The sequence below is a fragment of the Pseudomonas sp. AP3_22 TE3818 genome (assembly GCF_053628995.1).
Genome location: NZ_JBRJHL010000001.1, coordinates 4,394,560 through 4,448,207, shown reverse-complemented (window position 1 = coordinate 4,448,207; position 53,648 = coordinate 4,394,560). Strand labels below are relative to the sequence as shown.

Here is a 53,648-nt window from a genome sequence, read left to right as displayed (position 1 = left end):
GAGCAACTCTTGCCGATGGCCAAAACGCCTCAGTGAGTAGTGCTCAGTTCAGATCCATTAAGTAGGGGTTGCGTCGCATGTGTGGCATCGTCGGTATCGTCGGTAAGTCGAACGTCAATCAGGCGCTGTATGACGCGCTAACCGTGCTCCAGCACCGCGGCCAGGACGCTGCCGGTATCGTGACCAGCCATGATGGCCGGTTGTTTCTGCGCAAGGATAACGGCCTGGTGCGTGACGTGTTCCAGCAGCGTCACATGCAGCGCCTGGTCGGCCACATGGGCATTGGCCATGTGCGTTATCCGACCGCGGGCAGCTCGACGTCGGCTGAAGCTCAACCGTTTTACGTCAACTCGCCTTACGGCATCACCCTGGCGCACAACGGTAACCTGACCAACGTTGAACAACTGGCCAAGGAGATTTACGAATCTGACCTGCGCCACGTCAACACCAGCTCCGATTCGGAAGTGCTGCTCAACGTGTTCGCGCACGAACTGGCCCAGCGCGGCAAGTTGCAGCCGACCGAAGAAGACGTGTTTGCCGCCGTCACCGACGTGCACAACCGTTGCGTCGGTGGTTATGCCGTCGTAGCCATGATCACCGGCTACGGCATCGTGGGCTTCCGCGACCCGCACGGCATCCGCCCGATCGTTTTCGGCCAGCGTCACACCGACGAAGGCGTCGAGTACATGATCGCCTCGGAAAGCGTTTCCCTGGACGTGCTGGGCTTCACCCTGATTCGCGACCTGGCGCCAGGCGAAGCGGTCTACATCACTGAAGAGGGCAAGCTGTACACCCGTCAGTGCGCGACCAACCCGTCCCTGACCCCGTGCATCTTCGAACACGTCTACCTGGCGCGTCCGGATTCGATCATCGACGGCGTGTCGGTCTACAAGGCCCGTCTGCGCATGGGTGAGAAGCTGGCCGAGAAGATCCTGCGCGAGCGTCCGGATCACGACATCGACGTGGTCATCCCGATTCCGGACACCAGCCGCACCGCCGCGCTGGAGCTGGCGAACCACCTGGGCGTGAAGTTCCGCGAAGGCTTCGTGAAGAACCGCTACATCGGCCGGACCTTCATCATGCCGGGCCAGGCCGCGCGGAAAAAATCCGTACGCCAGAAGCTCAACGCCATCGAACTGGAATTCCGCGGCAAGAACGTGATGCTGGTGGATGACTCCATCGTTCGCGGTACCACTTGCAAGCAGATCATCCAGATGGCCCGCGAAGCCGGCGCCAAGAACGTCTACTTCTGCTCCGCGGCGCCAGCGGTTCGCTACCCGAACGTCTACGGCATCGACATGCCGAGCGCTCACGAGTTGATCGCGCACAACCGTTCGACCCAGGACGTGGCTGACCTGATCGGCGCCGACTGGCTGATCTATCAGGATCTGCCTGACTTGATCGAAGCGGTCGGTGGCGGCAAGATCAAGATCGACAAGTTCGATTGCGCGGTGTTCGATGGCCAGTACGTCACTGGCGACGTCGACGAGGCTTACCTGAACAAGATCGAACAGGCACGCAACGATGCCTCCAAGGTCAAGACGCAGGCAGTCAGTGCGATCATCGATCTGTACAACAACTGAGTTTCTACCGGCCCTGAGGGGCCGGTTTTGTATCCGGCTTTTAAATTACGAGAATAGGGAAAGGAGTGACAGCATGAGTCAGGATTGGGATGCCGGTCGGCTGGACAGCGACCTCGAAGGCGTAGCGTTCGATACCCTGGCCGTACGTGCCGGTCAGCACCGTACGCCGGAAGGCGAACACGGTGATCCGATGTTCTTCACTTCCAGCTATGTATTCCGCACCGCTGCCGACGCAGCTGCGCGTTTTGCCGGGGAAGTACCGGGCAACGTTTACTCGCGCTACACCAACCCGACCGTACGCGCCTTCGAAGAGCGCATTGCCGCTCTGGAAAGCGCCGAGCAAGCCGTGGCCACCGCCACCGGCATGGCTGCGATCATGGCCGTGGTGATGAGTCTGTGCAGCGCTGGCGATCACGTATTGGTGTCGCGCAGCGTGTTCGGCTCGACCATCAGCCTGTTCGAAAAGTACTTCAAACGTTTCGGCATCGAAGTCGACTACGTTGCCCTGGCGGATCTGTCCGGCTGGGATGCAGCGATCAAGCCCAACACCAGGCTGCTGTTCGTCGAGTCGCCGTCCAACCCGCTGGCCGAGTTGGTCGACATTGCCGAACTGGCGAAAATCGCCCATGCCAAGGGCGCGATGCTGGTGGTCGACAACTGCTTCTGCACCCCGGCCTTGCAGCAGCCGCTGAAAATGGGCGCGGACATCGTCGTGCACTCGGCCACCAAGTTCATCGATGGCCAGGGCCGTTGCATGGGTGGTGTGGTCGCCGGTCGCAGCGAGCAGATGAAAGAAGTGGTTGGCTTCCTGCGTACCGCCGGGCCGACCCTGAGCCCGTTCAACGCCTGGATCTTCCTCAAGGGCCTGGAGACCCTGAACCTGCGGATGAAGGCCCATTGCGCCAACGCGCAGCAACTGGCCGAGTGGCTGGAGCAGCAGGAAGGCATCGAGAAAGTCCATTACGCCGGCCTCAAGAGCCATCCGCAGCACGAGTTGGCGCTGCGCCAGCAGAAGGGTTTCGGTGCGGTCGTCAGTTTTGAGGTAAAGGGTGGCAAAGAGGGCGCCTGGCGCTTTATCGACGCCACGCGCCTGATTTCGATCACCGCCAACCTGGGCGACAGCAAGACCACCATCACGCATCCGAGCACCACGTCCCATGGTCGCCTGGCGGCGCAAGAGCGTGAAGCGGCGGGCATTCGTGACAGCCTGATCCGCATTGCGGTCGGCCTGGAGGACGTGGCGGACCTGCAAGCCGATCTGGCGCGCGGCCTGGCTGCGTTGTGATCGAGTTGTCTGTGCCAAACACCGGCTCCAATGGTCGCGTAGCACTGGTGACCGGTGCTGCGCGGGGCATAGGCCTGGGGATTTCGGCCTGGCTGATCAGCGAAGGCTGGCAAGTCGTGCTGACGGATCTGGACCGGGAGCGCGGTTCGAAAGTGGCGAAAGTGCTGGGTGACAACGCCTGGTTCATCGCCATGGATGTCGCCAACGAGGGGCAAGTCGCGCTGGGTGTGGCCGAGGTGCTTGGCCAGTTCGGGCGCCTGGATGCGCTGGTCTGCAATGCAGCGGTTGCCGATCCGCACAACATCACCCTGGAAAGCCTCGACCTGGCTCACTGGAATCGGGTGTTGGCGGTGAACCTCAGTGGGCCGATGCTGCTGGCCAAGCACTGTGCGCCGTACTTGCGCGCTCACAACGGCGCCATCGTCAATCTGGCCTCGACCCGCGCCGCGCAGTCGGAACCCGACACCGAGGCCTATGCGGCGAGCAAGGGTGGCTTGTTGGCCCTGACTCACGCATTGGCCATCAGCCTTGGCCCGGAGATCCGGGTCAATGCCGTCAGCCCTGGCTGGATCGATGCGCGCGACCCCTCGGTGCGACGCGCCGAACCCTTGACCGAGGCCGATCATGCCCAGCATCCGGCGGGCAGGGTGGGGACGGTCGAGGATGTGGCGGCGATGGTGGCCTGGCTGCTGTCGAGGAATGCCGGTTTTGTCACCGGGCAGGAATTCGTGGTCGATGGCGGCATGACCAAGAAGATGATTTACAGCGAGTAAGCTCCGGGATTGATGTCGGATGTGCTGCCGCTTTCGCGAGCAAGCCCGCTCCCACAGGGGCATGCATTCCAAATGTGGGAGCGGGCTTGCTGCATATACATAATTTTGTCTTTTTCAGAAAAACTTCAATCCTGCTATTGACTTAGGTTCGCTACCTGCGTAAATTTCGCGGCCTCGGAGATGCAAACGGGTGATTAGCTCAGCTGGGAGAGCGTCTGCCTTACAAGCAGAATGTCGGCGGTTCGATCCCGTCATCACCCACCACTCCCGAGATACTTGCGAAAGCAAGAGGTAGGCTGAAATGCCTCCACCGACGCGCAGCGGTAGTTCAGTCGGTTAGAATACCGGCCTGTCACGCCGGGGGTCGCGGGTTCGAGTCCCGTCCGCTGCGCCATATTTTCCGAGTCAGATTCACCTGGTTCGAGATTGAAAAGCTACTGAGTTTTCAATCAGACGAGTTACTTGAGCATCTGCTCAAAGCGATACGCAGCGGTAGTTCAGTCGGTTAGAATACCGGCCTGTCACGCCGGGGGTCGCGGGTTCGAGTCCCGTCCGCTGCGCCATATCTGCCCCGAGGCCCACTGAACGCCTTGGAGCTACGAAGAAACCACTGGTTACTTCGAGTCGATAGCAAAAACCCTGGTCGAAAGACCGGGGTTTTTTGTGTCTGCGATTTGGATTTTTCTCCTGCCTCGCGACGCTCAGGGTTTCGCCTCTGCCGGCCTGGCGCGTATGCCCGGTTAATTCCGATGACTCTCGAAAATCCCCCTCAATAGCCCGCAGCCCTGTTAAACCGGCGCCTGCGCGGCCGAAATGCCTGCCTGTCATTAAATAATTCAAGCATTTACCGGGTGCAATTCGCACAAAGAGCTTGGTTTGCCCTTACAACACTAATTAGAATGAGTCGCATTTAAAATATTTCTTCGCCCAGGGTTCCTTCAGATGAGTGATGCCGCGATGCCGCCGGAGCAAGCCTTCCACGACCTGTACCGCGACCATCGGGGCTGGCTCGAAGGCTGGTTGAGACGACGCATGAGCAATGGCAGCGATGCGGCGGACCTGAGCCAGGATACCTTCGTTCGTGTGCTTGCCAGCTCTCAGCGCATCGCCGACTTGCAAGAACCTCGCGCCTACCTGGCGACAGTCGGCAAACGACTGCTGAGCAACTTCTACAAGCGCCGCAGCCTGGAGCAAGCCTATCTCGATGCATTGGCGTTGCTGCCGGAGGACTGTGTGCCGTCCCCGGAGCAACGCTGGATCCTGCTGGAAACCCTGCAGGCCCTGGACGAATTGCTCGATGGATTGCCCAGGTCGGTACGGCGGGCGTTTCTCTGGAGTCAGCTGGAAGGCTTGGGCTATCAGGAGATTGCCGAGCGTCTGCAAGTCTCGGAACGCACGATCAAGCGCTACATGGCTCAAGCCTACGAACATTGCCTGCTGGTGGAGATGTGAACGGTTCGGCATCTTCGGCCCAGGCCCGACAAGTCGTGCGGGCCGCCGCGCAGTGGCTGGCCCTCATGGAATCCGGCTGTGCCAATGAGCGGGACCGGGAGCAGTTGCAGAGCTGGCGCGATAGTCATTCCAGCCATGAACAGGCCTGGCAGAAAGCGCAATGCTTGCGTCAACGCTTTGCCGACCTGCCATCGGCCCTGGCCATGGCCAGTCTGGACCGGCCGCAAGCCAGTCGACGCACGGTGCTCAAGCGCGCCGTCGGTGCGGTGGCGTTGCTGCCGACCGCCTGGTTGATCAGTCGGCAGTTGCCTCTGGATGCCTGGGGGGCCGACCTGCGCACCGTCACCGGGGAAAGCAAAAAAGTCCGGTTGGCCGATGGCAGCGCTGTGCAACTGAACACGGCCAGTGCCGTCGATATTGATCTGAAGAGCCGGCGCCTGACACTGGTGGAAGGCGAAATGGCGCTGAACGTGCCCGGGACTTCGCCGCTGACGATACTCACGCGCTTCGGGCAAGTGACCGTCAGTCAGGGCGAAGTGTGTGTGCGTCAGGGGCAGACGGGCTGCAAGGTGTCAGTGCTTCGAGGCTCAGTGCAGCTGCAGCCTCTGCACGGGCCGGTCTTTTCGTTGCGCGGCGGCCAGCAAGTCAGCCTTCAAGCGGCGGGTGCCGGCGCTGTGGAGCCATTCGATGTGCTGGCGCCTGGCTGGCGTGAGGGAGTGCTGATGGCGCAGAACCAACCCTTGGGGGATTTCCTGCGCGAACTCAGCACCTATCGTCCGGGCGTGTTGCGCTGGGAGCCGGAGCTGGAATCGCTGCGCATCACCGGCAGTTTTCGCCTGGAAGACACCGATCGCATCCTCGCGCTTCTGGCGGTCAGCCTGCCGCTGGAGGTGCATTCGCGTACGCGTTATTGGGTAACGCTGGTACCGCGCAAAAATAGTGTTTAACGCGTGTCCCCTTTTTTCGCGGCGCTTGTCATTCAAGGCAAGTGAAACGAAATCAGAGAGATTCTCAATGCCCGCAGTGATGCCTTGCAGTACGCGTCTGGCTCCATCCCGGTTGCGCCCGTTGATGCACTTGAGTCTGTTGTTGAGCCTGAGTGCCTGTCCGTTGTTCATCACTGCCGGTTGGGCCGAAGACGCGCCCCGGCGCAGCTATCAGGTGCCAGCCGGCAGCCTCGGCGCGGCGCTGACCCGTTTCGCCGGGTTGGCCGGGGTCAATCTGTCCGTGGACCCGGCACTGGTGAGTGGGCGCACCAGCCCTGGCCTTTCCGGCGACTTCGCGGTGGAAGAGGGCTTTGCCCAACTGCTGCAGGGTTCGGGTCTGCAACTGCAACCGGTGGGCGATCAGGCGTACATGCTGACCCCGGCGCCAACAGGCAGCACCCTGCAATTGGGCGCGACCTCTATTTACGCGACGGCGGACACGGCACGCGGTGATCCGTATGCCGGTGGGCAGGTTGCACGCCGTGGGTCGCAAGGCTTGCTGGGCTCGAAAGACTTCATGGAAACGCCGTTCAGCGAGACCACCTACACCAGTGAGTTGGTGAAAAACCTGCAGGCTCGTACCTTGGGCGACCTCGTTGCCAGCGATCCCTCGGTTCGCGCCACCAACCCGGCGGGTGGGCGGTATGAGCAGTTCACCATTCGCGGGCTGAGCCTGTTCAACAGTGATGTCTCTTACAACGGTCTCTACGGCATTCTGCCGACGTACACCATCGACATGGAAATGGCCGATCGCGTCGACATCCTCAAAGGCCCGAGTCAGCTGATCAATGGCATCTCGCCGCGGGGCAGCGTGGGCGGCGGGATCAACGTGGTGCCCAAGCGCGCCACCGACGTGCCCGTTACTTCGTTTACCGGCAACTACGCTTCCGACAGCCAGGTCGGCGGTGCGGTAGATATCGGTCGGCGCTTTGGTGAGGGGGACATGTTCGGTGTTCGTTTCAACGGCGTGAAGCAGTCCGGCGACACCGAATGGGATCACCAGAGTGTTGACCGCGAGATGGCTGTGCTGGGCCTGGATTTTCGCGGTGAGCGCCTGCGGCTCTCGACGGACATCGGACATAACGAGCGTGACACCGACGCCCCGCAGGAGCGTGTGCAGGTCGGCGCCAAAGCTCAGGTTCCGCATGCCAGCGATGTTCGCCACAACTATGCACAGCCGTGGAGCAAGGCGCGGACCAAGGACACCTTCGGTACGGTGACCGGCGAGTACGATGTCAGCGATTCCGTCATGGTGTACGCCGGTGCGGGTGCGCGTAAAAGTAATCACGACTTCCTTCGGCACGCCGTAGCGGTCACCAACAACGCGGGCGATTTCAGCGTTCAGCCACGTGACTTCACCCGTGACGAAAATGTCCGGACAGCCAACGCCGGGGTACGCAACTGGTTTCATACCGGTCCGGTGAGCCATGAAATCAACCTGGCTGCCAGCTATTTCTACATGGACTTCGAAAATGGCGGCGCCCGTTATGCCGCCGCCCCGAGCAATATTTACAACCCCGTGGAAACACCTACACCCAGCACGCCCACGCGACTCGATTCGAAGGTGTACACCGAGAACCGTTCCAGCAGCGTGGCGTTGTCCGACACATTGGGTTTCCTCGATGACCGGGTGCTGTTGACCGTAGGCGCCCGTTGGCAGCGAGTGCAAGTTGACGACTGGACGGACAATGTCAAAGGCGACACGGCCTACGATGAGGAAAAGGTTTCGCCTTCGGGCGGCATCCTGTTCAAGGCCACCGACAAGCTCTCGTTGTATGCCAACTACATGGAAGGCCTGAGCCAGGGCAAGATCGCCCCGTCGACCTCGGTGAACGAGGACGAGATTTTCCCGCCGTTCATCAGTCGGCAGGTCGAGGTCGGTGCCAAATATGATGCGGGTGCGTTCGCCATTACCACTGCGGTGTTCCGGATCAAGCAGCCGGCCTATGAAACCAACGCCACGACGCGGGTTTTCGGCCCGAACGGTAAACGCGAAAACAACGGCGTGGAAGTCAGTGTGTTCGGTGAGCCGCTCAACGGTTTCCGCCTGCTCGGCGGCGTCATGTACATCGACAGCAAGCTGACCGACACCACCGACGGCACCTTTGACGGCAACCGCGCGCCCGCGACGCCGGAATACAACGTCAGCCTGGGGGGCGAGTGGGACGTGCCGAATGTACAAGGCCTGACCCTCACCAGCCGCGGCATCTATTCCAGCTCGCAGTATCTGGACCAGTCCAATAACAAGGAAATCGATGCCTGGACGCGTATCGACGTGGGCGCGCGCTACGCCTTCAAGGTTGAAGAAAAGAACATCACCCTGCGCGCCAATATCGAGAACGTGGCCGACAAGCGCTACTGGAGTTCGGCCGGGGCCTCGGATGACAGCGAGCCTGGATTGACGCTCGCGACTCCACGAACCTACCTGCTGTCGGCGACCGTCGACTTCTGAATCGATTCAACCGTGGAATGCGCCACAGGGAAGGGCGCTACCGAGTTGTGTCATGAATCGATTGCAGAGGACCAGAGCATGCCCGGCCTGACTGACCCACCCAAGAAAGAACAGCCCAATACGCCCTCCAGGCGCACGCTGCTGCGCCTGTCCCTGGGCCTGCTTGCGCTCAGGTTTGCCCCGTCGGCGTGGGCCCGGGCCGACGCTGCGCCGCTGCGGGTGATCACCCTGTTTCAGGGGGCCACGGACAGTGCCGTGGCGCTGGGCATCACACCCTGCGGCATCGTCGATTCCTGGAGTGAAAAGCCCACCTATCGCTATCTGCGCTCGGCGCTGGAGCCGGTGCCCCATGTCGGGCTGGAAACCCAGCCCAGCCTTGAGGACATCGCGCTGCTCAAGCCGGACGTGATCATCGCCTCGCGCTTTCGCCATGAACGCATCGCGCCGTTGCTCAAGCAGATCGCCCCGGTGGTGATGCTGGAGGAAGTGTTCGAGTTCAAAAAGACCCTGGTGTTGATGGGCCTGGCCTTGCACCGCCAGCAGCGCGCCGACGAGGTGTTGGCCCGCTGGCAGCTGCGCACGGCACAACTGCGCGAGCAACTGCAGGAGAAATTTGCCGGGCGCTGGCCGCCGACGGTGTCGATTCTGGATGTTCGTGAGGACCATATCCGCAGTTATCTGCCGGCCAGTTTTCCAGGTTCGGTGATCACCGAGCTGGGGTTTGGCTGGAGTGAGGCCAGTCGGGCGGCGAGCGGGGTATCGATCAAACTCACCAGCAAGGAGAGTCTGGCGGTGGTCAATGCCGACATTTTCTTTGTTTTCTTGCGCGCGGAGAAAACGGCAGTGCAGCGAAACTATGAAAGCCTGGTGCAGCATCCGCTGTGGCAGCAAATGCGGGCGCCGCAACAGGGGCAGGTGTGGCGGGTCGACGGAGTGGCCTGGAGCCTGTCGGGCGGGATGCTCGGGGCGAACCTGATGCTCGATGACGTCGCACGGCTGATCACGGTGGACGTGTGCTGATGAGCAATGGTTTGAAGTTGTGCTGTGCCGCCGTCGTGTTGCTGCTCAGCGGCGTGCTGAGCCTGGCGGTCGGCGCCACCTGGATTCCGTTGTCGCACATTGCCGCCGCGTTCGTGCATCCCGATCCGCTGAGCGTCAGCCATGTGCTGGTGACCACCACGCGCCTGTCGCGCACCTTGATGGCGATGGCCGTGGGCGCGAGCCTGGCCGTGGCGGGGGCCTTGATGCAGGCGCTGACGCGCAATCCGCTGGCGTCCCCCGGGTTGTTCGGGATCAACGCCGGCGCGACTTTTTTTATCATCCTGTGCTCCTCGCTGTTTTCCCTGTCATCCCCGGATGCCTGGCTGTGGTGCGCGTTCATCGGCGCGGCCGTGGCCGGCAGCCTGGTGTGGCTGATCGGCAACATGGGGCAGGGCAGTCTCAGCCCGCTGCGCATTGTGCTGGCGGGTGCGGCGATGGCCGCCTTGTTCTCCGCGTTCAGCCAGGCGTTGCTGGTGGTCAATCAGGATGGGCTGGACACGGTGCTGTTCTGGCTGGCGGGCTCGTTGACCGAGCGCAGCCTGTCGGTCGCCGCGCCACTGCTGATCTGTGGCGTACTCGGGTTGTTCGGCGCGATGTTGCTGGCGGGGCAGGTCAACGTGCTTGACGCAGGCGAGGAGATCGCCACCGGCCTGGGTCAGCGCACCGGTTTGATCCGGCTGCTGATGAGCGTGCTGGTGGTCTGTCTGGCGGGCAGTGCGGTGGCATTGGCCGGCAGCATCGGGTTTATCGGCTTGCTGGTGCCGCACATGGTGCGCAAGGGCCTGTCCATCGATCATCGCTGGTTGCTGCCGGGGTGTGCGCTACTCGGCGCGATTGTCCTGCTGCTGGCCGATACCTTGTCGCGGGTGTTGATCCTGCCGCAGGAAGTCCCGGTGGGCGTGATGACGGCGCTGTTCGGCGCACCCTTCTTCATTCTGCTGGCCCGGCGTGGAGGTCGTTATGGATAAGGTCCTGACCTGGCGCCGCAGTGGCTTTTCCCGGCGGATCAATGTCGCCACGTTGTGGCGGTTGCTGGCGGCGTTGGTGGTGACGGCGCTGATCATGCTCGGCTCACTGTCGCTGGGCAAAGTCATGCTGTCGCCGTTGGAGGTGCTGCGGATTGTGCTGTCGAGCCAGGACGCCAGCCTGACGTTCATCGTCGAGCAACTGCGCTTGCCGCGCATGCTCCTGGCGGCGTTGGTCGGGGCGGCGTTGTCGGTGTCGGGGTTGATTCTGCAAAGCATCATCCGCAACCCGCTGGCTTCACCTGATCTGCTGGGTATCACCAGCGGCGCCAGTGCGGCGGCCGTGCTGTATCTGGCGTTTTTCTCCGTGGCGCTGGGCCAACAGTATCTGCCGCTGGCGGCGATGTCCGGTGCGGGGCTGGCGGCATTGGCGATCTATCTGCTGGCCTGGAAGCAGGGGGCCTCACCGCTGCGCCTGGTGTTGATCGGGGTCGGCATCAGCGCGATGTTGACCGCCGCGACCACCTTCATCCTGGTCTTCAGTCCGCTGACCACGACCCTGTCGGCTTATGTCTGGCTGACCGGCAGCGTGTACGGCGCCAGTTGGCCGGAACCGCTGGCGCTGGGGCGCTGGTTGTTGGGTATCAGCCCACTGCTGGTGCTGCTGGCCCGGCAGGTAAGGGTGCAACAACTGGATGACGCTCTGGCCCAGGGCATTGGCGTTCGGGTGCAGTGGCTGCGCGCCGGTTTATTGCTGGTGAGCGTGGCATTAGCCGGTGCAGCGATTGCCTGGGGCGGGGCGATCGCGTTTGTCGGGCTGATTGCGCCGCACATTGCCAAGCGTCTGGTCGCCCCGGGTTTTGGTGGCCAGGCGGCGATGGCCGCGTTGGTCGGGGCGAACCTCGTGGTGCTGGCCGACCTCGCCGGGCGTGTCCTGTTTTTGCCGCTGGATCTGCCGGCCGGGATTTTTGTCGCGGTGCTGGGCACACCCTTTTTTCTCTATTTGTTGATTAAACAGCGTCATTAAGGAATTCAACGCATGACGTCGATTGCAAGTCGCGGCCTGACCCTGAGTTACCAGCGCCAGGTCATTATTGATGCGCTGGACATGCAGCTGCCCCAGGGCAAGATTTCGGTACTGATCGGCAGCAACGGCTGCGGCAAAAGCACCTTGCTCAAATCCTTCGCCCGCCTGCTGAAACCGCAGCAGGGCTCGGTGATCCTTAACGGTGTGGATATCCAGCAAAAGTCCACGGCCGCCGTGGCCAGGGAGTTGGCCATTTTGCCTCAGACCCCCAGTGCGCCGGAGGGCATCACCGTGCGGCAGTTGGTGGCGCTGGGGCGTTATCCGTATCAGAGCTGGATGCAGCAGTGGTCGGCTGAAGACGAGGCCATGGTCAACCGCGCGCTGACGCAAACCAGTCTGCAGGCCCTGGCGGACCGACCGGTGGACGCGTTGTCCGGCGGGCAGCGCCAGCGCGCGTGGATCGCCATGACCCTGGCCCAGGACACCGGCATCGTGTTGCTCGACGAACCCACCACGTTTCTCGACCTGGCGCACCAGATCGAAGTGCTGGACCTGCTGCGCGACCTCAACCGGCTCGAAAACAAGACCATCGTCATGGTGCTGCACGACCTCAACCTGGCCTGTCGTTACGCCGACCACATGGTTGCGGTGCACAACCGGACGGCCATTGCCCAGGGGCGGCCCGACGAAGTGTTGACCGAATCCTTGGTCAAAACCGTATTCGACCTCAATTGCCGGATCATTGCCGATCCGTTCTTCGGCACGCCGCTGTGCATTCCGTTTGGCCGGGAATTGCCGCAATGAGTCTGGCACGTCATTTCACCGCCTCGCAGTGGACGGTGTTGTCCGGCGGCTTGCGGCTCAAGGACGGCGACGAGCGCGACCCGTTGCGTTCGCTGATGGCCCGGGACTTGTTGCAGGAGGACGTGTGCGAGCAACTGCTGGACACCCTGGGCCCGGTGATCGGCTCGCCGACCCGGGCGATCACCGCCTCGCTGCTGGGCAAGCGCTTGTCGTTTCTGGCGACCGGCGCCTGTTTGTATGCGATGTCGGTGTATGACAAGGGGCTGTTGTTGACGCTCGACAACACGCTGATCGAATACGGCCACGACGATGGGCAGTGGACGTCGTCGATGCCCCTGCATCACGGTCTGCCGCTGACCTTTGGAGCCAATGAGCGCGAGGCCTGGCGGGAGGCTCTGGTGCGGGGACTGTTCGCGGGTCTGCTGCAACCGTTATGGCACACCTTCAACCGTGTCACTGGTGTCTCCCGGCGCATCCTCTGGGAAAACACGGCCGTGCGCGTGTACTCGCTGTATGAAAAACGCATGGCGAAAATCGAAGACCCGTCAGTGCGCGAGCGCTGTGAAGCGGATTTCAATTGGCTGCTGACACAAGCTGAGCCTGCGTTGTTCGGTCTCGATTACAACCCGCTGAGCCATTTCCGCCGACCGCCGACGCTGGTGGACGACGGGCAGCGCAGCATTCGCTTTCGCCGAACCTGTTGCTTTTACTACCTGGCCACCGACCCCGCTGAATACTGTTCGACCTGCCCGTTGCTCCGCCCGGGGAAATGCCGATGAAATGTGCATTTAGGGAGGGCGGGGCAGGCGCCGGAGCGATGGCACAGGCGCCTGCCCTTCACAGAAAGTGCATGGCTCAGCCCTGCAGATACACCGCGTGGGTATGGGTGTATTCGTACAGCCCATGCTTGCCATCCGCGCCGCCGATGCCGGACTTGCGCACACCGGCATGGAAGCCTTGCATGGCTTCGAAGTTCTCGCGGTTGACGTAGGTTTCGCCAAAATCCAGCTCGCGCATCGCCTGCAGGGTTTTGCTCAGGTCACGGGTGTAGATCGATGAAGTCAGGCCATAGGCGCAGTCGTTGGCCAGGGCGATGGCTTCGTCCAGGTCGTCGATTATCTGGATCGGCAGCACTGGCCCGAAAATCTCTTCGCGCATGATCTCCATGTCCGCGCGACAACCGGCTAAAACAGTGGGCTGGAAATGGAAGCCGTTCGGCAGGTCGGCGATCTGCCCGCCGCTGATCAGGCTTGCGCCCTGGCTCAACGCGGTGCGGACTTTACGGTTGACGCTGTCCAGCCCCTGGCGGTTGATCAGCGGGCCCATCTCCACGTCGGGCTGGGCAATCGGATCGCCATAGCGCGTTGCACTCATGGCCGCCGCGATGCGTTCGATGAACTGATCCGCCACCTTGCGCTCGACATAGACCCGCTCGGCGCAATTGCACACCTGGCCGCTGTTGATGATCCGCGAATCGCGGATCGCCCTGACCGCCAGGTCGAGGTCTGCATCCGCCAGCACAATGGCCGGCGCCTTGCCGCCCAGTTCCAGGTTGAGCTTGGTGATGTTCGGCGCGGCGGCGGCCATGATCCGCGAGCCGGTGTCGACGCTGCCGGTGAAGCTGATCATGTCCACGCCCTTGTGCGCGCTCAGTGCCGCGCCGACTCGGCCGTCACCGCAGACTACGTTGAACACGCCGGGCGGCAGGTCGGTTTCGGCGACCAGCCGGGCAAATTCGAAGCAGTTGTTCGGGGTTTCTTCGCTGGGCTTGATGACGATGGTGTTGCCGGTCAGCAGGGCCGGGGCCATCTTGCGGGCGATCAGGAAGAAGGGGAAATTCCATGGCAGGATCCCGGCCACCACGCCCAGTGGTTTGCGCAACAGGAAGATGTTTTCGTTCTGGCGATCACTGGTGATGATTTCACCTTCGATGCGCCGGGCCCACTCGGCCATGTAATCGAGGTAGTCGGCGGTGAAATTGACTTCGACTTCCGCCAGCCCGCTGATCTTGCCTTGCTCCAGGGTGATGGTGCGCGCCAGGTGCGAGACGTTTTCCCGCAGTTTCGCGGCGATCCGGCGCAAGTAGCCGGCGCGGTCATTCGCCGGTTTGCGCGCCCAGTCTTTCTGCGCGGCACGGGCGGCGGCGAGGGCGCGGTCGACGTCCTCGGCGGTCGAGGCCGGGACTTTCGACAGCACGGCGCCAGTGGCCGGGTTGATCACATCGAGGTGGGCAGCGCTGGCCACGAACTGGCCGTCGATGAAGTTCTCGTAAACAGGCACGGATGACATGGTGCGACTCCTTGGCAGATCAGTAAGTGCGTGACGGCGCTTGAGTGGTGGCAGGTTCGCGATAGCGGGCGAGGGTGGCCATGGCGCCTTGGCGTAGCAGGCTGATGTCGATGGCCACCGCAATGAACTGGCAGCCCCAGCGCTGGTAGCGGCGGGCGTCTTCTTCGTTGGGGGCGAGAATCCCGCAGGCCTTGCCGGCCGCCAGTGTGGCGTTCACGGCGTGTTGAATCCGTTCCTGGACTTCCGGGTGACCGGGGTTGCCGGCGTGACCCAGGCCGATCGACAAATCCGCCGGCCCGATAAACACCGCATCCACGCCCTCGACGGCGGCAATCGCGGCGACGTTTTCAACGCCGGTGCGCGATTCCACCTGCACGATCAGGCACAGTTGTTCGTGGGCGGTATTCAGGTAATCCGGCACACCGTCCCAGCGCGTGGCCCGGGTCAGGCCGCCGCCGACCCCGCGGATGCCGTGGGGCGGGTAGCGCATGGCGCGCACCAGTGCCTGTGCCTGCTCAGCGGTTTCGACCATCGGGATCATCAGCGTCTGCGCGCCGATATCCAGCAGTTGCTTGATCAGGTTGGCATCGCCGTTCACCGCGCGCACCACTGGCGCGGTCGAGTAGGGCGCCACGGCCTGCAACTGGGCGAGTACGCCGGGCAGCGTGTTGGGCGCGTGCTCGCCATCGATCAGCATCCAGTCGTAACCGGTGGTGGCGACGATCTCGGCGGCGTAGCCGGTGGCGAACCCGGCCCAGATGCCGTACCGGGTTTCGCCGTTGTTCAGTACGGCCTTGAACGCGTTGTGCGGCATGTTCATCACGAACTCCTTTCTCAGCGGTTATACGGCCGATGCAGTTGGCATTCCGGGTTGAGGGTCACACCGAAACCTGGCTGGTCGAGTGCAGACAGGCGCATGCGGCCATTGACTGGCACCGGTTCGCCGAGCAATTGCGGGTGGAACATAGGCACCACTTCGTCAGCCTTCGGCGCCATCATCAGGAACTCGGCGAACGGGCTGTTATGCCGGGTGGCGACGAAGTGGTAGCTGTACACCGAAGAGCCGTGGGGGATGACTAGCGCGTTGTGGGCGTCGGCCAGGGCCGAGATCTTCACCAGTTCGGTGATCCCGCCGCACCAGCCGACATCCGGCTGAATGATGTCGCAGCAACCCATCTCCAGCAGCATGCGGAAGCCCCAGCGCGTGGCTTCGTGTTCACCGGTGGTGACCAGCATGCCCTTGGGTACGTTGTTGCGCAGGGCGGCGTAGCCCCAGTAATCGTCCGGCGGCAGGGCTTCTTCGATCCATTTCAGGCCGTATTCGTGGGCGCCAACCGCCAGTCTGGTGGCGTAGTTGAGGTCCAGGCTCATCCAGCAATCGAGCATCAGCCAGAAGTCCGGACCGACACGCTCGCGCATGGTCGCCAGTTCTTCGAGGTTCTTGCGCAGGCCTTCTTCGCCTTCGGCCGGGCCGTGGTGCAGCGGCATCTTGCCGCCGATGAAACCCATTTTCTGCGCCAGGTCCGGGCGGGCGCCGGTGGCGTAGAACTGCAATTCGTCGCGCACCGCACCGCCGAGCAACTGGTGCACGGGCTCCTGGCGGATCTTGCCGAGCAAGTCCCACAGCGCCAGGTCGACGCCGGAGATCGTGTTGATGACGATGCCCTTGCGCCCGTAATACAGGGTCGACTGGTACATCTGGTCCCAGATTTTTTCGATGTCGGTGACCCGGGCGCCTTCGAGGAAGCGCGCCAGGTGCTTCTCGACAATGTAGGCGGCAGGTTCGCCACCAGTGGTCACGGCAAAACCGACGGTGCCGTCGCTGGCTTCGATCTCCACCACCAGGGTGCCGAGTACGTTGATGCCGAAGGTACGGCGGCTCTGGCGGTACTCGGGGTATTTGCTCATCGGCGTGGCAATGTGATCGTCGATCCAGTGGCCGTCGGCCTGGTCGTGATAATCCGCGCCGCCACCTCGCAGCGTGAAAGCGCGGACGTGTTTGATGGTTGGAATGCCCATGGTGTGATTCCTTTTGTTAAACGGCGGTCAGGTTTAAACGGTGGCCGGTTTGTTCGAGGCTTCATGGCCGGGAGCGCGTACGCCCAGTACCAGCAACGCGGCGATGACGGTGGTAACGGCCAGCACGTACAAGCCTGCTGCCGGTGAATGGAAAGCGCCTTCGGCCCAGTTCTTCAGGATTGGGGCGATGAAGCCGCCGAGGGCGCCGAACGAGTTGATCAGGGCGATCCCGGCCGCGGCGGCGCTGCCGGCGAGGTAGCTGGAGGGGAAGGTCCAGAACACCGGTTGCACGGCGATGAAGCCGGAGGCGGCAAAACACAGGGCGATGATCCCCAGCAGCGGGTTGCTGAAGGTCACCGAGCAGGCGATCCCGGCGGCGGCCATCAGCAAGGTCAGGCATGCGGTGCGGCGACGTTCACCGGTGCGGTCGCTGTAGCCGGGGATCAGGTAGGCGGCGATCAATGCGCAAATCCATGGGATCGCCGTGACCAGGCCGACCATCAGCCCGACTTTGGTCCCCAGCAGTCCGCCGACCTGGCTTGGCAGGTAAAACACCACGCCGTAGACGCTGGCCTGGATCAACAGGTAGATCAGGCACAGGTACAGCACCGAGGGTTGGCAAATGACGTTGAGCAGGCTGCGGCCGTGGTTCTGTTTATGGCTGTCTTCCTGATCGAGCAGGTTTTGTACTTGCTGGCGTTCCTCGACGGTCAGCCACTTGGCGTCGGCCGGCCGGTTGTCCAGGTACCAGTAGGCCCAGATGCCCACCGCCGTCGCCATCAGGCCTTCAACGGCAAACAGCCACTGCCAGCCGTGGAAGCCGGCGAAGCCGTCCAGTTCCAGCAGCAGGCCGGACAACGGGCTGCCGAAGATGAACGCCAGCGGCGCACCGAAATAGAAGAAACCCATGGCCTTGCCGCGCACGGCGCTGGGAAACCAGTAGGTGAGGTAGAGGATCACGCCGGGGAAGAAGCCGGCTTCGGCCACGCCCAGCAGGAAGCGCAGGATGTAGAAGCTGGTTTCTGTGTGGGCGAAGACCATGGCGGCGGAGACCAGGCCCCAGGTGACCATGATCCGGCACATCCACAGGCGGGCGCCGACGCGGTGCAGGATCAGGTTGCTCGGCACTTCAAGCAACGCGTAGCCCACGAAGAACACGCCGGCGCCGAAGGCGAAGGCGGCATCGCTGATATGGGTGTCGGCTTGAAAGGCTTGCTTGGCGAACCCGACGTTGGCGCGGTCGAGGAAGGCCATGATGTACATCAGCAGGAGAAACGGGAGTAGCCGCCAGGAAATTTTGGCGAGCAGAGGCGCGGGTAGAGTCTTCATCGCAGTTTTCCTTTGGTAGGGCATTTGTTCTTATGGGGAAGACTGTACGGCCGCTGATCGATGCGTTACAAATCGAATCTAGCTCACAACTGATACCTTGAGGGTATCGATAAAAAAGGCCCGCCATGACCACGCCGATCATCTCCCGCAGCCTGCTCAATCGCCTGCGCTATAAGCATCTGCACATGCTGGTGACGCTCAGCAGCAGCCAGAACCTGCACCGCGCTTCGCAAAGCCTGAACATGTCGCAACCGGCGGCAACCCGCATGCTCCATGAGATTGAAGACATGTTCGGCTGCGATCTGTTCGAGCGCCTGCCGCGGGGGATGCGCCCGACAGCGCTGGGCCAGGAACTGATCCGCTTTGCCGAGTCGGCCATCAGTGGTCTGGACCGTTGTGCCGAGGACCTGATGGCGCGGCAGCAGGGCGGCTACGGCTATCTGTCGATCGGTACCATCATGGGCGCTGCGCCGGGTCTGGTCATGGATTCGATTGCCGAGATCAAGGCGCTCAATCCGCAGCTGCGGATTCGCATCATGGGCGACACCAGCGACCAGGTGATCCAGTTGCTGGAACAGGGCCGCATTGACCTTGCCATCGCCCGGCGCAATGCCGCCACCGACAGTGAGCATTACGTCTTCGAGCAATTGGGTAACGAACGCTTGCTGGTGGTGGTGCACGCCGGCCACCCGCTGGCCCGGCGCAAAAAACTGGACATGGCGGAGCTTGTCAGCGGTTGGCCGTGGATCCTGCAACCGGAAACCAGTCCGGCGCGCATCGGTCTGGATCAGGCGTTGCAGCGCCTGGCGCTGCCGTTGCCGGCGGACATCATCGAATGCAGTTCGGTGTACTCCATGCAGCAACTGATTCAGCTGACCGACGCGATCATGGTTCTGTCGGAAACCGCATTGCGCGACTATCTTAAAATGGGCCTGGTGGTGGCGTTGCCGGTGGAGCTGGATGTGCAGATGGCGCCATTCGGGTTGTTGTTGCGCAAGGGTGAGCACATCAGCCGGGAGTTGGGGTTGTTCATCGAACTGCTGCGTCGAAAAGTCGCGGTTTTTTGATTTCTTGGTCAGTTTTTAGTTTTCCGCGAAGGCATAAGCCTATAAACTTAACCTTTCGGTCAGCTTTGCACTGTCAACAACAGCCCTTTGCATCGTCGAAAAGGGCTTCTGCAAGACTCGAGATTTCCAGTACATAACCAGAAGGGCGGACCCCATAACCGCCCAGAGGATGATCCATGTCCAACCGTGATATATCCCGGCGCTCGTTCCTCCAGGGCGGGCTGGTAGCGGGTGTGAGCGTGACGCTCACACCGTTGAGCAGCCAGGCGCTGGCCGCCTTGATGGAAAACAGCGTGACCGTGCCGTCCGAGCAGTGGCTCGGCAACAATGGCAAGGCGCGCGCCCGTAACGATGCCTTGTCCAAGGTCTGCGGCAGCAAGGTCTTTGCCCGCGACATCCGCGCCAAGGACATGCCGGGCTGGCCGCAGCAGCAAGGCCACGCCATGCTGCTGAAAACCATCAAGGCCGACCACATCTTCGCCGGCATCGACCTGTCGTGGCTGGGCGCCGAGTTACAGCCGGACCGCATCGTCACCGCCGAGGACCTGGTCAAGGACGGCATCGTGTTCCCAGAGGAACACGCGCCGGATCCATTGTTGCCGGCCGGCAAGGTGCCGATGTTCATCGGGCACCCGGTGGCGATCCTGATCTGGAACGACTTCGAGCGCTTCCGTCAGGCCAAGAACCAACTCAAATTCAATGACAAGGCCATCCGCTACGGCGATAAAGTGCCGTTCTACGAAGGCGATCCATACGGCAGCTTCCGCTACGTGCGCGTCGGCGGTGCGACCTCGGCCGACGAAGACGAGTTCGCCAGCCTCAAGGATTCGATCCTGTTCCCGATGCTGAAAAACCGTCGTCCGGTGTGGAACTCCCAGCCGAACCTGCACGGCAACCTGACCGAGCGCGGGTTGTTCTACGCCGACCGCATGAAGCAGCAGATCGACACACCGCCGGACAACTGGCTGGTGTTCGACGAACGCTACAAGACCCCGTCGATCGAGCCGGCCGCCCTGGAGCCGGACAACGGCAACGGCTGGTACGACCCGGCCACCAAGACCCTGCATTTCGTCGTCGCCACCCAGTGCCCGCTGGAAGCCGCGACCGAGACCGCGAAGATGATCGCGCCGTCGCGTTTCGGCCTGGCCAACCTGAACATGCACCCGGGTTACACCGTCGGTTACGGCTCCAAAGACCACAACATTTTCGTCTACTACGCAGCGCTGGCTGCGTTGTACGGCGCCGGTGTGCCGGTGCGCCTGGCCAACGACCGCTACGAGCAGTTCCAGAGCGGCATCAAGCGTCACCCGTTCGACATTCGCTACCAGTTGGCGGTGGACAAGAACGACCACAGCTTCAAGATTTTCCGCGCTGAAATGAGCGTCGACGGTGGCGGGCGAATCAACTACAGCCCGTCGGTGGCGGCAGTGGGCGCCACGGCCGCGCAATCGATCTATTACATGCCGCAGAACGACCTGCAGGTCACGGCTTACCATTCCCGCGCGGTAGAAGCCGGGTCGATGCGTGGCTACGGCACCCTGCAGAGCATGGCGTCGACCGAAATGATGGTCGACGAAATCGCCGATCGCCTGGGTGTCGATGCCATTGAACTGCGTCGCAAAAATGCGTTGCGCTCGGGCATGAAAAACACCCAGGGCGCGATCCCGGCCGGTGCCTTGCGCCTGCACGAGATTCTCGACAAGGCGGCGGTCCACGAGGTCTGGAAAAACCGCGACGCGATCAAGAAACAACGCGAAGCCGCCGATCCGGACAACTGGTACGGCGTGGGTTTCGCCATCTGCCAGAAAGACTTTGGCACCGGTTCCGAAGCGCCGATGGCCAGCATTGAATTCACCGCCGAAGGTCGCATCAGCCTGCGCCACATCGGTATCGAGATTGGCACCGGCATGTCGACCTCGCAGGCCATGGTCGTGGCCGATTTCCTCGGTATCCCGGCGCACGAAGTGAAGACCGGTGAAACCGAATGGAAAGAGTTGCAGCTGATCAGCAGCGGCAACCCGTACATCATGAGCCAGGCCGAACAGGATAATGTCCTGCGCAACCCGCGTTGGGTCGGCAAGGTGGCTTCGGCATCGTCGGCCACCAACTCGGCGTACTACTTCAGCCACGCCACCCGTGAAGCGGCGCGCGTGTTGTTCAACCACGGCCTGTGGCCGGCGGCGCTGGAGATCTGGCGCCAAGGCCCTTACGGCGGTCAGGCCAACCCCTACGTGGTGCGCCGCGAAGACGCCCATTGGGTCGACGGCAAGCTCACCGCCAACGGCATGGAACCCCTGCCGTTCGCCATGTTGGCCAAGCGTGTTCACGAGCGCGGCCTGGTGAGCGGCGCCACCGTGCACGGTTTCAACCGCTGGAGTTGGGCCGAGGCCGAGTTCAGCATCGACGGCGTGCGTGAGCGCTTGCCGCTCGATGGCCTGGCCGTGAAGTACGGCGACGGTGCACCGAAAGCCAAGCAGGCGCAGATGAACAGCGCCGGTTTCCATTTGCTGGACCGGCAGAACATCGCCTACCCGGCAACCCAGTTGAACAACGCGGCGGTGACGTACTACAGCCCGGTGGCGACGCTGGTGGAAGTGAAGGTCAACAAGGGTTCGAACGAAGTGTCGGTACTCAACCATCACTCGTGGGTCGAGTGCGGTCGTGTGTTGGTGCCGGAACTGGTCAAGGGCCAGCTCGAAGGCGGCATCGCCATGGGCATCGGCCATGCGCTGATGGAAGAAATGCCGCTGTACGAAGGCGGGCCGGGGGAGGGTGACTGGAACTTCAACCGTTACCGCCTGCCAATGGCGCGCCATGTTGCGGTCTGGAAGCAGACGGCGGAGATCCTGCCGCCACTCTCGCCAAGCGACCCGTCCAAGGGCATCGCCGAAGTGGTGATGATTCCGGTGGTCGGTGCCATCGGCAATGCCGTGGCCCATGCCATCGGTAAACGTGTCCGCGACCTGCCTATCACTTCTGCACGCATCAAGGAGGCCCTCAATGGCTAACCGTCCGCTTCAACTGACCCTCAACGGTCAATCCGTCGGCCCGGTGGACATCCCTGATGACCTGCCGATGATCGACTACCTGCACGAATACAAGAACCTCACCGGTTCGCGCCTGGGCTGCGGCCAGGGCATCTGCCACGCCTGCGTGGTGATCGTCGACAACCCCGACGGCACCAGCGAAGAAGTGCGCACCTGCATCACCGGCGCGCACTATTTCGAAGGCAAGAAAGTACGGACCATCGAAGGCCATGCGACCCGCGACGAGCAGGGCAAGGTCACCGAGCTGAACCCGATCCAGCAGCGCTTCGTCGACGAATTCGCTTTCCAGTGCAGCTACTGCGCGCCGGGCTTCGTGAATGCCGCGACGGTGCTGGTGGAAAAGCTGCAGCGTCAGCCGATCGTCAAAAGCCAGCTGGAAAAAGTCATCGAGGACAGCCTCGGTCATCACATCTGCCGTTGCACCGGGTACGTGCGCTACTACAGCGCCACCCGCAACGTGCTGACCGATCTCGGCCTGGTCAAGGAGGGTTAAGCATGAAGTCACTATTGTCCCGCCTGACGCTGGCGGTCGGCCTGGCTGCGCCCGTGTTGCTGGCCCACGCCGATGAGGTGCAGGTCAAGCAAGGCCAATACCTTGCCCGCGCCGCTGATTGCATGGCCTGCCACACCGCGCCGGGTGGCGCGCCCTATGCGGGCGGCCTGCCGATCGTGTCGCCGTTCGGCACGATCTACGGCACCAACATCACCCCGAGCAAAGAGCACGGCATCGGCCTGTACAGCGATGACGAGTTCTTCGCCGCGCTGACCGAAGGCAAGCGCCGCGATGGCGCGAACCTGTATCCGGCGATGCCGTACACCTCGTATCACCTGATGCCGCGCGCCGATTCCGACGCGATTCATGCCTACCTGAAAACCGTCGAGCCGATCGAGCGCGCCGCGCCGGTCACCAGCCTGAGCTTTCCGTTCAACGTGCGTCTGGGCCTGATGGGCTGGAACATGATGTACGGCAAGGATGTGAAGCTGGAGCCGGCTGAAGGCAAGAGCGAAGCCTGGAAGCGCGGCCAGTACATGGTCGACGTGCTCGGTCACTGCGGCGAGTGCCACACCCCGCGCGGCTTGCCTGGCGCGATGCAGCAGGACAAGCGCATGACCGGCGGCATTCTCAATGGTTATCTGGCGCCAAGCCTGCTGGCCACTGACCTGGCGGCCCGAGGCTGGAATCATCAGGACCTGAGCTCGTTCCTCAAGCACGGCATGAGCGCCCAGGGCACGATGTTCAACGAGATGTTCCCGGTGTTCCACAACAGCACCCAGGGCCTCAGCGATCCGGATCTGGCGGCCATGGCGACCTTCCTGCTCGGCGATCAGCCACCGGCGGCGAAAGTGCTCACCGAAGTGCCGTTGGACAAACTGAGCCCGAGTGCCCAGCGTGGCCGTCAGGAATATTTGAACGTCTGCGCCGGTTGCCATGCGCCGGGCGGCGAGGGCAAGCCGCACATCGCCGTCGCCATGCGCGGTAACACCACGTTGCGCCTGGAAGACCCGCGCAACCTGCTGCGGGTGATCGACGACGGTATCGGTGAGCAGAAGTTCTCCGGGTTCGAGCACATGCAGCCGATGCCGGGCTTCGCCGAGAAGTTGAGCGACAGGCAACTCACGGATCTGCTGAACTACCTGCGTCAGGGCTGGGGTGGTCAGCCCAATGACCTGGCGGTGAACGACGTGCAGACGTTGCGGGCTGATGCGCCGCCGCTCGAGCACAAGGCCCACTGATATGCAGCATCTCGATCTGCAAGTGGTGCGCCGGGCGCTGGAGTGGTCGACGGCCGGTCAGCGTATCTGGCTGTGTACGGTGCTGGCCACGTACGGCTCGGCGCCGCGTGCACCGGGTTCGCTGCTGGCGGTGAACACTGACGGGCACTGGATCGGTTCACTCTCCGGTGGCTGTGTCGAGGAAGACTTTCTCGAGCGCGTCGCCGAGGGCGCGTTTATGGAGCCGGTCAACGTCGTTCGTTACGGCGAAGGCGACGACCCACGCTCGCGCGTCAGCCTGCCCTGTGGCGGGGTGCTGGATGTACTGGTCGAGAAGCTTGAGGCCGATTGCGAGGTGCAGGCGCATTTGCGCGAGCTGGAGTCAGCGTTGTTGGGTCGACGTCGATTGATCCGCGAAGTCGATCTGCAAAGCGGTGCGCGCAGCCTGTTCGATGATCGGGAGCAGGGTGTGCGTATCGAGCGTGAAATCGACCGCGTGCGTGTGCGTGTCGGCGCGGCCCAGCGCTTGTTGCTGGCCGGCTATTCCAGTGTGGCTCAGGCCTGTGCGGAATTTGCCGTGGGCCTGGGGTTCGAGGTGATTCTGTGCGATCCGCGGGACGAAGTGCTGGAAGGCGTCGTGCTGGAAAACGTGGAGATTCGCCGCCAACTGCCGTCGGTGTTCATCGCCGACGGCGGCTGCCACAGCGACACGGCGGTGGTGGCGTTGACCCACGACCCGCGCATCGATGACCTGGCGATGATGGAGGCGGTTCGCACCGAGGCGTTCTATATCGGTGTGATGGGCTCCATGCAGACCTCACAGAAGCGCTTCGAGCGCTTGCGGCGCATCGGCGGTCTTGGGGATGTCGAGTTGGGGCGGATTCATGCGCCAATCGGGCTGAACCTGGGCAGCAAGACGCCAGCGGAGATTGCCCTGGCGGTGCTGGCGGATATCCTGCGGATTCGCAGCGGTATTGCGCGGGACCGACTGTAACCCACCGCCCCTGTAGGAGCTGGCTTGCCAGCGAAAAGGAGGTCATATCCAACAACGATGTTGGCCGATGGAACGCCTTCGCTGGCAAGCCAGCTCCTACAGGTCCCTCAAACGCCGAACTTGTCCCGCAATCCGTAATACCAGGCGCCCAGCGCCGCGAACGGCGTACGCAGCATTTGTCCGCCCGGGAACGGGTAGTGGGGCAGGTCGGCAAACGCGTCAAAACGCTCGGCCTGGCCGCGCAACGCTTCGGCCAGCACCTTGCCCGCCAGGTGTGTGTAGGTCACGCCATGACCGCTGCAGCCCTGGGAGTAGTAGATGTTGTCGCCCAGGCGTCCGACCTGAGGCAGGCGCGACAGGGTCAGCAGGAAGTTACCGGTCCACGCGTAATCGATCTTCACGTCCTTGAGCTGCGGGAAGGCCTTGAGCATCTTCGGTCGAATGATCGCTTCGATGTTCGCCGGATCCCGCGCGCCGTACACCACGCCGCCGCCGAAAATCAGGCGCTTGTCACCGCTGAGGCGGTAGTAGTCGAGCAGGTAATTGCAGTCTTCGACACAGTAGTCCTGAGGCAGCAGGGTCCTGGCCAGTTCTTCGCCCAGGGGCTCGGTGGTAATCACCTGCGTGCCGCAAGGCATCGACTTGGCGGCCAGTTCCGGCACCAGATTACCCAGATAGGCGTTGCCGGCGACGATGATGAATTTGGCCCGGACCTTACCCTGCGGCGTGTGCACCAGCGGATTCGCGCCGCGCTCGATACGCACGGCCGGCGACTGCTCGTAGATCGTCCCGCCCAGGGATTCGACCGCCGCCGCTTCACCCAGCGCCAGGTTGAGCGGATGAATGTGGCCGCCACTCATGTCCAGCATGCCGCCTACATACTGATCACACGCCACCACCTCACGGATGCGGCGTTGATCCATCAGCTCGAGCTGGGTGTGGCCGAATCGCTCCCACAGACGCTTCTGCGACTCCAGATGACCCATCTGCTTGGCGGTCATCGCGGCGAACACACCACCGTCCTTCAGATCGCACTGGATGTTGTACCTGGCGACCCGCTCACGAATGATCCGGCCACCTTCAAACGCCATCTGCCCCAGCAACTGAGCCTGCTTGGGACCGACCGTGCGCTCGATGACATCGATGTCGCGGCTATAACTGTTAACGATCTGCCCGCCATTACGCCCGGACGCCCCGAAACCCACCTTGGCGGCCTCAAGCACCGTGACCTTGAAACCGTTCTCCAGCAGAAACAGGGCAGAGGACAGCCCCGTGTAACCGGCGCCAATCACACAGACATCGGTCTCGACGTCATCCTGCAACGCCGGGCGCGGCGGAACCGCATTGGCCGATGCGGCGTAGTAGGACTCTGGGTAGGGAGTGTTAGCCATTCGGCGGCCTCTGTTTAATATATTTTACGAGTGCGTTGATCCTACCCGAGTTGAAAATCGGCCGCCAGCCACCCGGAAAATCTTCTTTGTACCGGCAAAATTAAATATTTTGCATATTCATAGGGTTAGCGCGAAAAAAGGTGTTGACACCCCTCCGGAATTCCGTAGAATGCCGCCTCACAGCAGGCACGTAGCTCAGTTGGTTAGAGCACCACCTTGACATGGTGGGGGTCGTTGGTTCGAGTCCAATCGCGCCTACCAAACAAAATCCGCTCTGCTGGGCGGTCTAGAGGGGTTACCGGAAACGGTAACCCCTTTTTGCTTTCTGCGATTTGCAAAACTTTTGCAAAACTTTTGCAAAACTCCCACCTCAGAACGCCAATTCGGCGCCCACCTCCAGGTACTCGATCTTCTTTTCGTCGTGCCCCTCCTGATAGTGCTTCGTCATTTTCTCATCAGCATGGCCCATCAGCGCCTGGATGTATTCCTGTGGGAAATTTTGCTGCTCGTACAGCCATGCCCCTAAAGCGCGAATCTCGTGAAAAGTGGGGCGCTCGCCGGCCGGCAAATGGTCGTAAGCATGTGCTGCATCCCTGGCCTTGCTGAATTCCTTGGTCAGGTAGTCCGGGGTCACCGACGTCCAGTGGTCTTTCGCGTCGATCTGTTCCCGGCGCCGGGCCTTCGGTTTGTAGTGGATGAGATATGGCGACACCAGAGGCGACCGCAGGCACTCACCGACAACCTCACGCAGTGCTGCTCCCATGGTGATTTTCAGGTGGACCGGGTTTTCGTAGCCCTGTGTCTTCCCGGGAGATACCGTCAGCGTGTTCTTGTCCATGTCCACAGCCGACTTCAGCCAGGTGACGATGTCCTCGCGGCGCTGAAGGCTGGCCAGTGCCAGGCGTATCGCCCGCTTAAGCCATGGCGGCGTGGTGGCTGCATCGATGATTGTCTTCAGCCCGTCGAGCGTGTGCCGCTGGCGCTTCTTCTCTGCTTCCTTCTTCACCAGGGTCAGCTCGGCGTTGTTGCGCTCGGCCAGTCCCTTGGCAACCGCGAAGGCGAAGATTTGCACCCACAGCCCGCGGTGCTTCGTGTAAGCGTTGTTGCTGAACTGGTCCAGGTATTCAGCCATAGCAAGCACGTCCATTTGCCCAATGAGACGGTCGCCCAAGTCCTGCCGGTACCGCTCGATCTTGAATTTTATTTCCTCCAGGGTACGGGAGGCGTAGCCCTTGTCCGGTAGCCACTCGTCCGTGAAGCGCTGCAGCAGGTTGCTGACGATCGGCAGTCGATCCCCAGTCAGGACGGCAAGCAGCGAGCCGTCGTCCACTACCAGTTCCGCGAACTTCAAGTTTGCCGCCCTGGCCAACTTGATCGCCTCCTCCAGTGGGCGGTTGATGCTGGTCATTACGCCGGTGACGGGGTTGCGGTACCGCCAATACTTGCCGTTCGGGTAGAGGTTTGGCGGGAGCTTCTTGTTCTGAAGCGTGCGCGGCCGGGCAGCCATCAGCCGATCTCCAGCATTTTGGCCAGCAGCGGGTCGCTCGACCCCATGATTGCAGCCTGCACATCCACGAAATACATCCCGCCCTTTACCTCTCCGATCACTTCGCCTTCCTCAATCCATTTCTTCAATTGCTGCAGGCTCGGCTTTCCGCCGACGTACCGCAGCTTCCTGTATTCGCCTGCCTCCATGAGGCGCGGCAGCTTGACCGTTATCTGGGCCAGGACTTTTGCCATGATGTTGCTCCATGCCGCGCGTGGCGGCAGAAGGTGGGAGTGGAGTTATTCGTCTTCTTCGTCTTCTGGCCAACCCTTTAAGTCGCGCGCCCAGGCCGTCCACTGCTGCTGATCCTGCTCGCTCATTTCGTCCCAGCTACCGGCAACCTCAAAAGACACGGTCTCTCCGGCCTTGAGCCTCACTGTCCCGCAGTTGCTGCCGAGGTCTTCGTCGGCGTACCGGACCGTTATCTCGTCATCTGGATGCCGCTTTGAAAGTTCTTTTAGGAGTGGCATGGGGCACGACCACGCGGTGTGGAATGAAAGCTCGCCGGCATCAAGGTCAATTACCTGGTCATAGGCGTTCCACTTCGTCCCCCAAACATCCCGAGCGAAGTCCAGGGTGTGGAAGTGCCCGCAAGCCCTCTTGTTGCGCAGCATTTGGATGAACTGCTCGAAGCACTCATCGCTCAGTTGCATCACGTCGGCTTCGGCGCGGTTTCGCCTTTCAAGGCCAGCGATCAGCGGGTGATTGTTGAGCGGCTGGGCGGTGATTGCCTGCGCTGCGGTCTCGGCCTGGCCGCTGATTCCATCCCAGGGGAACTGCCCGGTAAATGGAAAGATGGTGTTGAAATCAATCTTGCCGCTTTCGTTGATCAGCGACTTCAGGACGTGGGCAGGCGCGTGCACCTTGTTGGTCACATGGTTTGGCATGGCAATAGTTTTCCTCGCCCGCCGTTCACCGGCAGGCTGGTTGAGTTTTGGAAATCAGATGAGGGGTGTTAGGAGGGCTGAAAGGCTGAACTAAGGTTTGTTGGTTCGCCTCGCCAGTTGCATACACGCTTTCTCCCCTGAAGGTAACTGGCGGGGTGAACCCCCATTTCCGCGGCCCCTTGTAGCAGTACACCTAGGCGAACAAGGCGAGGGCGCTCACGCTGCCACCTCCTTTTTCATCCACTCCTTGTAATCGCCGGCGTACTCCCAGCAATACGTCGCCGGCCATGCGCCGCGCGTTCCGGGCTCGACGAAGTGATACCAACTGCCGCCCGGACGCGGTGTTGTCTTGCACCAGACGTGCTCGGCACCACCGAGGAACCAGCCTGGGTATGCTTCACGGCTTCGGTCATGAACTCGATGCCTTCTCGCGGTATGCTTCAGGCATTTGTTAAAGGAGGGCGTTATGGGTAGGGTGCTGGCGATAATTGGAATTGTTCTTACCGTGGGATACGTTTTTTTTTCCTGGTGGCTCGTAGGCAGTCGAATTCAAACGCTTCAAACCATGGATTTGAACGAGGTTGGGGATTTCCTTGCCGGTGCATTTGGCCCTTTGGCAATTCTCTGGCTGGTGTTGGGTTTTTTCCAGCAGGGGATTGAACTTCGCCAAGGGACGGCCGCGCTAAATTTGCAGGCGTCGGAATTGAAAGCTTCGGTTGATCAACAAAAAGAATTAGTCGGCATATCCACCGACCAGTTAAATATGGCTAAGGCCAACGCAGAACTTGAGAATAGGCGTCTTGCGTCCTCTATCGAACCAAAGTTTTCAATGAATGGTATATACAGCGGACAAGATTCTGAAGGTCCGAGATTTTTGTTTAGGGTATTTAACGGCGGGCATACAGTCACTTGTGTTCAGGTAAAGATTGACTCACTAGATATATTGAATTTGGATTTGCTGGGTAACCTGCAGGATACAAGCTTTACGAAAGGTTTTTCGTGGGGTCCAGAGCAGTATTATTGTTTGATAGTTGTGAGTTATCTGAATGGTCTTGAAGAACCAAAATCAAGAAGATTTAACGTTGAAATAAATATGAACGTGAATCGAAACGGCTGGTTGGTTCAAATCTTACCAAAAAATGGACTTTCTGAAGGCCCCCTATCTTCCGTAAGCATTTAAGCAGCTGCCATCAACGCCTCAATGATTCGTTGGCCTGCCAGAGGTGGTACGGCATTGCCAGTCATGTGCATGGTTAGCCGGTGGCTGTCCGGGCGCAAAGTGTCAGCCGGAAAAGATTGCGCAGCCATTGCCTCGTCTGCGGTGATCATTCGCATCTGGTCACCGTCGACCACGGCCCATCGATCCAATGTGGTGATGGTGCCGATTGGGCGATCCAGGCTGCGACCAGTCAGACCCGAGCCTGAACCGTAGTATGGCATCACGAACCGGTCGCCAAACTTCTTCCGGCCATTTTCGACTCGAGTCAGCGTGGAAGTAGCTCGGCCTGGTTTGTTGATCGGCGACCACTTGCCAGCGTCAAAGTCGATTATTTCGCTGGCGGGCACGTGCTGATGTTGTTGCAGTTGCAAATGCAGCGGAGCCTTGCTGCGTGAGCAGACCATGAATAGGCGCACCCTGTGCTGAGGGACGCCGAGATCGGCGCAATCAACAATATGCGGAGCCATTGCATACCCTAAGCGCTGCATTGCGTCTGCCCAGGCCGGGTACAAAATCCAGTCCATGAACTCCGGCACGTTCTCGATCACGGCAAACTCCGGTCTGTTTACCTCGGCGTTCGCCACCGGCGCCCAAGCCGTCGACCGCGAATTGTCATGCTTTGGCGTACCTGACTCTTTGCCGCGCGCCTTCGTGTGCCCCTGGCAGCATGGCGAGGCCAGCATCACGTCGTGCTTCGGCACCTGTGACCAGTCAGCCTGGTGCAGGTCTTGGCAAACGTGTTTCGTTTCCGGGTGGTTTGCGCTGTGCCACTCAACCGCCGACGGCCAGTGGTTCGCAGCCCAAAGCACGTTCAATCCAGCGGCTTTTCCACCGGTAGTCCATCCACCGAAGCCGGCGAACAAGTCGATTGCTGATTGCATAGAGGATCCTCGCCGGCTGGCGTGATTCGTTGAAGTGGGGTATTTGTGTTCGGCCCGGCATGGAGCCGGAGGGGGGATTTAGATGCAGTCAGTGTTCAGATATTCGGGTCAGAAATACAATGACGCGCTTCTGGCGCTTGGAAATGTGAGAGTCGGGACTCTGCACGACTTCAGAAACATTGAGCATAAAAAAGGCATTGCCGATGCTAAGGAAGGGCTCAAGTGGGTAGAGCATCACATTCCGCATGCAACCAACAGAGACGGAAATATTCACTCTGCTGCTATTGAGGCATTTGGGTTTTTCGGTAATCCAGGTGGAGGACTGATGGAGTTTAAAAATTGCAACTTTGTCCAGCAGTTTAATCACCCAGATTGCTTTATTCACTGCACTTCGGCCGACTATCTACGAAGCACAATGGATGAATTCGAAGGAGCGGATTCATGCGTTGAGATAGCTGATGTGGCAGGGTTTTATAGGCGGCTGACAGAGTCACTGAACAAGATTGTTCCAGTACAGCTCCTTACCGTTGCCAAGGTCACCTATATGGAGCGGCGGGAGGATTGGAATGGAAGAAACTGGGGGACCTATCCCGCGCTGATTAAAGAACCCGAGTTCTCTAGGCAGGGAGAGATACGGGCAATCTGGGGTCCAAAACGCGACTCAGTTATTAAGCCTCTGGTACTGAACGATATAGGCCTAATTTCATTTTGTAGAGCTGTCGGTGTACCGCCTGGTGTGGCGCAATAGGTGATGGTGGGTCAGTCACGTACTCCGAGATCCAGACCAATCTGGCTGACCTGGTCAATACATTCCGGACTCAGCCAGATGCACTCGGTTCGATTGGCTGTCCCACGGCCGGCGCTAATTCGCGCTGACGTGCTGTAGCAGGCCCAGCCTGGCAGCATTTCCGCGTACAGGTCGCTCGGGTATCCCGACAGAACGACCATTCCTTCTAGCTCGAGTAAAACTTCGAGCAACTCACGGTGCGCGGCGTCGTCCATCTCGTGCTTGTAGTACCGACCGCTCGATGCACCCTTGTACCTGGTGTCATGCACGTAGGGCGGGTCGACATAGTGCAAGGTGTGGGGCCCGTCGTGGGCTTTGATGACCTCGATCGCCGGTCTGTTCTCGATGAGTACGCCTGTCAGGCGCTGGCCAACCTCGGCAAGCTGTTCAGGGTATGTCGCCCAGAGTGCTTGCGCCGTTCCGTACTGTCGCTTCGTGTCGATGCGAAAGCCAGTTACGCCCTTCGTTGCGCCGGCAGACCCGAAACCCATCTGGGCGCGAATGATTGTCCGCCGGGCTCGTTCGATCGATTCGGTACTCGGCTCCCACGACAATTCGAATTCCTCGCGGGAGTAGGGCGTGAAAACCAGACGCTCGGTGAGTCCCGATCGTGTGACTGGATCCTGTAGGACGCGGAACAGGTTCACGATGTCGCCGTCCAGGTCGTTGTATACCTCGGCATACGATCGAGGCTTCTGCATCAGCACGCCCGCTGCGCCGCCGAATGACTCGACATAGCAAGTGTGCGGTGGGAAGTGTTGCAGCACCCACGGCGCAAGCCGGAACTTGGCCCCGTGGTAGCGGATGACCGGTGCGGTGATGGTCATAAGTTATTTCCAGTCAGGCGCAGCCCTCCATGATCGGATGCGGCAGCGGGGGTGGTGGCAATTTGGATGTGGGATGGCTTAGGATTGAGGATGGATGCAACGAATTATTCTTCGTTTTACTCGGGAAACATAAATGGCACATAACTGGCGCTGTCCTTATTGCTCGCATTCTTCGACGATTACGTCACAAAACCAAAGTGGCGCATTTCACTCTTTCAATCACAACAACTTCGTAGGTGAAGATCTTGGATTTAAAGTAGTTACAACTGTATGCCCGAATGATGAATGCAAGCAGGTTACTATTAATGCACAGCTTGGCCACTCTAGATATGGAGGTGGTAGGAACCATTTTTCGGCGCCTATTATTGAAAGTTGGGCTTTGAGACCTTCAAGTAGTGCAGTCGCCTTTCCCGAATACATTCCTGAGCCAATTCGTCAGGATTACGAGGAGGCATGCGCAATAGCTCAACTTAGCCCAAAGGCTTCGGCGACCTTATCTCGGCGGTGCCTCCAAGGTATTATTAGAGATTTCTGGAAAATCGTGAAGGGCCGTCTTGTCGATGAAATTGAGGCCCTTAAAGATAAAATTGATCCTGATACTTGGGCTGCAATCGATGCTGTTCGTCAGATCGGAAATATTGGCGCCCACATGGAAAAAGATATCAACGTAATCATCGACGTAGAGCCTGAAGAAGCCCAGCTCCTGATCGAGCTAATCGAAACGCTTATTAAGGATTGGTATATTGCTCGTTTTAAGCGGCAGGAGCACTTAGCAAAAATCAAAGCTGCTGCCGAAAACAAAAAGTGATTCCTATTTTGGATAAATAATTTTATCCCCAGGATCGTGGTTCAACTCTGCCATGCTCTGGTCATGAAATGCTCGCGACACCTTTTCGCTTGGTTCGTAAGGTGTCGTGACACACTGAAGCATCTGTGCCGCCGTTACGAAGTCGGCGGCTATCACGTTGCGCAGCAGGTTTTGGTACACCTCCTGCTGATTGTTGAAACCGTGTTCTTTCATCAAGCGCTTGAGGTCCGACATGAACACGCCGGCCACTTCAACAGTGAACCGGCCGATTCCCTTCGCGGCATCGTCCGCTGCTTTCTTCTCGCGCTTCTTGCGCTGCTTGATGGCTTCCGCCGTCGGTTCCCGCTGTTCCTCGTCCATGGCCTGCCTCTTCAATTCCGTGGGCCGGTAGATCCAGCCATGTCTGTCGTCGGCGCTGGCGCACCTGGTTGCTGATTTTTCTCACGGGGGCCCCGGGAACTTGATGTTGTTCTCGCGGGCGATGAGCCTGGCGCGCTTGGCTTCCATGCCCATTTCTTTCGCTGCTTCGATGACGGTCTTGCCGGCGTCGGCCAGTTCCTTCAGCCGCGGCGCGAGTTTGTCGCGCTCGATCTTCAGTTTGTTGCTGTGGGAGCTGCCGAACATCAACTCTCGTTCACCGCTGACGCCCGGGGCGATTTCCTGCACCGATCGGCCAGCGCCGAAGAATTGATCCAGCTTTCGGTTCAGGTCGTCGATGAGCGAGTCGCGCGGGTTGGGCATTGGTACGCCGATCACTGCGCACCCCCGGGGAGGCGGTTGGCCTTTTCCTCGAGCTGGATGGCGAAGTCGACGGCGGATGCGTATTCGAACCGGAAGCCGCGGGTCTTGCCGGTGACCAGGTCAACGATGTGGTACGCCTTCGGCCCGACAGTCTTCACCTGGAAGCGAACCTTCTGCGCGGGTGATGCCTGGCCGATCATGGCGTAGAACGCGGCGGTGGCGATGCTTGCACGAGCACGCAGGGCGGCAACCCCGTCGACTCGCTGTTGAAGTGATGGATGCATGGCGATTCCTTGGTGGGGTTGCGTGTATCCGTCAGCACTCGGGCCGCCTGCTGGTTGCCGTTGGGCGCAGGGGAGAGTGCTGACGGATAAAGGCAGGCGAAAAAAAGCCCGATCGGAACCGGGCTTTTGTTTGCGTCACGAAGACCTCCCTACGTGACAGCCTCCCAGGCCCGCTACTGGCGACGGCCTGGGTTTGAATCATCATCAGTGTGTTGTCGCGAGGGGGTAGGCCTACCGGTTGCCCGATTGGTGCGCGGTGACACCGTCGACCAAAATGTCCGCTGCCTGATCATGGATTCTCGAGCGAATATTCAGGCTTTCTTCGCTACCCAAGTTGGAGCGTTCGTCTATTTCATGATGGTCATCCTCTGGTGCGCGCCGTTGGCATCATGGCGGGCGCTCGCCGTTCTCTGGTGTTGCCTGCGGGGGGCCGCATTGCGCGGTGCAGAATCATCCGCATCCCGCTGCCCACTCAGTGAATGGGCAGAAGTGATGCTTTGCGAGTAGGGTGGCCAGCGGCCATCTCACCACTACGCAGGTGACGCGCTTCCCAGATATGCTGAGAGCTCTACCAATCAGCAAGGAAAGTCTTATGCAGATTTCTGCAGTATGTGCAGCGTGCGGGAGCAAGATGCTCGTGATTCCGGATGACGACGAGGTCGATCAGATGGTCCGGTGCAGCGAATGCAACACGGATATCGGGGATAAAGCAGCGGTAACGGCCAAGCTGAGAGAGGCAGCGCAGAAAGAGGCCGATAAGCTTGTCCAGGATATGAAAAAGCGTCTCGAGAAGGCGTTCAAGCGTCGCTGATATCGCCCCCGGCGCCTTTAGCATCTTGCTCTAGGCGCTCTTTCACTCGTTGATACACCGCCTCAGCGAGATGTGCTACCAGCGCTTCAAAGTCCGCGTCCCCTTGCTTAGGGATCTCAACCCGAACAGTTAATTGTTCTGTTTTCATCGGTGTCACCTTGTTTGGTTGTCATCCCGATGCACCCTGTCGCCAAGGTGCAGCAGCGATGCTTTGCCGTCGTTTACGCGATAAAAACACCATCAGTAGATTCCCCAACTGGGCCTTGAGGATTCGGGCCTTCAGCCTGGCCAACGATGATTTCCCGCCGCATCGCCTCGGCAACAAGGGCGGTCTGGCGGTTGACGCCCAACTTGAACATTGCGTTGGATATGCGCTTAACCACGGTCCCTGGCTCGACATCGAAGGCTCGGGCGATTTGTTTTGCGGTTAAGCCCTGGGCAACTGAAAGCAAAAACTGGAGTTCGCGACGAGCAAGGCCTCGGCCGAGATGGCCGATCCATGTGCCGCTTTTGATTGTTGATTCCATGCTGTGTACCTCTCGGTTGATTTCCCAATGCACCCGGGTATCCAGGTGCATCAGTGAAACTGTCCGTCCTATTTCCGCCGGAAGGGGCGGGGTGCATTGCTTGCCGGGTCATTCGTGCCTACTGGGCTACACGGTTAAGGCGTTTCACCATCGAGCAGCCGTCCAGGTTGTTCCTGTCGTTGGCAGGCTTTCGGGCCTGTCTGCTCGCCGGTCGCCGGTAGAGGCAATGCGGTCTGTTGTTTGTTTCGCTGATTGTTAAAGAGCGGTGTCTGGTGGTCGTCGCGGCGGTGTGTCGCTTCGATGGGTGAAATATGAACCAGTAGTTCATATTCGGTCAAGTACCAAAAGTACATATTTTTATGAAAAGTACAGAGCTCATGGAAATCTCCACCTGGCACATTTGGGGATTTACCTCTGGGAGCCGCTTCGATATAGTTGCTTTATACTGGATGTATATACAGCAATAGGGGGGGTGGAATGGCAAAGCCGCAAAAGCAGTCAAAGCAGATCGTTCGACAGGAGATCACCGGAATAGAGCGGCTCGGCCTGCGCGTTTCATCGATGATCAATCACCCAGTAGCGCAGACTCAGCGATGGGTGACAATTCATCGCCTGGACACGGACGGAGATCGGGAGTGGGAGGAGGTGATGGGCTTGCTATCCGAAACAGACGGCATTGAAATGACATTCAATGACGACGAGTCGGTGACTCTGAGGTGGGAAGCCAGCCCCGAAGAGGACCGGCCGGTGGAGGTTGCCGAAGAAGTTGAGGAGCCCGCGCCTTTTTGAACGAGCACAAAAAAGCCCGCTCGAACGGCGGGCTTTTGGCAGGCGGGCTCAAACCAAGTTGGCATTCCATACCAGCAGCACCCGTGCCTGAATGTAGGTGTCTTCCGCCCTTATGGTTTGCGGCGGATGGCGGGGGTTGTCTGAGAGCATCGTGATCTGCTCGTCGCCGATCCATTGGAGTCGCTTGATGTAAAGATGCCCCTCCCAAGAGAACATGTAGATCCCATCGCCTGAGAACTCGCGGACGCTAACGTCGACCAGCAGTGGGTCGCGATGCTTGATTGTGGGAGCCATCGATTGGCCCCAGCCTGTCACCATCTTCAGGTGAAAGTGTTCTTTGAACTCAACGCCCATCTCGCGCAGATGCTGTGGGCTGACACGCACATCCTGGAACATCTCGGGGTAGTCGTGTGGAATCTGCCCGCCGCCCATCGCGGCCCGGACGTCGTAATGCGCAATCCAGACTTCATCTCCCACGACACCAGGTCGGTAGTAATCGATTTCAATTGCTCCGCCGCCTTCTTCTGCTTCGGCGACTGCAAGTAACCGTCTGCGAGCATCGTCTGACAGTCCTTTGCCTTGCTTGGCAAGCATGTTGCGCACGATATCCGCTGCTGAAATTGAGGTACTTTCAGTTTCGCCGCTATCCGTTTCGGCAAGCTTTGAAAAAGCGGGCTCGCTACCCGAACCATGTTGCAGCCACTCGATTTTCACGCCGAGCGCATCCGCAATTGCGCTCATCTTGGCAGGTCCTGGCAGAGACTCACCATTGAGCCATTTGCTTGAGGCCTTCGGCGTGACTTTAGCGATTTCGGCCAGTCGAGCACCTGCGCCCCACTGGTCGATGCCGTGGGCAGTTAGGGCTTTTTTGAGCCGGACAACGAAAGCTGCTCGGATGTCTTCGATATGAACCATAGGTTCAATATCGCATGCCCTTGCATGTACTTTCAGTTCCGACATAATATGTACTGTAAGTTCATATTTGACTCGGAGGCCATATGCGGCCGCTCAAGAAATCGATTGATGATGCCGGTGGTGTTCCCGCTGTGGCTCTGGCCTGTGAGAAGACGCCACGAGCGATCTACAAGTGGCTGGTCGCTGATGCTTTGCCGCGCACTGAGTACACCGGTGAAACCCAATACGCCAAAAAAATTGCCGAATTGGCGGCCGCTAAAGGCAAGCCTTTTGATGTCGCTTGGTTGCTTGCCGAGGCTCACCCAAAAAAGGCTGTGGCATAGCGGGGGCTGTGCCTACCACTGAAGTCACCCTGGAGCGATTGGAAGCCATGCAGCACCACCTCGATTTACTCAAGGAAGACCTTGAAGGGATTCGGGAAGACCTTCGGAACGCTGAGAAATAGCCCGTAGGTCCATTGGCGCCAGTATCGGATTTAACGGGGGAGAGGGGCAGTGCATCGCAATGGCTGTTGATCCATCCAGTAGAAAAGACCTATCAGGAAGACCATTAGGGGAAAGGAAATGGACGGCAAGACATCAGGACGTATGGGGACATTGAACGCTGTGAGCGGTAGCTCGGTCGGCGGGATTGGTCGCGTCTGCGGAAAAGTAACCGCCTGAATCGCAGGCACAAAAAAGCCGGGCTGCAACCCGGCTCTTTCAACAACATGCAAAACACTGAGGGGCCATTATGAACACGATCATCACCCCCGGCAATACCCGCCATGTCGCGACACTTTTGGAGCAATCGCAAAACGTGTCGCGTCACACCATGTCGTCACGCGAGATAGCCGATCTGACCGGCAGCACACATGACAATGTGCTGAAAACTGTTCGTGCGCTGGTTGCCAAGGGTGTCGTTTCTTCGAACGACACCCCCTATGTGCACCCACAAAACGGTCAGGTCTACCGCGAGTTCCTGCTATCCCAACGCGACACCTTGGTGGTGGTCTCAGGCTACAGCGTTGAACTGCGCGCACGGATCATTGATCGCTGGCAGGAACTGGAAACCCAAGCCGGTCAGTTTCGGATACCCGCGACTTACGCTGAGGCGTTGCAGGCGGCTGCCGACCAGGCCAAGGACAATCAGTCACTGCGTTTGGTCATTCTCGATCAGGCGCCGAAAGTTGCCGCCATCAAACGACTGGCTGCGGCTGGCGGTGCGATTTGCATCACCGACGCAGCCAAGCATCTGCAAGTTCAACCGTCGAAGCTGTTCGCTTGGATGGAGCAGCACCGCTGGATCTTCCGGCGTCAGGGCTCAGGTCGCTGGACCGCCTACCAGCCTCGCATCACGTCCGGCTACATGATCCACAAAGTCACTTCCTTGAAGGCTGATCCGGAAACCGGCGCCGAGCGCGCGGCCTTCGATCCACTGGTTACCCCGAAAGGCCTTGCTCGTCTGGCCGAATTCAACATCGGAGCCTCGCTGTGAGTGTTCAAGCAATGTCCTGGGCGCTCTCGCTGCCTACCGAATCCCTTAAAGACTCGAGCGCGCGTCACGTGCTGCTATGTCTGGCCAACTACGCCGGCTCGAACGGTGCTGGCGCCTTTCCATCTGCCTCGACCTTGGCACAGGACACCGGCCTTTCCGAGCGCACCGTGCGCTACAAGCTGGACGATCTGGAGAAAGTCGGGCTGATCCAGAAGGGCAATCAAGCGATTGCCGCCGTGCACATCGATCGTCATGACCGCCGCCCAGTCGTTTACGACCTTCAACTATCGCGGGGTGCAAATCCTGCACCCCGTACAAAACGGGGTGCAGATGACGCAACGGGGTGCAACTCACAACAGAACGGGGTGCAGCCTGGAACAGAACGGGGTGCAGCGGCTGCACCCAATACATCAATTAACCATCAAGGAACCGAAGAGCAGCTGCAGCGCGAGTTTGCCGATGTGGTTGCCGAGCAGAATCAGGCCGCCATCGAGGCGCTGGATGAGCGCCAACGTTTCGCCATGTTCGCTACCTGGGTGCCGAGCGAAAAGGCGCTGGCTGATCAGCTCGCGATTGCCGGTCTTCCAGCTGAGTTGGTTACTACTGAGCTGCTCGCTGATTTCAGGGGCTTCTTCGTTGCTAAGTCCGGAACGGTCGACAGTTCGTCCGGTTGGTGTTTTCGACTGGTCAAGTGGATCAAACGTGACCATGCCGTGAAGGCCGGCGACACCGATGACGACATGGACGCAAGTGGCGACTGGGCAGCAAAAGGAGTTCGACTATGAAATCCGCATCACACGTTCGTGACCTCATCGCGTCTCGCCGCACCGATCCAACATATCTGCCTCCGGCAGAACCAGTGGTCGCCGAAGTCGACCCCGCTACCAAGGCTGTCATCGACGATCTGTTCTTGCGCTTGCGCGGTGCTTGTGGCGCCTGGCGCCAGTCTTGGCCGACTGAGGCTGTAATGAATGCGTCGAAGCTGGAATGGCTGGGCGAGTTCATGCGCTCCGGCATTACCCGGATGGAGCAGATCGACCACGGCATGCGCGTACTGAGCGCGAGTAAATCAGCGTTCGTGCCTGCCCCTGGGGTGTTCGTCAGTTGGTGTTTCGCGCCAGAAGGCCTCGGTTTGCCCGGAGTTGAAAAAGCATATGCCCAGGGCTTGCGCAACTGTCACCCAGCCATGCGCGGTTCCGCGAAGTGGATGCACCCAGCGGTTTATCACGCCACCGCGGCTGCCGGATTCCACAGCTTGCCTCTGCTGTCCCGGGAATTGGGGCTTGCCAGCTTCGAGCGTCACTATCTGGCCCAGTGCCGAAAGATCTGGAAGGGCGAACCACTTGGCCAGATTCCGGCCGCCGAGCTGGCGGCCCCTCAAGCGAAACGAACCCCAGAAATTGGAAACAAGGCCTTGGCCGAACTGCGCGCACGCCGCGCCGGAGTATCCGTATGAGCGCATTGAACACCCAAGTGGCTGGCGGTCATTACAAGTCACTGAAGATCCAGCCGATTGAATACATCCACGCGAATAGCATTCCGTTCGCCGAAGGCAGCGTCATCAAGTACGTGACTCGGTGGCGTGACAAGGGCGGCATCGCCGATTTGGAGAAGGCCAAGCACTTTCTCGAGTTGTTGATCGAGCTTGAGCAGGCGAGGGCGCCAGAATGAAGTCGGCCAGTCCCAAGCTGCTCCAGCAGAAGGCAGTCCGTGCCAGGCCAATCGATCGGGAAGGGCAGGAGCAGGCCGCATTGATGCGCGAGCTGGAGCTGCGCTACCCGGCAGTGTTTGAGTTGATCTATCACGTGCCCAACGGCGGGCACCGCGTGAAGGCAGTGGCCGGCAAGTTGAAAGCCCAGGGCGTGAAGGCCGGTATTCCCGACCTGGTGCTGACCATGGCGCGCGGTGGGTTCTTTGGCCTGTACATCGAATTCAAGGCCACGCCGCCAAACGATGCCGCCATCTCACCCAGCCAGCAAGAGCGCATCCGCAAGCTCAATGAGCAGGGGTATTTGGCGATGGTATGCCGTGGACACTTCGACACCATCGAGCAGATCCGCGCTTACCTGCGGCTCGCTCCTACAGTGGTGGCCGCATGACAATGACCGTGGCCTTTTCTGATGCCGAGATTCGGCGGCGTGCCGATGATCCGGCCGCGGTGCTGATGCGAGACCCGCGTCACCCGGGGCTGTACTTCCGGTTCACCGAGGCTCGTCCACGCGGGACCTGGAGCTTGGTAGTGCGCAAGAAGTGGAACCGCATTGGCGCCTATCCGGACCTGTCGGCGAAAGCGGTGCTGGCGGCATTGCCTGACCTGCGCATGCGGCTGAGTACCGACCCAGAAGCGGGTGCCGCCGTATCGCCGTGGGCAACGCTGGGCGAGCTGCTGAACTGGTATGCCGACCGGATGAGCCGCGACCGCAACCTCTCCGACAAGCGCAAAGCCACGGGCAAGTCAGCCATCACGTGCCACCTGATTCCGCGCGTGGGTGATTTGGCGATTGCGGATGTCCGCCACGGTACCCTCGACACCCAACTTATGTGGCCACTGCAGGAAACGCTGTCGCTGGAGTTCGTCCGGCTGATCTTCGGCCTGCTGGTGGTCGCCTGCCGCCAGGCGCACACGCTGGGACTGATCCCGTCCAACCCGATGGCAGGCATCAAGTTCAGCGACTTCTCCAAGACCAAGATCAAGGCTAAGCCAGCGCGCCTTCGTGGTGTGCAGATCGAGGGCCTGCTGGGCCAGCTGCATGAGCTGTTCGAGTTCGATCCCCAACCGGCCATGCTCGCGCTGATGATGCTGTGCCACGGCACCCGCATCGGCGAAACGCGCAAAGCGCAGTGGTCGCACATCAGTCTCGCCGAACGCACCTGGTACCTGCCGGTGGGCAATACCAAGACCCGCGTTGAGCACTCGCTCCCACTGACGGAGCAGGTCTGCAACCTTCTAATCCGGTACCGCGCGGCGCAACAAGCAAGCCATTACGACGGCGACTACCTGTTTCGCTCCCACAGCGGAAAGGGCATGAGCGAAGGGCAGGCCAGTGCCGTGTTCACCGGGCTGGGGAAGGGCGAGTGGAGCAGTCACGACCTGCGCAAGTTGGCCAGGACCGGGTGGGCGGACCTGGGGATCGACTTCCTGATTGGCGAGATGCTGATCAACCACGCCATGGGCCACAACGTGCAGGCTTACATCCACACCACCGTCGAAGAGCGCAAGCGCGCCGCCCTCGAACTGTGGCATGCCCATTTAGACCAGAAGGGTTTTGCCCTGATTCACGGGTTGAAGGACGGTAGAAACGAAAATTCTGGTAATCCGCTGAAAGCCACGGAACACAAGGGTTGCAAGGCCATTCAAGAATCAACCATAGGCGAGGTTTAAAAATGATGATTTTGCTCGAAAGGCACACCGGCCTCGCCGTTAACCCCACCGAAGTAAGTTCAATGGTGATCCGCAGCTCAAACGGCTGGCAGGTGCTTGACGTGAAGATGTCGACGGGCGAACGGCACATGGTTAAGCACACCGCTCACTGCTCGGACGGCGACGATATTTACGCGGTGCACAAGCAGCTGCTGGAGGCCAAATGAAGAAGTCACACAGCCCAGCCTTCGGTGTTGCTCAGTTGGACTTGGCCAAGTGTCCGGCCTGCCGAGGACGTGCGGTGATCAGGGGCGTATTTCATGAGCTGGCCTGCGTGCAGTGCAACGCCGCCGGATGGGTCACTGCTGAGACTGGCGAACCGCTGCCGCTGGAGGTGCTGGTAACCCAACTGAGTATCCGGCTCCAGGCCGCCGAACACCAGGTTGAACTATTGAAGCGCGAGCCCCTGATGTCGGGTCCGGCTGCGCAGTACGAACGGAATAACCGCCGCGGCGCCGGCGGCACCAATTTCACAGGGGATTGATCGATGGCAAGAACAATGAGTTTCACCGAGCGCACCTCCGAGGACCTGCTGGAGCATTGGGGGCGCTGGGTGGTGCTGGGGTCTGGCGTGTCCTGCTGCGCATCTCGCGAGAACACGTTGCACACACCGATGATCACTGACGACGACGCACTGATGATTGACGGACTGATGGGGCGACTGCTGAAGCGCTACCCGGAATGCGGTAATGTTCTGATGAAGTACTACACCTCGCGTGACAAGGCGCTGGTCGATGTCGGTAAGAAGCTGGGCTTCGGCGAAGAGAAGACGCGACAGCTTTGGAAGGCAGGAATAGCCTGGATTGATGGTGCTCTCGATATTCGTCGTCAGGCCGCTTGACAGGACCGGGGCCGAACTATAGATTTCAGTTACTTTGCGGTTTTTCCGCGAGCAAAGCCCGACTCTTGAGTTGGGTTTTTTGCTTTTTGTGTTGTGATTTCTTAAGGATGATGAAGTGGAAGGGATCAACCCATCAATTTGGTTTCCAGTAGTCACGCTGGTTGTTGGTGTTTTTCTGAAAGCTGTTTTTGATGCGTGGACAGATAACAGAAAGGTTGCTGTTGAAAGAGAATCAAGAGTTGAAAAGCGAAAAGAAATTATCCTTTTGCAGCGGATTGATCTTCAGCGAAAAGCGCTCGGGGACTTGCAGATTGCCCTAGCGGACATGATGCGTTCTTCAAACTTGAATTATATGCACGACTTGAAAGCGTTTCGCGAAACCAATGTCTGGGGCCTGACCGAAATGTCTGAAGAGCTGAGTGAAAGGGTCAGAAACCACTTTCGAGCAGTTACCCTGATGAGAGTACGGGTTAGTGATCAGGAGGTTAGGGAGTCAAGTGGTAAATTATCTTCAACTTGCTCCCGCATGACTTTGGTGCTGTCGAAGGAAGAGGCGGATAGATTGTTGGACGTAGCAACCGTTGAATATTCGGCGATAAACGAAAAAGTAGGTGCTGCCCTCAGAGCTTTAGAGCATGAAGAGCAAGCGCTTCTTGTGTAAGTATTGATCAAGACATTGTATGCCCAGCAAGTTGTAAGTAGCCAAGCCATCGAACTGGGCATTTTAATGCAGACGAAGCGCAGGCTGACGCGATAAGTCGGTAGTGGTGTCTCACAAACCCGTGCGGTCACTGTGGGTCAGCGCGATAAGAGTTTGAGGTATGCGATCCAGCGATCGAACCTATGAAGCCGGAAATCCCCACCGGCCCTCTGCCTCATGACAAGCCTCGGCATTTGCCGGGGCTTTTTCGTTTTCGGCTCCACCACACCCATCGCTCCGAGCTGGGAGTGCAGTTGGAGCCGACTTTTTATTCAGGCTGCTTCGACAGACACCACCAGGCGTTTGCCCAGGGCAGCCAAAGCGCTTTCCACTTGCTCGACTTTAGAGCTGTGCTCGAAGTCCAGTAGCCGGTCTACCTTGGTCTGCGCTGCGTTGAGCAGCCGGCACAGATCGGCTTTGCGCATGCCCTTATCCCGCATGGCGTTCCACAGAGCTATCTTGGCTTCGACCAGTGCTGACTGATGGACAACGTACTGGCCATCCTTCGCTGGTGAGGCTTCAGGGATGTGGCGCAACTGATCGACGTAGATCGATAGGGCGAGCTGCAGGCCTTCGGCCGCGTTGAGCAGCAGTTGTTCGAGCGTGTCGCCTGCGCTGTGCGCCTCTGGGATGTCGTCGCAGGATGACCAGAACGAGCCGGCTTCTTCCCATACGTTGACTGCGTAGCTGTGCATTGTGTTACCTCTTGTGGAGCTGATGAAACGGAGTTCAAAGGGTAGAGCCTCAATCCTTGAGGCCCAGTTGTTTGATGATTGCCTTCCTAGTCCCTTCGGCCATCTCCTTGGCCCCGTGGTTGGGAAGGGTCGTCTGTTTGCCGTTGTAGTAGATTTTGAAGTGACTTCCTGTTGCTGACTTCGAAATCTGAACCCCTCGGGCTAACAGCCACCGCTTGAACTCATTACATTTCATCAACTCTCCTCTGTTTGGTTGATGAGTCCATTCTACATCATTTGTGTGGTGATGAAACACATATGTGGTGTGATTTGCTTTAGTAAGACCACTTTCCCTTTGCTCCCTAACCGGGAGGATATCGAGATGCCAAACATGCCCGACAAACCAGACACCTGGCTGCTCGTTCTCGCGTGGCTGAGTCAGCACTCGCCGACGATCTATGCCGGCGCGCTGTCATTCGTGGTTGGTGCGTTGGGCATCATCTATGGCGGCGGGACACGGCGACAGGCGCTGCTGGAGGCCTCGCTCTGCACGCTGATCACCATTGGCTTGATCCCGCTGCTTGAGTACTTCGGCCTGCCTCAGAACTTCGCGACGGCAGCCGGTGTGTTCATCGGCTTCCTCGGTGTGAAGAAGATCGCTGACCTAGCTGATCGGTTCGCTGACTTCAAACTGCCTCGGCGTGCTGAGTGATGGCCTGTGCTGGATGTGACGCCCGCCGAGTGCGATCGGCTAAGTGGTTGAGCATCGCCCGAGAGCGTGCTGCCTCGTTGATCTCACCGAAATCGAATGCCGGAGCGTTACCTGATGGGAAGGCTGAAGACGCTGGGAAGCAGAGTTCAAACCCAGGCTGACCGGCTGCCAGCCATCAACACGAACTCATGGCGTGCCACGAAGGAGACATCTGCTCAGCGCGGCTACGGCTACAAGTGGCAGAAAGCGCGTGAGGTCTGGCTTCGTGATCACCCGCTCTGCGCTTACTGCGAGCGCAACGGTCGAGTGACAGCAGGCAGTGTTGTCGACCACATCATCGCTCACCGCGGCGACATGGTCCTGTTCTGGGATCGATCGAACTGGCAGACCTTGTGCAAGCCTTGCCACGACTCGGTCAAACAGGCCGAAGAGTCTGGCGCGACTGGAGGGTGGTAGGTGGCTCGGGCAGTACGGCGCAAATGAGATGAAATATCATTTGAGGCGCACCAAAGTGGTGCGATTGAGAATGGCTATGGAGGGGGGGTGCTAAATATAGGGGGTTAATACGCTCCAGACCGCGCCCGATCCCATTCGTACTTTTTTTCCCGACCCTAAGGTTTTTTGTTAATGGTGTTAACAGACAAACAACGACAGTTTGTTGACGCAAAAGCCCGGGGCGCGTCAAACAAAGAAGCGGCAGAAGCCGCAGGATGTAAGGCTTCCACGGCTTCCGCAGCGGGTTCCCGATGGGCCAATGATCCCAAGATTGCAAGCGCAATCCTTGCTCGCCGGGCCGAGCTCAGTGTTAACCCTGAGAAATCGCGAAAACGCCGAGAGCAGCCATCCGATCAAGCGCCCGAGACGGAAGAAGCCGGTGGTGAGTTCCTCGATTGCCTTCCCAACACCGAAGACCCACTGGTCTGGCTACTGGCCCTAATGAACGAGCCCAGGGCCAAGGTTTTTGATCGGCGCAACGCTGCCCAGACGGCTGTGCCCTATGTGCATGGCAAGAAGGGTGACGCCGGCAAGAAGGAACTGAAAGAGCAGGCCGCCAAGGAGGCGGGGAAGGGCAAATACTCCGCCGGCAAGCCGCCGCTCACTGTCGTAAGGAAGTAGCCAATGCTTTGGACAACTGCCTGCCCTGACTGGTGGCAGCGTCTCTCTGTGGGCGAGTCAATCATCCCGGCACCGCTGTTTCCCACAGAGGCGGAGGAAGGGCTGGAAGTATTCCGTTCGCTGAAAATCGTGGACGCACCTGGTTGCCCGACCATCGAAACAGCGTGCGCGCCGTGGGTTCTGGATTTTGCCGGCGCTATTTTCGGCAGCTACAACAGCGAAACAGGCCATCGCCTGATCAGCGAATACTTCCTCTGCATTCCGAAGAAGAACTCCAAGTCGACGATCGCGGCGGCGATCATGCTGACCGCGCTGATTCGCAACTGGCGGCTGGAAGCCGAGTTCATCATCCTGGCACCGACCAAGGAGATTGCCGACAACGCCTTCAAGCCGTGCGCGGCCATGGTCAAACACGATGAAGAGCTGAGCGATCTGCTTCACGTCCAACCACACCTGAAACTGATCACGCACCGTGAGACGGGCGCAACATTGAAGGTCGTCGCAGCAGACAGCGACGTCGTAGGTGGCAAAAAGGCCGTCGGCGTTTTGATCGACGAGGCCTGGTTGTTCGGCAAGAACGTCAAGGCACCGGACATGATCCGGGAGGCCACGGGCGGCCTGCTGTCCCGTCCGGAAGGCTTCATCATCTGGCTGACGACTCAGTCGAACGAGCCGCCGGCCGGGATATTCAAGTCGAAACTGAGCTACGCGCGCGGCGTGCGTGAGGGCCGAATCGACGATCCACGCTTCCTGCCGGTGATTTACGAATTTCCCCCGGAGATGATCGAGAGCGGCGAAGCCCGGCGCCCTGAGAATTTTCACCTGGTGAACCCCAACATGGGGTACTCGGTGGACAGGCCGACGCTTGAACGCCTGTTTATGCAGGCCGAACTCGACGGCGAAGCCGAGGTTCGAGGCTTCCTGGCCAAGTTCCTGAACATCGAGATCGGCCTGGCGCTGATGTCTGACAGTTGGGTGGGCGCCGATTTCTGGGAGCCACAAGCCGAGAAGGGCCTGACGCTGGATTCGCTCATTGAGCGCTGCGAAGTGATCGTCGTAGGTGTCGATGGTGGGGGGCTGGATGACTTGCTGGGGCTGGCGGTCATGGGGCGGGTTCGAGAGTCGCGCACCTGGTTGCACTGGGCGCACGCATACGCTCACCCATCCGTTCTGGCGCGCCGTAAATCGGAAGCTCCACGCTTGATGGACTTGGCGGCAGTTGGTGACCTCACGCTTGTGCAGAAAATTGGCGATGACGTTGAACACCTTGCCGCGACGGTCGCGCGCATCAATCAGGCGGGCCTGCTCGACAAGGTCGGGCTCGATCCGGCCGGCATTGGGGCCGTGCTCGATGCGTTGGCAGATGCCGGCGTCGAGGAAGACCAGATCATCGGTATTTCACAAGGCTGGAAGCTGACAGGCGCAATCAAAACCACCGAGCGCAAGCTCGCAGAGGGCGCCCTGCTGCACTGTGGTCAGCCACTGATGGCCTGGGCCTGCGGCAACGCAAAGGGCGTGCCATCGGCCAACGCATTCCTGATCACCAAGCAGGCGTCGGGCACTGCGAAAATCGACCCACTCATGGCCACGTTCAACGCCGTATCGCTGCTGTCTCTGAACCCAGAGGCACGTGGGGGCATGGACGACTACCTCAATAACGGCTTTTTCGGACTAGTAGGCTGACCATGGCATTTCGTTGGTACAACCCCCGTACCTGGGGATTCTTTGGCTACACCGATCCGACCACGGGCGATTACGTCGAAGTGGATATGGAAATCGGCGGGAAGCGCACTAAATCCGGCGTCCGGGTGAACACCAAAACTGCGCTATCAATCAGCATGGTTTGGTCGTGCGTAAAAATCCTCTCGGAATCACTGAGCGGTTTGCCGCTCAAGCTGTTTGACGACGCCGAATCTGGTCGAAAACAGGTACCGGGAAATGATCCTGCGCTGAAGCTTTTGCGAAAACCCAACCCCTACATGACGCGCCTGAACTTCCTAAAGTTCGTGGTGGTGAACATGGCGCTGCGGGGAAACGCATTTGCCTTGATTGAGCGCAATCGTAACGGCGACCCCATCGGGTTTGTCCCCCTGCGATTCGATACTGTCACGATCAATACCGAGGACGATCTCTTTTATTTGGTAACGCCAAGTGAGGGGGATCCCTATCCGGTATCGCCGGAAAACATGCTGCATTTCAAGTTGTTCAGCCTCGACGGCATCGTCGGGTTGTCACCCATTGAGTACCAGGCAGAAACGATGGGGCTGGCTAAAGCTGGGCAGCAGTGGTCGTCGCGGTTCATGCGAAAAGGCGGATTCACTGGCGGCTACGTGATCTACGAGAACTTCCTGACCAAGCAGCAGGAAGCTCAAATCATGGCGAAGTTTCCGGACGTCCGGAAGGCAGATGCCGACGACATCGGGAAGATGGCAATCCTGCAGGGCAATCCAAAGATTGTTCCTGCGGGCCTGAGCCAACGAGACGCTCAGTTCATCGAATCCCAACAGTTTCAGGAGGAGGCGCTGGCCGGCATCTACGGTGTGCCGCTCTGGCTGGCAAACCGTGCTGGCAAGACTTCGATCATGGGGTCGAACCTCGAACAGCAGCTCACCGGCTTCATCACCTTTGGCCTGAAACCCTATATCGACGCCGTCGAGGACGAGTTCAACGACAAGGTCTACCGCAAGTCTTCCCGTTTCGCCGAGTTCACAGTCGAAGGGCTTCTTCGGGCCGACAGCGCCGGGCGCGCGGCTTACTACCAGGCAGCGCTTGGCGGTTCCGGTGGATCTGGATGGATGTTCATCAACGAGGTTCGCGAAAAAGAGAATCTGCCGCCATTGGCTGGCGACGAGTACAACAAGGTCACCCGGTGGGAGATGCAGACCAATGTCAAAAATTGAAGTCCCGTTCGAACTGAAAACCGTGGATGACGCGGGCAACTTCGAGGGCTACGCCGCGGTATTCAACAACGTTGACCTCGGCGATGACGTCATCCTCCCCGGTGCTTTCACCCGAGTAAAAACAACGCGTAGCGGAAAATTAAAGCTGGCGCTCTACCACGACCTGACTCGATTGGTCGGTCTGGCGGATTTTACCCAGGACGACCATGGGCTTCTGGTGAAAGGGAAGGTCAATCAGGCAGTGAGCTATGCCAAAGACGCCTATGAGCTGATGCGGGCCGGGATTCTCGACAGCATGTCCATCGGTTTCAACACGCTCAAGGCTGATTTCGAAGAGCGTGCTGGCCGGACTGTTCGAATTATCAAAGAAGCCGAGCTGTGGGAGGCCTCCTTTGTCCCGTTCGGCATGAATCCCGAGGCTCAAGTCCTCAGCGTCAAATCAGATATCAGGCTTTTCGAGAATGCCCTGCGCGATCGCATGGGCCTCTCGCAGAAGGAAGCGGCGGCAGTCGCTTCGCTCGGCTATCCCGCGCTCCGCCGTGACGGCGGCAGCGAGGCCACGGCGATCGTGGAAGAGCTGAAAGAAATTTCCACCCTATTCGCTACTACATTCGGAGCAAAGCCATGAGCGAAGTGAAAGAACTGAAATCCTCCCTGGAACTGCAATTGAAGGAAGGCTTCCAGGGCCTGCAAGAAAAGTATGACTCGGCCATGACCGAGGTGCAGAAGGGCAACAAAGTCACCGGCGATCTGAAGAAACAGATCGAAGACCAAAAAGGTGAACTGCAAAAGGTCATCGACCAGGTGCAGGACCTCGAACAGAAAGGCGTGAAGCTACGCGGCCAGCCAGGTGAGGGCAAAAGCTTCATCGACATGGTCAAGGGCCATGACAACTACAAAGGCCTGCAGCAAAAGAGTGTCAGCACCGCCGAAATCGAGGTGACGAAATCTGACCTGGCCAGCATGAAGGAAATGAAGGTCACCAGCGCCGGTATCGTGGCTCCGATCTATGACCCGGTTATTCAACCTGGCATCCGTCAGGAGCTGCGCATCCGCGACCTGCTGACCACCATTCCGGTGTCCGGCCAAAACTACACCTACTTCCGCGAGAACGTGCATACCCGTGGCGCGGCTCCGGTCGCTGAAGGCGGCTTGAAGCCGACCAGCAACGTCACCTTCACTACCGAAACCGATCGTGTGAAGAAGATCGCGGTGTGGATGCCGGCGACCGATGAAGTGCTGTCCGACGTGCCTCAGATGTTCGCCTATCTGCAGCAACTGCTGCGTTACGACCTGAAACTCGAAGAGGAGTCCCAAATCCTCAAGGGTGACGGCACGGGCGAAAACCTGAATGGCCTGATGACTCAGGCCACTACCTACAACACAGCCCTGAGCAAGACCGGTGACACGGCGATCGACCTGATCCGTCGCGCCATTTACCAGGTTCGCAAGCAGTCGAAAATGTCGGCCGACGGCATTGTCATGACCGAGCTCGACTGGATGAACATCGAGCTGCAGAAGGATGGCGAAAACCGCTACCTGTTCGCCAATCTGCAGGGCTTGGTCACGCCAATCCTGTGGGGGCGTCCGGTGATCACCTCCGACAGCATGGACGAGGGCGATGCAGACACCGGTGGCGAGTTCCTAGTGGCGAACTTCGCGCGCTCCACCACGCTGTTCGACCGCATGGCGTACCAGTTCAAGATGGGCCTGATCAATGATCAGTTCATTCGTAACGAGATCGCGCTGCTGGTCGAGGAGCGCCTGGGCTTGGGCGTCCGCCGCAAGGAAGCGCTGGTCAAGGGCCAGTTCACGGTCGCGCCGTAACTCACCATCACCGTCCAAGGCCGGCCATCCGCCGGCCTTTTTGTTTCTGGAGGCAACATGAAAATCAAAGCTCTGTGGGGTTTTGTAGGCAACGCCGAACTCCTCGGCGCCGATTCGCCGAAGGTAAAAAGTGGGCAAGAGTTCGAAAGCGTCGATCACGAGTACGCCCATGTGCTGCTCGGCAAAGGCTTGGCGGTAGAGCTCGATGCAAACGGCAAGCCTAAGGTCGCGAAGCCGAAGAACACCAAGCCCGCAGCTCCTGATGAGAACAAGGCTGCTGCTGATAAAGCCGCTGCTGAGAAGGCGGCGGCAGACAAGGCAGCTGAGGAAAAAGCAGCCGCTGACAAGGCTGCCGCCGAAAAAGCAGAGGCGGAAAAGGCCGCCGAAGAGAAAGCTGCTGCGGACAAGGCTGCTGCTGAGAAAGCCGCCAAAGAGGCCAAGTAAATGCTCGACATGACCACCGTGAAGTTGCATCTGCGAGTCGATGGCGATGAAGAAGACGCGCTGATCGGTGGCTACCTCGACGCGGCCAAGGCGCACGTAGAGCAGCACTGTGACCGGAAACTGGTCGACGCTGATCCGGTTGAACCTGACGAGATGGGCCTCACCCGCGACGTCGAGCAGGCCGTTTTGCTGCTGGTGGGGCACTGGTACTCCAACCGGGAAGCCGTGGTGATCGGCGGTGCGCCGTCGGCCGTCCCTCTCGCAGTCGACAGGCTGCTTTGGTACAGGAAGCGCTTCTAATGCAGGCCGGCAAACTCAAGCATCGGGTTCAAATCCAGCACAAAGTGACGGCGCAGGATCAGCAAACCGGTGAGCAATTGACTGAGCAGTGGGTCGAGTTCGCCAGGGTCTGGGCTTCAGTCGAGGACTTGAGCGCTCGCGATTTCATTGCTGCTCAGGCCGGCCAGTCCGAGGCAAAAAGTCGGGTCGTTATTCGATACCGCGAAGGAATCACCCCTGCAATGCGTGTTGTGCTGGATGATGGCACTGTTTGCGGCATCGTTGGACCTCCGCTGGCTGACGCGAATTCTCGCAAGGAGTATCTGACGATACTGGTTACCTCGGGGGTGAGCGATGGCTGATTGGGTCACTTACAACCTGAAGGGCGCCGACGAACTGTCCGCCAGATTCAAGGGTCTGACCGAGGAAATGCGCCGCAAGGTGGTGTTGCCGGCGGCCAAGGACGCCATGGACATCGTTCTGCTCGACGCCAAGGATCGCGCAGCACGTATCGATGACCCGGAAACGGCCAACTTCATCCCGGCTAACCTGGCGATGATCGAACGCAAGGCGATCGGCGAGGAAGTCGGCGCCGTGGTCATCTCCGTGGGCGTGCGCATGCGAAAGCGCGGGCAGAAGGGCGGCAACACGTTCTATTGGTGGTGGGTGGAATTGGGTACCGAGAAGAACCGGGCGAAACCTTTTCTCCGGCCGGCCCTGGCCAACAACCGTGAGGCGCTGTTCAGGGAGTTCCTGAGTTCGGCCAAGTACCAACTGATCAAGCTGGGGGTGAACTGATGACCGCACCCATTTTTACGGTGTGCGCCGGGGCGCCGGCAGTCACTGCGCTGCTCGGCATCAACCCCACCCGGCTTTATCCGCACGGCGAAGCACCGGAGGGCACGCCCCGGCCGTACGCGGTCTGGCAGGTCGTCAGCGGCTCGCCGATCAATTACATCAACGGCGTTCCGGACACGGATCGGTACGGCCTGCAGGTGGACGTGTACGCCGAGACGGCATCATCTGCTGAAGCGGTTGTGAAAGCGCTACGCCAGGCGATCGCCAAGCGTGCATACGTAACCGGTTTCGGTGTTGATGATCGGGACAAGGACACGCACAACTACAGAAAAGGTTTCGACGTCGCCTGGCTTGTGAGCCAGTAGATCGCACCAGAAAGACCGACCCGCTCCGGCGGGTTTTTTTATGCCTGTCAAACAGTGATTTCACAGGAAATCGGGGAGTACCAAATTGACCATTAACACCCAAGGCACTGAGCTTTTCGCGCTCGACCCGGCCGACAACAGCGTCATCGACGTCGGTTGCTTCACTTCGCTGGACGGGATTGACACTGCGATCGCGCAGATCGATGTGACCTGCACCAAATCCAAGGCGCGTGAGTATGAAGCCGGCTTGGCTGAGCCAGGATCTGCATCGTTCGGCCTGAACATCGACCCGAAAAACCCTTCCCATTTGCGGCTGCACCAGCTGAAAAAGGCGGGCACCAAGCTCAAGTGGGTGGTGGGTTGGTCGGACGGCTATAACTTCGATACCGAAACCGGTATTCCACCTCTGGTAGGTGCTGAAGGTTCACTGGCAGGCATCGTGCTGAACTCTGCGGGCACCGGTTACACCACGGCTCCAACTGTCGCAATCACCGGCGGTGGCGGTACCGGTGCGACTGCTACGGCCCAGATTGCCGACGGCAAAGTCACCGGATTTACCATCACCAACGCTGGCTCAGGCTATACCACCGCTCCGACGGTGGCGCTCACCGGTGGCGCAGGCACTGGTGCATCAGTGCGGGCGCTGGTCAACGAAAGCGCTGACTTCGACCTTCCGAATACCCGGACCTGGCTCACCTTCGAAGGCTACATGAACGCTTTCCCGTTCACCTTCGGACTCGGTGATGTCGTGAAGTCCAACGTCGGTATCCAGGTGTCCGGCGAGATCGAGCTGATCGCCAAAACCTCTGTTTAAGGAATCCCCATGGATCTGAGTATTGCAGCGCTGGCAGCCGCC

General features: G+C 59.7%; 64 protein-coding genes, 4 tRNA genes and 1 pseudogene (2 of these 69 only partly in view). 51 read left to right on the top strand and 18 right to left on the bottom strand.

All coding sequences use genetic code 11. The annotated features are described in order from the left end of the window. From AB7M25_RS20225 to AB7M25_RS20155, 15 genes are all read left to right on the top strand, one after another. Positions 1-36, top strand: the end of a protein-coding gene (locus AB7M25_RS20225) for a CvpA family protein (protein ID WP_007975669.1). It extends 525 nt beyond the left edge of the window; the window shows 36 of its 561 coding nt (coding positions 526-561); the start codon falls outside the window, past its left edge; the stop codon is at positions 34-36. Positions 37-77: 41 nt separating this feature from the next. Continuing rightward, complete coding sequence (gene purF / locus AB7M25_RS20220; RefSeq protein WP_007975670.1) at positions 78-1,583, top strand: amidophosphoribosyltransferase; 1,506 nt, start codon at positions 78-80, stop codon at positions 1,581-1,583. A gap of 73 nt (positions 1,584-1,656) precedes the next feature. Continuing rightward, entirely contained in the window at positions 1,657-2,868 is a 1,212-nt protein-coding gene (locus AB7M25_RS20215; RefSeq protein ID WP_454237930.1) for an O-succinylhomoserine sulfhydrylase, read from the top strand. Continuing rightward, positions 2,865-3,641 carry an SDR family oxidoreductase gene (locus AB7M25_RS20210; RefSeq protein WP_429381661.1) on the top strand — a complete coding sequence of 259 codons (777 nt, stop codon included), beginning with the start codon at positions 2,865-2,867 and terminating at the stop codon, positions 3,639-3,641. The genes AB7M25_RS20215 and AB7M25_RS20210 overlap by 4 nt, the downstream gene beginning before the upstream one ends. A gap of 188 nt (positions 3,642-3,829) precedes the next feature. Next, a tRNA-Val gene (locus AB7M25_RS20205) sits at positions 3,830-3,905 on the top strand. A gap of 53 nt (positions 3,906-3,958) precedes the next feature. After that, positions 3,959-4,035, top strand: a tRNA-Asp gene (locus tag AB7M25_RS20200). A 92-nt stretch (positions 4,036-4,127) separates the two neighbouring features. Beyond that, positions 4,128-4,204, top strand: a tRNA-Asp gene (locus AB7M25_RS20195). 379 nt (positions 4,205-4,583) lie between these two features. Beyond that, entirely contained in the window at positions 4,584-5,093 is a 510-nt protein-coding gene (locus AB7M25_RS20190; protein ID WP_454237929.1) for a sigma-70 family RNA polymerase sigma factor, read from the top strand. Next, positions 5,090-6,040: a FecR domain-containing protein gene (locus AB7M25_RS20185; RefSeq protein WP_454237928.1), complete on the top strand. Its 951-nt coding sequence runs from the start codon at positions 5,090-5,092 to the stop codon at positions 6,038-6,040. Before AB7M25_RS20190 ends, AB7M25_RS20185 begins: the two co-directional genes overlap by 4 nt. A gap of 67 nt (positions 6,041-6,107) precedes the next feature. Beyond that, positions 6,108-8,531 carry a TonB-dependent siderophore receptor gene (locus tag AB7M25_RS20180; RefSeq protein ID WP_454237927.1) on the top strand — a complete coding sequence of 808 codons (2,424 nt, stop codon included), beginning with the start codon at positions 6,108-6,110 and terminating at the stop codon, positions 8,529-8,531. Positions 8,532-8,609: 78 nt separating this feature from the next. Beyond that, on the top strand, positions 8,610-9,551 hold the full coding sequence (locus AB7M25_RS20175) for an ABC transporter substrate-binding protein (RefSeq protein WP_454237926.1): 942 nt from the start codon (positions 8,610-8,612) through the stop codon (positions 9,549-9,551). Continuing rightward, a complete protein-coding gene (locus AB7M25_RS20170; protein WP_104449631.1) occupies positions 9,551-10,540 on the top strand; it encodes a FecCD family ABC transporter permease in 990 nt (329 codons plus the stop codon). Before AB7M25_RS20175 ends, AB7M25_RS20170 begins: the two co-directional genes overlap by 1 nt. Beyond that, the gene (locus AB7M25_RS20165; protein ID WP_454237925.1) at positions 10,533-11,564 is read left to right on the top strand and encodes a FecCD family ABC transporter permease; all 1,032 of its coding nucleotides are present in this window, start codon (positions 10,533-10,535) and stop codon (positions 11,562-11,564) included. The genes AB7M25_RS20170 and AB7M25_RS20165 overlap by 8 nt, the downstream gene beginning before the upstream one ends. 12 nt (positions 11,565-11,576) lie before the next feature. Then, a complete protein-coding gene (locus tag AB7M25_RS20160; RefSeq protein WP_429381676.1) occupies positions 11,577-12,368 on the top strand; it encodes an ABC transporter ATP-binding protein in 792 nt (263 codons plus the stop codon). After that, positions 12,365-13,147 carry an IucA/IucC family C-terminal-domain containing protein gene (locus AB7M25_RS20155; protein ID WP_454237924.1) on the top strand — a complete coding sequence of 261 codons (783 nt, stop codon included), beginning with the start codon at positions 12,365-12,367 and terminating at the stop codon, positions 13,145-13,147. Before AB7M25_RS20160 ends, AB7M25_RS20155 begins: the two co-directional genes overlap by 4 nt. A 76-nt stretch (positions 13,148-13,223) precedes the next feature. Here AB7M25_RS20155 and aldA read toward each other — a convergent pair whose 3' ends face one another. From aldA to AB7M25_RS20135, 4 genes are read right to left on the bottom strand one after another with little or no spacing between them, the layout of a single operon-like run. Continuing rightward, positions 13,224-14,657, bottom strand: coding sequence for an aldehyde dehydrogenase (gene aldA, locus AB7M25_RS20150; protein WP_429381680.1), 1,434 nt, complete (start codon positions 14,655-14,657; stop codon positions 13,224-13,226). Positions 14,658-14,676: 19 nt separating this feature from the next. Then, the gene (locus AB7M25_RS20145) at positions 14,677-15,477 is read right to left on the bottom strand and encodes an aldolase/citrate lyase family protein (protein ID WP_454237923.1); all 801 of its coding nucleotides are present in this window, start codon (positions 15,475-15,477) and stop codon (positions 14,677-14,679) included. Between the two features lie 14 nt (positions 15,478-15,491). Beyond that, entirely contained in the window at positions 15,492-16,676 is a 1,185-nt protein-coding gene (gene rhmD / locus AB7M25_RS20140) for an L-rhamnonate dehydratase (RefSeq protein WP_429381684.1), read from the bottom strand. A 33-nt stretch (positions 16,677-16,709) separates the two neighbouring features. After that, entirely contained in the window at positions 16,710-18,005 is a 1,296-nt protein-coding gene (locus AB7M25_RS20135) for an MFS transporter (protein ID WP_429381686.1), read from the bottom strand. A 125-nt stretch (positions 18,006-18,130) separates the two neighbouring features. Here AB7M25_RS20135 and AB7M25_RS20130 point away from each other — a divergent pair, with 125 nt between their 5' ends. The 5 genes from AB7M25_RS20130 to AB7M25_RS20110 all read left to right on the top strand — a co-directional run bounded on the left by AB7M25_RS20130 (position 18,131) and on the right by AB7M25_RS20110 (position 24,826). Beyond that, positions 18,131-19,072 carry a LysR family transcriptional regulator gene (locus AB7M25_RS20130; RefSeq protein ID WP_015095870.1) on the top strand — a complete coding sequence of 314 codons (942 nt, stop codon included), beginning with the start codon at positions 18,131-18,133 and terminating at the stop codon, positions 19,070-19,072. Between the two features lie 176 nt (positions 19,073-19,248). Next, the gene (locus AB7M25_RS20125; protein ID WP_429381690.1) at positions 19,249-22,080 is read left to right on the top strand and encodes a xanthine dehydrogenase family protein molybdopterin-binding subunit; all 2,832 of its coding nucleotides are present in this window, start codon (positions 19,249-19,251) and stop codon (positions 22,078-22,080) included. Continuing rightward, the gene (locus AB7M25_RS20120; protein WP_007982256.1) at positions 22,073-22,612 is read left to right on the top strand and encodes a (2Fe-2S)-binding protein; all 540 of its coding nucleotides are present in this window, start codon (positions 22,073-22,075) and stop codon (positions 22,610-22,612) included. The genes AB7M25_RS20125 and AB7M25_RS20120 overlap by 8 nt, the downstream gene beginning before the upstream one ends. A 2-nt stretch (positions 22,613-22,614) precedes the next feature. Continuing rightward, positions 22,615-23,853, top strand: coding sequence for a c-type cytochrome (locus AB7M25_RS20115; protein WP_429381692.1), 1,239 nt, complete (start codon positions 22,615-22,617; stop codon positions 23,851-23,853). A gap of 1 nt (position 23,854) precedes the next feature. Then, positions 23,855-24,826 carry an XdhC family protein gene (locus AB7M25_RS20110; protein WP_429381694.1) on the top strand — a complete coding sequence of 324 codons (972 nt, stop codon included), beginning with the start codon at positions 23,855-23,857 and terminating at the stop codon, positions 24,824-24,826. A 107-nt stretch (positions 24,827-24,933) separates the two neighbouring features. On the opposite strand, the gene AB7M25_RS20105 is transcribed toward AB7M25_RS20110, so the two are convergent. Further along, a complete protein-coding gene (locus AB7M25_RS20105; protein WP_429381696.1) occupies positions 24,934-26,217 on the bottom strand; it encodes an NAD(P)/FAD-dependent oxidoreductase in 1,284 nt (427 codons plus the stop codon). A gap of 184 nt (positions 26,218-26,401) precedes the next feature. Between AB7M25_RS20105 and AB7M25_RS20100 the strand changes: the two genes are divergently transcribed. Beyond that, positions 26,402-26,478: transfer RNA gene (locus AB7M25_RS20100), tRNA-Val, on the top strand. Between the two features lie 109 nt (positions 26,479-26,587). Here AB7M25_RS20100 and AB7M25_RS20095 read toward each other — a convergent pair. Genes AB7M25_RS20095 through AB7M25_RS20085 form a run of 3 tightly spaced genes read right to left on the bottom strand, consistent with a single transcriptional unit; the run spans position 26,588 to position 28,650 of the window. Continuing rightward, entirely contained in the window at positions 26,588-27,724 is a 1,137-nt protein-coding gene (locus AB7M25_RS20095; protein WP_454237922.1) for a tyrosine-type recombinase/integrase, read from the bottom strand. After that, positions 27,724-27,957, bottom strand: a complete 234-nt coding sequence (locus tag AB7M25_RS20090; RefSeq protein WP_223511471.1) for a hypothetical protein — start codon at positions 27,955-27,957, stop codon at positions 27,724-27,726. Before AB7M25_RS20090 ends, AB7M25_RS20095 begins: the two co-directional genes overlap by 1 nt. A 45-nt stretch (positions 27,958-28,002) precedes the next feature. Then, positions 28,003-28,650: a DUF1281 family ferredoxin-like fold protein gene (locus tag AB7M25_RS20085; protein ID WP_454237921.1), complete on the bottom strand. Its 648-nt coding sequence runs from the start codon at positions 28,648-28,650 to the stop codon at positions 28,003-28,005. Between the two features lie 466 nt (positions 28,651-29,116). On the opposite strand from AB7M25_RS20085, the gene AB7M25_RS20080 reads away from it, so the two are divergent. Further along, positions 29,117-29,830 (top strand): hypothetical protein, encoded by a 714-nt coding sequence (locus tag AB7M25_RS20080; protein ID WP_454237920.1) that lies wholly within the window; start codon positions 29,117-29,119, stop codon positions 29,828-29,830. Here AB7M25_RS20080 and AB7M25_RS20075 read toward each other — a convergent pair. After that, a complete protein-coding gene (locus AB7M25_RS20075) occupies positions 29,827-30,750 on the bottom strand; it encodes a DNA cytosine methyltransferase (protein WP_454237919.1) in 924 nt (307 codons plus the stop codon). The genes AB7M25_RS20080 and AB7M25_RS20075 overlap by 4 nt on opposite strands. Before the next feature lie 82 nt (positions 30,751-30,832). On the opposite strand from AB7M25_RS20075, the gene AB7M25_RS20070 reads away from it, so the two are divergent. After that, the gene (locus AB7M25_RS20070) at positions 30,833-31,498 is read left to right on the top strand and encodes a hypothetical protein (RefSeq protein ID WP_454237918.1); all 666 of its coding nucleotides are present in this window, start codon (positions 30,833-30,835) and stop codon (positions 31,496-31,498) included. Positions 31,499-31,509: 11 nt separating this feature from the next. Here AB7M25_RS20070 and AB7M25_RS20065 read toward each other — a convergent pair whose 3' ends face one another. Then, positions 31,510-32,364, bottom strand: coding sequence for a DNA adenine methylase (locus AB7M25_RS20065; protein ID WP_454237917.1), 855 nt, complete (start codon positions 32,362-32,364; stop codon positions 31,510-31,512). A gap of 133 nt (positions 32,365-32,497) precedes the next feature. Between AB7M25_RS20065 and AB7M25_RS20060 the strand changes: the two genes are divergently transcribed. Continuing rightward, positions 32,498-33,172, top strand: a complete 675-nt coding sequence (locus tag AB7M25_RS20060) for a DUF4145 domain-containing protein (protein WP_454237916.1) — start codon at positions 32,498-32,500, stop codon at positions 33,170-33,172. A gap of 3 nt (positions 33,173-33,175) precedes the next feature. Here the strand turns inward: AB7M25_RS20060 and AB7M25_RS20055 are convergent, their stop codons facing one another. From AB7M25_RS20055 to AB7M25_RS20045, 3 genes are all read right to left on the bottom strand, one after another. Beyond that, complete coding sequence (locus AB7M25_RS20055) at positions 33,176-33,532, bottom strand: hypothetical protein (RefSeq protein WP_454237915.1); 357 nt, start codon at positions 33,530-33,532, stop codon at positions 33,176-33,178. An 81-nt stretch (positions 33,533-33,613) separates the two neighbouring features. Beyond that, a complete protein-coding gene (locus tag AB7M25_RS20050) occupies positions 33,614-33,928 on the bottom strand; it encodes a hypothetical protein (RefSeq protein WP_258685335.1) in 315 nt (104 codons plus the stop codon). Then, positions 33,925-34,197, bottom strand: coding sequence for a hypothetical protein (locus AB7M25_RS20045; RefSeq protein ID WP_454237914.1), 273 nt, complete (start codon positions 34,195-34,197; stop codon positions 33,925-33,927). The genes AB7M25_RS20050 and AB7M25_RS20045 overlap by 4 nt, the downstream gene beginning before the upstream one ends. Before the next feature lie 592 nt (positions 34,198-34,789). Between AB7M25_RS20045 and AB7M25_RS20040 the strand changes: the two genes are divergently transcribed. Then, positions 34,790-35,008 carry a hypothetical protein gene (locus AB7M25_RS20040; RefSeq protein WP_454237913.1) on the top strand — a complete coding sequence of 73 codons (219 nt, stop codon included), beginning with the start codon at positions 34,790-34,792 and terminating at the stop codon, positions 35,006-35,008. On the opposite strand, the gene AB7M25_RS20035 is transcribed toward AB7M25_RS20040, so the two are convergent. Both AB7M25_RS20035 and AB7M25_RS20030 read right to left on the bottom strand, forming a co-directional pair. Next, entirely contained in the window at positions 34,995-35,156 is a 162-nt protein-coding gene (locus AB7M25_RS20035; RefSeq protein WP_454237912.1) for a hypothetical protein, read from the bottom strand. The two genes, AB7M25_RS20040 and AB7M25_RS20035, sit on opposite strands and share 14 nt — an antisense overlap. A gap of 145 nt (positions 35,157-35,301) precedes the next feature. After that, a pseudogene (locus tag AB7M25_RS20030) lies at positions 35,302-35,535 on the bottom strand (response regulator transcription factor); the annotation flags it as partial. A 477-nt stretch (positions 35,536-36,012) separates the two neighbouring features. Between AB7M25_RS20030 and AB7M25_RS20025 the strand changes: the two are divergent. Further along, positions 36,013-36,324 (top strand): DUF1654 domain-containing protein, encoded by a 312-nt coding sequence (locus AB7M25_RS20025; protein ID WP_454237911.1) that lies wholly within the window; start codon positions 36,013-36,015, stop codon positions 36,322-36,324. Positions 36,325-36,372: 48 nt separating this feature from the next. On the opposite strand, the gene AB7M25_RS20020 is transcribed toward AB7M25_RS20025, so the two are convergent. Continuing rightward, positions 36,373-37,239 carry a LexA family transcriptional regulator gene (locus AB7M25_RS20020; protein WP_454238375.1) on the bottom strand — a complete coding sequence of 289 codons (867 nt, stop codon included), beginning with the start codon at positions 37,237-37,239 and terminating at the stop codon, positions 36,373-36,375. An 83-nt stretch (positions 37,240-37,322) separates the two neighbouring features. Here AB7M25_RS20020 and AB7M25_RS20015 point away from each other — a divergent pair, with 83 nt between their 5' ends. From AB7M25_RS20015 to AB7M25_RS19965, 11 genes are all read left to right on the top strand, one after another. Beyond that, positions 37,323-37,562 carry a hypothetical protein gene (locus AB7M25_RS20015; protein ID WP_454237910.1) on the top strand — a complete coding sequence of 80 codons (240 nt, stop codon included), beginning with the start codon at positions 37,323-37,325 and terminating at the stop codon, positions 37,560-37,562. A 490-nt stretch (positions 37,563-38,052) separates the two neighbouring features. Continuing rightward, positions 38,053-38,715, top strand: a complete 663-nt coding sequence (locus AB7M25_RS20010) for a phage antirepressor KilAC domain-containing protein (protein ID WP_454238374.1) — start codon at positions 38,053-38,055, stop codon at positions 38,713-38,715. Between the two features lie 11 nt (positions 38,716-38,726). Next, positions 38,727-39,500, top strand: a complete 774-nt coding sequence (locus tag AB7M25_RS20005; protein ID WP_454238373.1) for a helix-turn-helix domain-containing protein — start codon at positions 38,727-38,729, stop codon at positions 39,498-39,500. Next, positions 39,497-40,171, top strand: a complete 675-nt coding sequence (locus AB7M25_RS20000) for a replication protein P (protein ID WP_454237909.1) — start codon at positions 39,497-39,499, stop codon at positions 40,169-40,171. Before AB7M25_RS20005 ends, AB7M25_RS20000 begins: the two co-directional genes overlap by 4 nt. After that, the gene (locus AB7M25_RS19995) at positions 40,168-40,386 is read left to right on the top strand and encodes a DUF3310 domain-containing protein (RefSeq protein ID WP_454237908.1); all 219 of its coding nucleotides are present in this window, start codon (positions 40,168-40,170) and stop codon (positions 40,384-40,386) included. The genes AB7M25_RS20000 and AB7M25_RS19995 overlap by 4 nt, the downstream gene beginning before the upstream one ends. Further along, positions 40,383-40,814: a VRR-NUC domain-containing protein gene (locus AB7M25_RS19990; protein WP_454237907.1), complete on the top strand. Its 432-nt coding sequence runs from the start codon at positions 40,383-40,385 to the stop codon at positions 40,812-40,814. Before AB7M25_RS19995 ends, AB7M25_RS19990 begins: the two co-directional genes overlap by 4 nt. Then, the gene (locus AB7M25_RS19985) at positions 40,811-42,097 is read left to right on the top strand and encodes a tyrosine-type recombinase/integrase (RefSeq protein WP_454237906.1); all 1,287 of its coding nucleotides are present in this window, start codon (positions 40,811-40,813) and stop codon (positions 42,095-42,097) included. Before AB7M25_RS19990 ends, AB7M25_RS19985 begins: the two co-directional genes overlap by 4 nt. Before the next feature lie 2 nt (positions 42,098-42,099). Beyond that, positions 42,100-42,303, top strand: coding sequence for a hypothetical protein (locus AB7M25_RS19980; RefSeq protein WP_454237905.1), 204 nt, complete (start codon positions 42,100-42,102; stop codon positions 42,301-42,303). After that, positions 42,300-42,620: a hypothetical protein gene (locus AB7M25_RS19975; protein WP_322614224.1), complete on the top strand. Its 321-nt coding sequence runs from the start codon at positions 42,300-42,302 to the stop codon at positions 42,618-42,620. The genes AB7M25_RS19980 and AB7M25_RS19975 overlap by 4 nt, the downstream gene beginning before the upstream one ends. A 15-nt stretch (positions 42,621-42,635) precedes the next feature. Continuing rightward, entirely contained in the window at positions 42,636-42,977 is a 342-nt protein-coding gene (locus tag AB7M25_RS19970; RefSeq protein ID WP_322614223.1) for an antiterminator Q family protein, read from the top strand. Positions 42,978-43,092: 115 nt separating this feature from the next. Continuing rightward, the gene (locus tag AB7M25_RS19965) at positions 43,093-43,638 is read left to right on the top strand and encodes a hypothetical protein (protein WP_454237904.1); all 546 of its coding nucleotides are present in this window, start codon (positions 43,093-43,095) and stop codon (positions 43,636-43,638) included. 311 nt (positions 43,639-43,949) lie between these two features. On the opposite strand, the gene AB7M25_RS19960 is transcribed toward AB7M25_RS19965, so the two are convergent. Both AB7M25_RS19960 and AB7M25_RS19955 read right to left on the bottom strand, forming a co-directional pair. Next, positions 43,950-44,372, bottom strand: coding sequence for a type II toxin-antitoxin system HicB family antitoxin (locus tag AB7M25_RS19960; RefSeq protein ID WP_454237903.1), 423 nt, complete (start codon positions 44,370-44,372; stop codon positions 43,950-43,952). Positions 44,373-44,421: 49 nt separating this feature from the next. Further along, positions 44,422-44,607 (bottom strand): type II toxin-antitoxin system HicA family toxin, encoded by a 186-nt coding sequence (locus AB7M25_RS19955; protein ID WP_454237902.1) that lies wholly within the window; start codon positions 44,605-44,607, stop codon positions 44,422-44,424. A gap of 126 nt (positions 44,608-44,733) precedes the next feature. Here AB7M25_RS19955 and AB7M25_RS19950 point away from each other — a divergent pair, with 126 nt between their 5' ends. From AB7M25_RS19950 to AB7M25_RS19885, 14 genes are all read left to right on the top strand, one after another. After that, on the top strand, positions 44,734-45,063 hold the full coding sequence (locus AB7M25_RS19950; protein ID WP_454237901.1) for a phage holin, lambda family: 330 nt from the start codon (positions 44,734-44,736) through the stop codon (positions 45,061-45,063). 114 nt (positions 45,064-45,177) lie between these two features. Next, positions 45,178-45,519, top strand: coding sequence for an HNH endonuclease (locus tag AB7M25_RS19945; protein WP_454238372.1), 342 nt, complete (start codon positions 45,178-45,180; stop codon positions 45,517-45,519). 171 nt (positions 45,520-45,690) lie between these two features. Next, positions 45,691-46,179, top strand: coding sequence for a terminase small subunit (locus AB7M25_RS19940; protein ID WP_454237900.1), 489 nt, complete (start codon positions 45,691-45,693; stop codon positions 46,177-46,179). Positions 46,180-46,182: 3 nt separating this feature from the next. Next, positions 46,183-47,862 carry a terminase large subunit gene (locus AB7M25_RS19935; protein WP_454237899.1) on the top strand — a complete coding sequence of 560 codons (1,680 nt, stop codon included), beginning with the start codon at positions 46,183-46,185 and terminating at the stop codon, positions 47,860-47,862. Between the two features lie 2 nt (positions 47,863-47,864). Further along, complete coding sequence (locus tag AB7M25_RS19930; protein ID WP_454237898.1) at positions 47,865-49,079, top strand: phage portal protein; 1,215 nt, start codon at positions 47,865-47,867, stop codon at positions 49,077-49,079. Beyond that, complete coding sequence (locus AB7M25_RS19925; RefSeq protein WP_454237897.1) at positions 49,066-49,707, top strand: HK97 family phage prohead protease; 642 nt, start codon at positions 49,066-49,068, stop codon at positions 49,705-49,707. The genes AB7M25_RS19930 and AB7M25_RS19925 overlap by 14 nt, the downstream gene beginning before the upstream one ends. After that, the gene (locus AB7M25_RS19920; RefSeq protein WP_454237896.1) at positions 49,704-50,906 is read left to right on the top strand and encodes a phage major capsid protein; all 1,203 of its coding nucleotides are present in this window, start codon (positions 49,704-49,706) and stop codon (positions 50,904-50,906) included. The genes AB7M25_RS19925 and AB7M25_RS19920 overlap by 4 nt, the downstream gene beginning before the upstream one ends. A 57-nt stretch (positions 50,907-50,963) precedes the next feature. After that, positions 50,964-51,350 carry a hypothetical protein gene (locus tag AB7M25_RS19915; RefSeq protein WP_454237895.1) on the top strand — a complete coding sequence of 129 codons (387 nt, stop codon included), beginning with the start codon at positions 50,964-50,966 and terminating at the stop codon, positions 51,348-51,350. Then, a complete protein-coding gene (locus tag AB7M25_RS19910; protein ID WP_454237894.1) occupies positions 51,351-51,650 on the top strand; it encodes a head-tail connector protein in 300 nt (99 codons plus the stop codon). Then, positions 51,650-51,991, top strand: a complete 342-nt coding sequence (locus AB7M25_RS19905) for a phage head closure protein (protein ID WP_454237893.1) — start codon at positions 51,650-51,652, stop codon at positions 51,989-51,991. The genes AB7M25_RS19910 and AB7M25_RS19905 overlap by 1 nt, the downstream gene beginning before the upstream one ends. Then, positions 51,984-52,427: an HK97-gp10 family putative phage morphogenesis protein gene (locus AB7M25_RS19900; protein WP_258685384.1), complete on the top strand. Its 444-nt coding sequence runs from the start codon at positions 51,984-51,986 to the stop codon at positions 52,425-52,427. Before AB7M25_RS19905 ends, AB7M25_RS19900 begins: the two co-directional genes overlap by 8 nt. Beyond that, positions 52,427-52,792, top strand: a complete 366-nt coding sequence (locus tag AB7M25_RS19895) for a DUF3168 domain-containing protein (protein ID WP_454237892.1) — start codon at positions 52,427-52,429, stop codon at positions 52,790-52,792. Before AB7M25_RS19900 ends, AB7M25_RS19895 begins: the two co-directional genes overlap by 1 nt. Before the next feature lie 85 nt (positions 52,793-52,877). Further along, the gene (locus AB7M25_RS19890; RefSeq protein ID WP_454237891.1) at positions 52,878-53,606 is read left to right on the top strand and encodes a phage tail tube protein; all 729 of its coding nucleotides are present in this window, start codon (positions 52,878-52,880) and stop codon (positions 53,604-53,606) included. Positions 53,607-53,615: 9 nt separating this feature from the next. Then, a protein-coding gene (locus AB7M25_RS19885) for a phage tail assembly chaperone family protein, TAC (protein WP_454237890.1) crosses the window boundary here: on the top strand, positions 53,616-53,648 show its 5' portion. Its footprint extends 408 nt past the window's final position; 33 of the gene's 441 nt are visible here — the first part of the coding sequence; it begins with the start codon at positions 53,616-53,618; its stop codon lies beyond the right edge, outside the window.

Coding starts and splice junctions, on each gene's coding strand:
- AB7M25_RS20180 (WP_454237927.1), top strand. CDS start 6,108: ATGCCCGCAGTGATGCCTTGCAGTACGCGTCTGGCTCCATCCCGGTTG.
- AB7M25_RS20095 (WP_454237922.1), bottom strand. CDS start 27,724: ATGGCTGCCCGGCCGCGCACGCTTCAGAACAAGAAGCTCCCGCCAAAC.
- AB7M25_RS20020 (WP_454238375.1), bottom strand. CDS start 37,239: ATGGTTCATATCGAAGACATCCGAGCAGCTTTCGTTGTCCGGCTCAAA.
- AB7M25_RS20155 (WP_454237924.1), top strand. CDS start 12,365: ATGAGTCTGGCACGTCATTTCACCGCCTCGCAGTGGACGGTGTTGTCC.
- AB7M25_RS20130 (WP_015095870.1), top strand. CDS start 18,131: ATGACCACGCCGATCATCTCCCGCAGCCTGCTCAATCGCCTGCGCTAT.
- AB7M25_RS20165 (WP_454237925.1), top strand. CDS start 10,533: ATGGATAAGGTCCTGACCTGGCGCCGCAGTGGCTTTTCCCGGCGGATC.
- AB7M25_RS20045 (WP_454237914.1), bottom strand. CDS start 34,197: ATGCATCCATCACTTCAACAGCGAGTCGACGGGGTTGCCGCCCTGCGT.
- AB7M25_RS20005 (WP_454238373.1), top strand. CDS start 38,727: ATGTCCTGGGCGCTCTCGCTGCCTACCGAATCCCTTAAAGACTCGAGC.
- AB7M25_RS19990 (WP_454237907.1), top strand. CDS start 40,383: ATGAAGTCGGCCAGTCCCAAGCTGCTCCAGCAGAAGGCAGTCCGTGCC.
- AB7M25_RS20025 (WP_454237911.1), top strand. CDS start 36,013: ATGGCAAAGCCGCAAAAGCAGTCAAAGCAGATCGTTCGACAGGAGATC.
- AB7M25_RS19980 (WP_454237905.1), top strand. CDS start 42,100: ATGATGATTTTGCTCGAAAGGCACACCGGCCTCGCCGTTAACCCCACC.
- AB7M25_RS19970 (WP_322614223.1), top strand. CDS start 42,636: ATGAGTTTCACCGAGCGCACCTCCGAGGACCTGCTGGAGCATTGGGGG.
- AB7M25_RS19935 (WP_454237899.1), top strand. CDS start 46,183: ATGCTTTGGACAACTGCCTGCCCTGACTGGTGGCAGCGTCTCTCTGTG.
- AB7M25_RS19900 (WP_258685384.1), top strand. CDS start 51,984: ATGGCTGATTGGGTCACTTACAACCTGAAGGGCGCCGACGAACTGTCC.
- AB7M25_RS20175 (WP_454237926.1), top strand. CDS start 8,610: ATGCCCGGCCTGACTGACCCACCCAAGAAAGAACAGCCCAATACGCCC.
- AB7M25_RS19955 (WP_454237902.1), bottom strand. CDS start 44,607: ATGAAATGTAATGAGTTCAAGCGGTGGCTGTTAGCCCGAGGGGTTCAG.
- AB7M25_RS19915 (WP_454237895.1), top strand. CDS start 50,964: ATGAAAATCAAAGCTCTGTGGGGTTTTGTAGGCAACGCCGAACTCCTC.
- AB7M25_RS20085 (WP_454237921.1), bottom strand. CDS start 28,650: ATGCCAAACCATGTGACCAACAAGGTGCACGCGCCTGCCCACGTCCTG.
- AB7M25_RS20110 (WP_429381694.1), top strand. CDS start 23,855: ATGCAGCATCTCGATCTGCAAGTGGTGCGCCGGGCGCTGGAGTGGTCG.
- AB7M25_RS20190 (WP_454237929.1), top strand. CDS start 4,584: ATGAGTGATGCCGCGATGCCGCCGGAGCAAGCCTTCCACGACCTGTAC.
- AB7M25_RS20015 (WP_454237910.1), top strand. CDS start 37,323: ATGCGGCCGCTCAAGAAATCGATTGATGATGCCGGTGGTGTTCCCGCT.
- AB7M25_RS19905 (WP_454237893.1), top strand. CDS start 51,650: ATGCAGGCCGGCAAACTCAAGCATCGGGTTCAAATCCAGCACAAAGTG.
- AB7M25_RS20035 (WP_454237912.1), bottom strand. CDS start 35,156: ATGAAAACAGAACAATTAACTGTTCGGGTTGAGATCCCTAAGCAAGGG.
- AB7M25_RS19950 (WP_454237901.1), top strand. CDS start 44,734: ATGCCAAACATGCCCGACAAACCAGACACCTGGCTGCTCGTTCTCGCG.
- AB7M25_RS20055 (WP_454237915.1), bottom strand. CDS start 33,532: ATGGACGAGGAACAGCGGGAACCGACGGCGGAAGCCATCAAGCAGCGC.
- AB7M25_RS19940 (WP_454237900.1), top strand. CDS start 45,691: ATGGTGTTAACAGACAAACAACGACAGTTTGTTGACGCAAAAGCCCGG.
- AB7M25_RS19920 (WP_454237896.1), top strand. CDS start 49,704: ATGAGCGAAGTGAAAGAACTGAAATCCTCCCTGGAACTGCAATTGAAG.
- AB7M25_RS20065 (WP_454237917.1), bottom strand. CDS start 32,364: ATGACCATCACCGCACCGGTCATCCGCTACCACGGGGCCAAGTTCCGG.
- AB7M25_RS20040 (WP_454237913.1), top strand. CDS start 34,790: ATGCAGATTTCTGCAGTATGTGCAGCGTGCGGGAGCAAGATGCTCGTG.
- AB7M25_RS20170 (WP_104449631.1), top strand. CDS start 9,551: ATGAGCAATGGTTTGAAGTTGTGCTGTGCCGCCGTCGTGTTGCTGCTC.
- AB7M25_RS20145 (WP_454237923.1), bottom strand. CDS start 15,477: ATGAACATGCCGCACAACGCGTTCAAGGCCGTACTGAACAACGGCGAA.
- AB7M25_RS19910 (WP_454237894.1), top strand. CDS start 51,351: ATGCTCGACATGACCACCGTGAAGTTGCATCTGCGAGTCGATGGCGAT.
- AB7M25_RS20000 (WP_454237909.1), top strand. CDS start 39,497: ATGAAATCCGCATCACACGTTCGTGACCTCATCGCGTCTCGCCGCACC.
- AB7M25_RS20115 (WP_429381692.1), top strand. CDS start 22,615: ATGAAGTCACTATTGTCCCGCCTGACGCTGGCGGTCGGCCTGGCTGCG.
- AB7M25_RS19895 (WP_454237892.1), top strand. CDS start 52,427: ATGACCGCACCCATTTTTACGGTGTGCGCCGGGGCGCCGGCAGTCACT.
- AB7M25_RS19930 (WP_454237898.1), top strand. CDS start 47,865: ATGGCATTTCGTTGGTACAACCCCCGTACCTGGGGATTCTTTGGCTAC.
- AB7M25_RS20070 (WP_454237918.1), top strand. CDS start 30,833: ATGCAGTCAGTGTTCAGATATTCGGGTCAGAAATACAATGACGCGCTT.
- AB7M25_RS20060 (WP_454237916.1), top strand. CDS start 32,498: ATGGCACATAACTGGCGCTGTCCTTATTGCTCGCATTCTTCGACGATT.
- AB7M25_RS20010 (WP_454238374.1), top strand. CDS start 38,053: ATGTCGTCACGCGAGATAGCCGATCTGACCGGCAGCACACATGACAAT.
- aldA (WP_429381680.1), bottom strand. CDS start 14,657: ATGTCATCCGTGCCTGTTTACGAGAACTTCATCGACGGCCAGTTCGTG.
- AB7M25_RS19925 (WP_454237897.1), top strand. CDS start 49,066: ATGTCAAAAATTGAAGTCCCGTTCGAACTGAAAACCGTGGATGACGCG.
- AB7M25_RS19985 (WP_454237906.1), top strand. CDS start 40,811: ATGACAATGACCGTGGCCTTTTCTGATGCCGAGATTCGGCGGCGTGCC.
- purF (WP_007975670.1), top strand. CDS start 78: ATGTGTGGCATCGTCGGTATCGTCGGTAAGTCGAACGTCAATCAGGCG.
- AB7M25_RS20090 (WP_223511471.1), bottom strand. CDS start 27,957: ATGGCAAAAGTCCTGGCCCAGATAACGGTCAAGCTGCCGCGCCTCATG.
- AB7M25_RS19945 (WP_454238372.1), top strand. CDS start 45,178: ATGGGAAGGCTGAAGACGCTGGGAAGCAGAGTTCAAACCCAGGCTGAC.
- AB7M25_RS20215 (WP_454237930.1), top strand. CDS start 1,657: ATGAGTCAGGATTGGGATGCCGGTCGGCTGGACAGCGACCTCGAAGGC.
- AB7M25_RS19995 (WP_454237908.1), top strand. CDS start 40,168: ATGAGCGCATTGAACACCCAAGTGGCTGGCGGTCATTACAAGTCACTG.
- AB7M25_RS20135 (WP_429381686.1), bottom strand. CDS start 18,005: ATGAAGACTCTACCCGCGCCTCTGCTCGCCAAAATTTCCTGGCGGCTA.
- AB7M25_RS20080 (WP_454237920.1), top strand. CDS start 29,117: ATGGGTAGGGTGCTGGCGATAATTGGAATTGTTCTTACCGTGGGATAC.
- AB7M25_RS20125 (WP_429381690.1), top strand. CDS start 19,249: ATGTCCAACCGTGATATATCCCGGCGCTCGTTCCTCCAGGGCGGGCTG.
- rhmD (WP_429381684.1), bottom strand. CDS start 16,676: ATGGGCATTCCAACCATCAAACACGTCCGCGCTTTCACGCTGCGAGGT.
- AB7M25_RS19960 (WP_454237903.1), bottom strand. CDS start 44,372: ATGCACAGCTACGCAGTCAACGTATGGGAAGAAGCCGGCTCGTTCTGG.
- AB7M25_RS20105 (WP_429381696.1), bottom strand. CDS start 26,217: ATGGCTAACACTCCCTACCCAGAGTCCTACTACGCCGCATCGGCCAAT.
- AB7M25_RS19975 (WP_322614224.1), top strand. CDS start 42,300: ATGAAGAAGTCACACAGCCCAGCCTTCGGTGTTGCTCAGTTGGACTTG.
- AB7M25_RS20075 (WP_454237919.1), bottom strand. CDS start 30,750: ATGCAATCAGCAATCGACTTGTTCGCCGGCTTCGGTGGATGGACTACC.
- AB7M25_RS20120 (WP_007982256.1), top strand. CDS start 22,073: ATGGCTAACCGTCCGCTTCAACTGACCCTCAACGGTCAATCCGTCGGC.
- AB7M25_RS20160 (WP_429381676.1), top strand. CDS start 11,577: ATGACGTCGATTGCAAGTCGCGGCCTGACCCTGAGTTACCAGCGCCAG.